The sequence below is a fragment of the Clostridium sp. AF32-12BH genome (genome assembly GCF_003477935.1).
Lineage (GTDB): Bacteria > Bacillota > Clostridia > Lachnospirales > Lachnospiraceae > Brotaphodocola.
The window spans coordinates 57,672-107,877 of the sequence record NZ_QUEH01000016.1; the positions used below are offsets into that span (position 1 = coordinate 57,672).

Genomic DNA, 50,206 nt, shown 5'->3' on the forward strand with positions numbered 1-50,206 from the left:
TCTGCCGCAGATGCTGCCAGCTCCGCACCTTTGTTTACTGCTGCACTTCCGTTCCAGAAGTTTACATACTGGTTCGGGGTCAGGAATGGGGCAAACTCATCGCTCAAGCTGACCGATACATTCTGGCTCATAACCTGTGCGTACTGGTTGCCACTGACATTCTCGAAAATCTTGATGCTGTAGGTTCCGCTTCCCTCGGTAAACGGGAATACCTCGTAGGCATCACGCGCGTTTAAGTCGTACGTATAAGTGGTTGACTTTGCAATCTGGATCTTGATGCGGCTCTGTCCGCCGGTATACTTGATCATGACATAGCCCTTGGATGTATTGGATGCATCGATGGTGGCACGACCATTTCCATAGGTCACACTGCCGCTTGCCACCGGGGTACGCACATCGCTGCCTGCCGGTTTCTGGTAGAGCGGAACAGCTTCGTCCTCGATGACAGCCAGAGTCTCTGCTGCTCCAGCGTCTGCCAGCCCCAGAGATTCCTGAGAATCTTCTGCAGTCTCCGTCACTGCTGCAGTTGCTTTACCTGCCCCTGCGGTTTCGGTCTTCTGTTCGTTTTCCACAGACTCTTTCCCATTTTCCGCAGATGCTGCAACGTTCGCAGAAGCCACCGTTTCTGCCGGAACGCTGCTGCCCGCGCACCCGTACAGCATAACTGCCGTCATCACAGCTGCTGCACTGACACAGATATTTCTTTTTTTCATACGTTAACACCTCTTTTGCGAAAACGCCCCTGGATCCCAGGAGTGCCTTGCTGCTAAACAATTTCATACATCCGGTAACTGCCTGGCAAATCTGCTCTTTTTAGTTCAGCCGCTGTCTCACGATCTCGTAAGCCAGTACGCCCGCTGCCACGGAAGCATTCAGGGAGTCGATGTCGCCCTTCATCGGGATGGATGCGATCATATCGCACTTCTCACGGATAAGTTTGCCGACTCCGTTTCCTTCATTTCCGATCACCAGACCGATCGGCCCTTTTAAATTCAGGCGGTACATGACTTCACCGCCCATATCCGCGCAGACAAACCATAAGCCACGTTTTTTCAGGTCTTCGATCGTCTGCGCCAGGTTGGTAACCTTTGCCACCGGTGTGTAGTTTAATGCACCAGCGGAGGTTTTTGCTACCGTTGCAGTAAGACCTGCCGCGCGGTGCTTCGGAATGATGACACCATGTGCACCTGCCAGGTTTGCGGTACGGATGATCGCGCCGAGGTTGTGCGGATCCTCAATTCCATCCAGGAGGAAGATAAACGGCGGCTCGCCCTTTTCTTCTGCTGCCTTTAAGATGTCTTCCACCTCTGCGTACTCGTAAGCCGCAGCGTAAGCGATGACACCCTGGTGCTTTCCAGTCTCAGACATCTGGTCCAGGCGCTCTCTCGGTACGAAATTGATGATGGTATCGCCCTTTCTTGCCTCTCTTACGATGGTCTGGACCGGTCCGTCCTTACAGCCATCCTGCACGAACAGCTTATCGATCGTTTTTCCGGAGCGGAATGCCTCTAACACGGCATTGCGTCCTTCAATGGTTAATTCTTCGTATCTCATGAAAGTTCTCCAATCTTTTCCAGTCCGTCCCGGATCAGTTCCAGGAGACGGTCGTGACGTGCCTGCAGGTACAGATACCCGACAAGTGCCTCAAAGCCGGTTGCCATGCGGTAATCGATCATGGTGGCGTGCTTGGCCGTGGTAGCTGACTTGGCATTGCGCCCGCGCTTATAAACTGCCAGCTCTTCCTCGGTTAACTCCTCCTGAATGGCTTTGATGATATTCGCCTGTGTCTCTGCCTTTACCAGACTGGCACTCTTTTTATGCATCTTGTTGACCTGCATGCTGCCGTGGTTGATAACCTTCGTGCGGATGAGCAGCTCGTAAACGGCATCTCCGATGTAGGCAAGCACCAGCGGCGAGTAGGTCCGCGGATCTACCGTTTCCAGCTTTAACACTTTTGCGATAGCTTCCTCGATCTTTATGCTCTCTTCCATTTTACACCCTCTCTGGTATCTTCCAGGATAATGCCCATATCCAGAAGCTGCTGGCGGATCTCATCGGCACGGGCAAAGTTTTTCTCTTTTCTTGCCTGCTGTCTTGCCGCGATCAGCTCCTCGATCTCGCTGTCCAGAACCTCTGCCTTGCGCTCGGTAATGATACCAAGAACATCGCTCAGTTTGCTGATGGTTTCCTTAAGCAGATCTACATAGGCTTTGCTGCTTTCTTCGTTTGCGGTGCTGTTTGCCAGCTTCACCAGCTCGAAGATTGCAGAAACCGCATCTGCGGTGTTGAAATCGTCGTCCATAGCTGCCTCGAATTTCGCGATCAGCTCATCTACAGTCTTCTGGTTCTCCTGCTCTGCCTCAGTCAGTGCATCGCCGGATACCTTGCCCTGCAGCTCTTTTAACTTCTCAACGGAGGTGATGATACGCTCCAGTCCGTTCTTGGAAGCCTCCATGAGCTCCGCACTGAAGTTGATCGGGCTGCGGTAGTGGGCGCTCAGCATAAAGAAGCGCAGAACCTGAAGGTCATACTTTTCACCGATCTCGCGAACGGTAAAGAAATTTCCAAGAGACTTGGACATCTTCTTGTTGTCGATGTTTAAGAAGCCGTTGTGCATCCAGTAATTTGCAAAGGTCTTGTCGTTTGCTGCCTCAGACTGCGCAATCTCGTTCTCGTGGTGCGGGAAGATTAAGTCCTCGCCGCCTGCATGGATATCGATCTGCTCGCCCAGATACTTTTTGGACATCACAGAGCACTCAATGTGCCAGCCCGGACGGCCCTGGCACCACGGAGACTCCCAGTATGGCTCGCCTTCTTTTTTCGGCTTCCAGAGAACGAAATCGGACGGATCTTCCTTGTTCTCTTCGCCGGTCACCTTCAGTTCACGGAAACCGGACTGCATCTCGTCTAAGTTCTTGTGGGAAAGCTTACCGTAATCCTTAAAAGATTTGGTACGGAAATATACGGTACCGTCTGCTGCCACATAAGCATGTCCCTTGTCGATCAGGGTCTGGATCATCTCCAGCATACCTGCGATCTCCTGGGTTGCCTGCGGATGGGTCGTTGCCGGTTTTACATTCATGTCCGCCATGTCTTTCTTGCACTCTGCGATGTAGCGTTTGGAAATGGTCTCTGCATCGACACCTTCCTCGATGGCTTTCTTGATGATCTTGTCGTCTACATCGGTGAAGTTGGAAACGTAGTTCACCTCATAACCCTTGTACTCGAAATAACGGCGTACGGTATCGAAAATGATCATCGGACGTGCGTTTCCGATATGGATAAAGTTATATACGGTCGGTCCGCATACGTACATTTTTACCTTGCCAGGCTCCAATGGCACAAACTCTTCTTTTCTTCTGCTCAGTGTATTAAAAATTTTCATAATCGTTTTCTCCTTGTCTTCTCCCATATCGGGCTGTTTTCTTTTCCGCAGCAGTTTCTGCCGTCCTGTCCACATATGCGTGTCCGGCAGTTCCCTGCCAATGCTGCAATTTCAGAGTCTGCTTTTATTCTGCTTCTGTACTCTTGCTGCAACACCCCGGACAGCCGCCGCAGCCGCCGCTGTAGGCGTCATCGCGGTATACCATACGGTCATCTGCCGCAAAATCACGCATATGGGAAAGCAGGGTGATCGCCTGGGAGGAGATTCCCTCGCCGCTTCCGGTAAAGCCAAGCCCCTCTTCGGTCGTTGCCTTTACGCTCACCTGATTTACTTCCAGATGCAGCGCCTCTGCAATGTTTTTTGCCATCTGCGGACGGTAAGCTGCAAGCTTTGGCCGCTGCGCAATGATGGTTGCATCGATGTTTTCGATGATATACCCCTCTTTTTCCAACAGTGCACCTACCTCTTTTAACAGGGCAATGCTGGAGATTCCCTTATATTTCGGATCGGTATCCGGAAAATGCTGGCCAATATCTCCCAGTGCGGCAGCTCCCAAAAGAGCGTCCATGACTGCATGAACCAGCACATCCGCGTCGGAATGTCCGAGAAGACCTTTTTCATAAGGAACCGTAACGCCTCCCAGGATCAGATCCCGACCCTCTACCAGCTTGTGGACGTCGTATCCTTGTCCAATTCGCATATTTATATCTCCTTTATTTCTTTCATTTCCAGTTACAGGATCATGCGGAGCTTCTGTTTTACGCAGCGCACCCGCAACTCATTCTGGCAGTAACAGTTTTCCCCGTCTGCGTGAACCGGCATCGGCTGTTCCACATGAATGACCGCTTCCTTACAGCGATAGAAATGAACACCGCGCCGCCGTCCCAGATGTCCACGGTAGGCGTCTAAAAGAACCGGGAGCAGTCTCAGTTTGGATGCTGTATGCGCAACACAAAGTTCCAGTTCTCCATCGTCAAAGACTGCCTTGGGCGCAAATAAGAAGCCACCGCCTTCACTGCCATGATTATGCACAGACACAAAATAAATATGGTTAAATTCAACCCGTCTGGCTCCGTCCAGGATCAGATAGCCCCTGGATGCCTTTGCCGTCAGCAGTTGTTTCAGACCAGCCAGAATATAGCGTCCTCTTCCGGGGATCTGCCTAAGTTCTCCGGGCTTTGACCGGTCTAACAGCCGGTGACAGACTGCTGCATCAAAGCCAATTCCGCTGCTGACCATAAAACGCCGGTAAACCGGCTCCTCATCTTCATAGGAAAGGATGCCATAATCCACCCTGCAGATTTCTTCTGGATTTAAAATCCGTTTCAGGCACTTTCCCGGATTTCTGGAGTTATTCAGGCCACGGGCCAGATCATTGCCGGAACCGGTCGGAATATACCCCACCGTAAGGAAATCCCCGATAGACAAACCGTTTAACACTTCGTTTACCGTTCCATCTCCGCCGACTGCCACAATGGTAATCTCCTCCTGCATGTCTGCAGTCAACTGCGCGGCAATGCGTCTGGCATCGCCCGGACTTTCAGTCTGATAAGCCTCATAGCTGATACCGGATTTCCGGATCTGACGTTCCAGTTTTTTCCATATTTTTTCTCCACGACCGCCATGCGCGTTCGGGTTTACGATAAAATAGTACATGGGCACCTCCCGCATCTGTAACTGCAAAGCAGTTACCCACACATTATTACCTATCAGTATATCATAAAACTGCAAAATCTCCTAAGAATTTTTGTATAAAAATAGGTTCAATTCTGACAATCCTCAAAAATTTTCTCAAAAGCAGCCAGTGAATAGGAAAAAGAATATCTCAAAACAGATTTCCGTGCATCCAATATAATTTTGATTTTGATATCAAAAAGAGCCAGACCACAAAGACCTGACTCTTCCAAATTTTGTTTTAACCATGTTCCATTCCGGCAGCCTCTGCCGTATGAACGTCAGCCAGTTACCTTCTGTCTTGCTGTTCTGCGGCTTTCCACGTAAACACTTCCGTATACAAACAGATACATCACGTATGCTAAAACCATGGCTCCCGTCACATCGACTACGGAATGCTGCTTTAAAAATACGGTAGACAAACAGATCGCCACCATGATCACGAACGAGCTCCGGCGTACCCACTTCCGGTTTTTCAGGCGTTCACTGTTCATGACACTGATGTGCACACCCAGGGAATTGTATACATGAATGCTTGGGAATACATTCGCCGGAGTATCGCTGTCATGAATCTTCTGCACAAGGTAACAGAAAATGCTCTTGTTCGGATCCACTTCTACCCGGAGGTCAGTTCCATTCGGATATACCGTGCAGATCAGCATGCTGATCGTCATGCCTATAAATAAGAAAGCACATAACCGGTAATAGTCCTGCTTATCCGTAAAAAAGAAATACAGTACCGCCCCGGATACGTAGAAAAACCAGATGATATAAGGGATGATAAAGTATTCGCAAAACGGAATCATATCGTCCAGTGCCACATGCATGATCTTGTAATTGTCCGTGATCACGCTTTCCAGCCAGAAGAAATACGGCAGGTAGAAAAGGATGTAACCACACACCCAGATGTGTCCATATTTTTTTAACAGGTTCTTCACTTGACTTTTCCTTTCCAAAGAATTCTCTCGACTTTTTCGGATTATATCACACCGTTTTTCAGGTTACAAGGGATTTTGTAAAAAATTTAAAATCAAAAAAATACGAAAAAAGAAGTTCTGGAAAACCAGAACTTCTAGTAAGTAGCGGAAGGGAGATTTGAACTCTCGACACCACGGGTATGAACCGTGTGCTCTAGCCAACTGAGCTATTCCGCCATATTTGGTTTTGGTATGGGGCCTATAGGGCTCGAACCTATGACCCTCTGCTTGTAAGGCAGATGCTCTCCCAGCTGAGCTAAGACCCCATATCGTTGTCACTAAGCGTTTCGCTTGCGACTCAGATAGTTTACCTTGTTTTGGCAAATATGTCAAGCGTTATTTTTATTTTTCACAATATTTTTTACACGCATTTTTTACAATTATATTTTGCATTTGCCGCATGATCCCATTGTGCCGCATGCTTTTCCTTTTCCAGGTTTTCGCTTATACCATCGCGCGGTACTCTCGCTTCCAGGTTTCGACTAATTCCCGTGCAGCCTTCTCTCCCTCAGCCGCGTCTTTCCGAAACCAGCTTTCCACCTGTTTTACCGTCTCGGATTCCTTTGCCTCTTCCTGTGCACGGACGAGTGTTTCATCCCAGGCGGACTGTTCTTCCTGTGTAATCGTGTTCCGGAACCGTTCTCCCAAAATCACACGGCTGTCCAGTTTTGTGATCCAGTACAGGCTGCGCAGGCATTCCCGGCTGCCGCTCCGGTTATAAGCTTTTTCGAATGCCTCAGCCGCCTTGTCAAAAAGGAACATCCGGCCATAGCAGGCACCCAGATTGTTCCAGACTCTGGCAAGCAGCGGATCCTCTGCCTCATCCGAAGGATCATCCAGGATTTCCTGATACATCTTTGCTGCTTTTCCATACTGGCGCATACCAAACAGGGCGTCTGCCCGCAGTTTTTTTACTTCTCCTGCAGATTTTTTCCGGTAAGACGACAACGTCTGACGATATTCTGAAATCTCATTCTGGGAATAATAATCGCTTTCCTGAAGCAGAAAGATCAGCATTTCGTCCGGGTCTTCCCCGCTTTTTCTCCAATTGTCTAGTTTCAATGCCAGAAAACCAAGATTTAATTCTTCCCGCAAAAAATCCAGAAGGCGGTCATCGACCAGCCGGTCCATCACAAGCAGCGGATAATGATAAATGACGTAAGCCAGCTCCTGGGAAGAATACAGGTGCACACCAAGGAAGCTTACATAATATGGATTTTTTACCTGTTCTGATCTGCATAATCTTAAACTCATAGCATAACCTCTTGCACGACTTTTGCATCTGACGCTGGGAACAATTCCCCAAATCCCCGGTCTGTCAGCGTAACGCGCATTGTTTTTTCATCGAGAAATGTAATTTCAATCCTAACCTTTGTCGTTTTTTCCGGACGTTTTGGGAATCCCTCCAGCATGATCGTGACTGCTTTTTTCTTTTTGGAGTCAAATCGCGTGATTTCCAGTTCTACTGCATTCTGCTTCTCCGGAATCACTTCCAGCATAGCTCCCATGTTTCTCCAGCTGTCTCCGACCGCTGCAAGTGTCACTTCTTTTTCCTGTCCTTTGAATAAGACTTCCATCGTGACGGTTGCTTTTAAACGCCCTTCACAGATCATGGCATACGGGTAGGAGGTCTGCGGGCGCAGATAGTCTGCCGCACAGTAAGCTGCGCCTTTGGCAAAGACGGCTGTTTCCATGTATACACGCCGTTTCGTACAAAGCAGCTTCATAAAGTCTTCTGCCCACTCCCGTTTTTCAAACCCTTTTCCCATCAAAAACACAGCGGAATACAGTTTTCTCTGCATCAGCCGTTCTGCGCAGGTGCAAAGGATCTTGTCACCAAGCTTCGCGCCGGAAGGTGTTTCCAGGATATCCAGGCTGAAACTTTCTTCGATTCTTTTATACTCTGCCAACACTGCATTTTTCTTTAGGCCACGCTGCACTTTCATTTCGTAATAACGAAGTTCCTCTTCTGACAGGTCAAACATTCCAACCGTCCCGTTCCAGATTTCTTTTTTCTGGCTTAGCATATAATAGATAAAGCTTTCGGAATGTCCAATGACCCGGATGTTTTCTTTTGAAACTCCAAGCTTTTCCCCGCAGGAATACAATACCTGGACCAGACGTTCATCCAGACTGCGCACCGTAAAGGTCAGCCCTGCAAAACTTTCCGTCTGTCCCAGCTCTTTCTGGACGATCTGAAGCACACGCTCCAGAAACAGCAGCAGAAGTTCTTCTGCCGGATAGCGTTTCCCATCGAGCGTTGCCGTTCCATCTTTTAAAACCAGCTTTACCAGCTTGTCGGTCAGGTTTCCTTCCCCACTGAGGGTGCGCGCATAAGCATCTTCCCCAACAGACCAGGTTTCTGCCGTCTTGTGGCGGCAAAGCACCGTGGGAAATGTCCATATTTGTTCTTCGTCTCCGCAACTGATCTGTGTGTATTCGTCGCACAGATCAATGCCTGCTACCAATTCGTTCATATAATTCCTCTTATCCAGCATCTGCCTTTTTTGCAAATACCTTATCTGACAAAACCTGCTTTTTTATCCTTACATTAAGGTAAACAAAGATTCCATGGCCGCATGGTCCGTCAGGTATTTTTCCATTTTTTCTTTCAATTGTGATGTATTGTGTTCCATCAGACACCGGCTCATATCGTTGAGTGCAGTAAAGCGGCTCTCCCGTCCGCCATTTAAAGAACTGTCGTAGGAAAGACGCCCGCCATCTTTTTTAACCGCGGTACAAGGTGAAGCTGTATCCAGGACATCTCCGCTGCTTCTTTCCTCTGCCACGTTTTCATAAACCTCATATTCCAGCACCTCTCCCTCAAACAGCACATGCTGATGGATGTAGATGCCCGGATATACTTTTATAAACTCCGCGTTGTGGCTGTTTTCTTCTACAGGCAGTACCCGGATTTTCAGTTCCGGCCGCACTTCCCGACTGCCCCGGTATTCTATGGTAATCTGGTCCATGATCGAATCCGGCATCGGAATCTTCTGTCCAAGCTGATGGAAATACGCGAAAATCCTACCCTCTTCCAGAAGCTGGTCCACCATGCCGCGCGCCAGTTTTTCCTGTTCTTCTGACAGACTTTCCTTACGGCTGTACCACAGTGTCAGCGCCAGCATATAAATCGTAGGGATCCGTTTTTTCTCAGGGATCTGCTTCACCGTTTCCTCCAGATACGCAAAAACCGCATCGGTCGTCGGACAGTTTTTTAAGAAATAATCCGCAGACTTCATGGTAAAGTAAGCTTTTGTCACCAGCTCACTGACCCGTTTTCCTTTTCGGTAACAGGCAAATACCGGATCAATATGCTTTGTTTCCCCGCTGAACATCATCTGCGCAAGCAGACGTTCTGGAAGATCGTAGAGTTCAACATGCTCCTCTTCGCTCTTTTCAAGCATCTGGTACATCTGCTCCGATGTCCCGTTGAAATGCTCACACAGATAATCCAGCAATGCGCCATCCCACTCACCCTGTGAAAACAGATTCCAAGAAAGTCCAAGCAGTGTATCGTCGGATTCCGGCATCTGGTTTAAGATCATCCGGCTGCACAATTTCAGCAGTTCTTCCTTATCTGCTCCGTCATAGCCATAATTTTGGATCAGCGAAAAGGCCTCCACATAGTTATCCTGACAGATCAGCAGTTTTAAAAGCTTTGCGCGTTCTTCATGACTTAAGTTTTCCGCATTGACCTGGGTCAGATAGTCCAGGACTCCCGGCATATTCTCTTCTGTTTCCTGTTTTTCACTGTCATAACCGATCAGACACGCAAGCAGTTTTTCCTGAAACAGGGGATGAAGATGCAGTTCTTTCAGCGTGCGCTTTAAAATGCGCCGGTCGAGTGCATCTTTCATGCCATTTTGTACGATCGCGCTGCAGCGCTCCAAAAGCAGCATTGGCTGCTCCGGACAAATTTCATAGCAGCGTTCTTCCAGTTCTTTTTGGTCTGTCATCATCGCCTGCTGTTTCCGGTAAGACACATTGCTGTAACGGTTTCCGCATGCATCCTCAAACAAAAGAACCGGATGGCTGGAAAAGAGCGGCGCATACGCAATTCCATCTTTCACAGGGAAGACATCTTCCCGCTCCAGTTCTTCATAACACACAACGACCGAGCGGATATTTTTCCCGGATACCGTAATGCGGTACGATTTTAAAATGGCAGGAAAGACTTTCGCTACCTGTTCATCGATCATCTCCTTATAAAGAACATGCTGATATAACGTCACGAGGCGGCTGTTTACGCGGGAGCGCAGCAGCTGCTCCATGGTAAACTGTTCGATATCCCGCTCATACTGACGGTACAAAGATGAGTCCGGATTCATGAATTTGACAATATTACTGTAGAGCACTTCCCGGTTTGCCGTGTCCATGGATTTTTCATAAGAAAAATACAACAGAACTTCTTTCGGAAGCAAATACGGGTAATCCTCCGGAAGTGCATACAGGTAATATTCATAAAGCCTCGTCAGACTGACACCATCGTTTAGCGCCTTCTGATACCAGGTGAAATATTTTTTATCACGGCAGTCTGTTTTGATCAGGATACTGCAGATCGCATTGAGGATTTCCGGTTCCGGATACTGCCGGTACAGCATAGTCAGCAGACGGAACAACAGTCTGCCGCTGCGCTTCACCGTTACAGCCAATTCTGCTGTTTTTAACGCAAATGTTTTATCGACCAGTTTTCTCTTCGCAGCAAACATCAGCACCTGTAATTCGAAATCGGAAAGACCGGTAAACAGTTCCGGATGATTCTGATATAATTCCCAGACCCGGACATACAGATACGGGCTGCGGCTGCCGCGCTCGAATTCTTCGCGAAGTTCTGCAATCCCCTCTTCCTCTGCTCCTGTTTCTTCCTCTTTAACCGGCTGAAGCTGTTTGGAAAGATACTGGTGAAGCTGTTCATATTCCGGACGGTACTTGCGCACGGAAGCAGCTTCTTCCCGGCAATTTCCCAAAACTTCTTTTGCAGCTTCGGTATCTCCCTCCAGCAAAAAAAGATCGGCCTGATACAGATTTACCGCAAGACTCTCACCATACTGGCTGCGAATGAGTTCCAGTTGCTGTTTCAGCTGATTGCGCATCAGCGCTTCCCCATACAGACCAAGCTCATACTCCAGACGCAGTTCCAGATAGTTTCCAAATGCTTCCCTTCTTCCGTAAACGGATCGGTCTTTGCCATCATCTCCTGCCAAAACTTCGAATGGAACACAGATCTGCTGACGCATCGTTGAAATCCAGACAGCGCCAAGATTCTTGCCCTGATGCAAATGCGCAGGATCGATCCGGTAAGGGATCTCGCAGACACCATCCTGGAAATCCGCATCCGTAAACACCGCTTTTGAAAGTATAATGAACTCTCCATCCGTTTCTGCTTCCAATCGGATATATCCCCAGGTGCTGCACTCCACCAGGAGTGTTCCCTGCAAATTTTGTTCCGGGTTTTCAAAACTGCGCAGCGACGTGTCGACACTCAGTTCCACCGGTTTTTTCGCATGGAGTCCCACCAGAAACTCTTCCAGTTCATTCTGGCGGTTCGGTTTTCCCTTTAAGCCATCATACAGGGCACGGACCTGCAGATCCTGCATAAACGGGGCATCCGTAAAGTCACGATAATCAAACAAACGTTTTGCAAACTCACTGTCACACTGCACCAGCTTTGCGAATGTCTCAGCCGTTTTTAAACCGGCCAGGATTTTTCCCACCGGATCCGGTTCCACAACAAAAGAATATGGCAGCTTTTTCTCGCCGCCATTGGTCACAAGATCAAACACTCCCTCGATTTTGTCTCCATCTGACAGGGTTCGGCAGTCAACCTCATAAAAAATTCGATTCCGGTTTCCTCCAAAGGAAGTACCCAGAACCCGCACACGCGGATGGGACGAATACACCAGACCTTTGATAAAACAGCCATAGCGGTCCGTCACATAAAGTTCTTTTCTGCATACCTGACCTGCAGTCACCGGTCCCTCACACGTTTCCGGCTGGATCAGTACCTCCGGGATTTCCGCGTCAACGATGCCCTTTGCCAGTCGGTTAATTCTTTCTCTCATAGTATCCCCTGTCTTTTTCTTTACATATGGCACTAGTTTAACATAATTCCACTTGATTTAAAAGATTTAAATTGGTATGATTAAGAAAATTGTTAGATGAAAGAGGCACTTTTCTATGTTGTCTGAACCGATGACGTTATATAAACTCATGAACCTGTACATGCTCAAAAAAGTAAACTTTCCGCTGACCAATGCGCAGCTGACCGATTTTTTTCTGCAACATGAATATGCGAGCTATTTCACACTCCAGCAGGCTCTTGGCGAACTAAAGGATTCCGGTCTGATCCATGCCGAATCCACACACAGTACCACACGCTATGAAATCACCAAAGAGGGGGAAGAAACCCTTCATTTTTTTGAAAGCAGTATTTCCCCTGCGATCATAGAGGATATGGATACCTATCTGAAGGAAAACCGCCTGCGGCTGCGCAACGAAGTCAGCCTTGTTTCCGATTATTACAAGTCTACCAGCCAGGACTATATCGTCCACTGTGAAGTCCGGGAAGGACGTTCTCCGCTCATTGAGCTGAACCTGTCTGTTCCGGACCGCGACCAGGCCGCTGCCATGAGCGCCCGGTGGGAACAGAAAAGCAAGGAGATTTACTCTTTTATTATGAAGTCATTAATGAGCGACGAGGAGACCTGACGGCCTCCTCGTTTTTCATTCCATATATTGTTTTGAAATTCTCTTTGGTCCGAATTTTCCGACGCTCACATGTAACGTGAAGCAATCGGTTTTTCTTTATTTTTCTTCATATCCATTCGGATTGTTTTTCTGCCATCTCCAGGAATCTTCACACATCTCCCGGATGCCATATTTCGCTTTCCAGCCAAGTTCACGCTCTGCTTTGGAAGAATCTGCATAGCACTGCGGAACATCGCCTGCGCGGCGCTCTTTGAATACGTAGTTGATCTTTAAATTGTTTGCTTCCTCGAACGCATTGATCACATCGAGAACGCTGTAACCAACACCGGTTCCCAGATTGTAGATCCAGACACCGCCTTTTTCTTTTGCCAGCTTGTCCAGTGCTTTTACATGACCATCTGCCAGATCCACTACATGGATATAGTCGCGGACACAGGTTCCATCCGGTGTGTCATAATCATTGCCAAATACGCCAAGACATACCAGCTTGCCGACTGCTACCTGGGTAATATACGGAAGCAGATTATTCGGGATTCCCTTCGGATTTTCACCGATACGACCGGACTTATGGGCACCGATCGGGTTAAAGTAACGAAGCAGCATGACCTTCCAGTCCGGATCTGCAGTGTGGAGATCTGTTAAGATCTGCTCCAGCATGCCTTTGGTCCGTCCATAAGGATTGGTGATCTCGCCCTTTGGACATTCCTCTGTGATCGGCACAAAAGCCGGATTGCCATAAACCGTCGCGGAAGAGCTGAACACGATGCTCTTGCAGCCATGGCGGCGCATCACATCACATAAAATCAGAGTTCCGGTGATATTGTTATGATAATATTCCAGCGGCTTATATACAGACTCCCCGACTGCCTTTAAACCTGCAAAATGAATGACTGCATCAATATTTTCATTCTGGAATACGGAATCCAGTGCCGGTTCATCCAGCAGATCCACTTCGTAAAAAGTTAATTTCTTACCGGTAATCTCCTCCACACGTTTTAAAGACTCTCTGCAGGAATTGCACAGATTGTCCACGACTACAACATCATAACCGGCATTTAAAAGTTCCACGCAGGTGTGGCTTCCAATATAACCGGCACCGCCTGTCACTAAAATGGTAGACATAATAATACCCCTCCTTTGGTTGGATATGCAAAAAATGCTTTCCCATATATTATATATGGGAAAGCATTTGAAAACAATGCAATTTTCTTGTGATTTGTGTGATTATTTTTTTAATCTGCATTTATCTGCTCCGCCATCTTCTTCAACGCCCGTTTTTCGATCCTCGAAACATATGATCGCGATATCCCAAGCATTTTCGCAATTTCCCTCTGCGTGCACGCCCTTGTTCCAAACAGCCCGTATCGCATCTTTACCACGGTCTGCTCCTGGGGTTTTAAGCAGCAGGCAAATGCTTCGTAAAGTTCTTTCCGGTCCTGTTCCATGATCAGATCTTCAAGCACTTCTCTGGTTTCCAGTTCAATCACATCCACCAGACTGACCGACTCCCCGTCTTTATCGACTCCGATCGGCTCAAACAAGGAGACTTCCCGATTATATTTTTTACCTGCGCGGAACAGCATCAGAATTTCATTTTCAATACATTTTGCTGCATAGGTTGCAAGGCGGCTTCCCCGTTCCGGATGAAACGTGTTCACCGCCTTAATGAGACCAATGGTTCCAACTGACAACAAATCTTCCATTTCGTAGTCCGTTCCCTGATATTTTTTTGCCACATGGGCCACCAGTCTCAAATTCCGTTCGATCAGGATATCACGTGCCTCACGGTCGCCCTCCTGCATGCGTTTCAGGCAGGTCCGTTCCTCTCCAGGTGTCAAAGGCTTTGGAAATGTCTGCAAAGAAAAAGCCACCCTGAAGCATTCTTATCATAGTTTATGCTTCGGTGGCTTTTCCAGTGCCTTTTTCCGTTCAGAAAATCCCTGCCTGTGAGCAGGAACGAAAGCCCTCACATCCGTTCTTTATCTTACCATTCCGGCTTTGATCTGAACTTTATTTTCATACATGTTCTTGTCGGCTTCATTCAAAAGATCCATGATCGATGCCTTTGGATAATCCCCGAAAAACGCATAGCCGCAGGCATAACTGATCTGAAACTCTCCGCATATCATTATAAAAAGCTATTTGCAATAACATTTTAGAAGATATCCAGATCTTGTCCATTCACCACAGGGCCCTGATAACCGGCATCTTTGATTTCCTGCAGGATTGCTTCATTTCTGCGGTTCATCTCAGCTTCTACATCTACTGTATTATCCTGGATTTCCATATGGTAGATCCGGTGATATGTAACAAGAAGCTTTGGCTGCGCTTTCTGTGCCACTTTTGCCAGATCCACGCTCAATGTGTGAACCTCCCGGTGATATTTCTGCCACTTGGGCTCCCTGGCTGAAAGTCCGGCGGTATATTCCACCTCGTGAAGCAGGATATCACAGTCTTTGGCCTTCTGTGCCACAATCTCAAGCGGTGCGGTGTCGCCGCTGATCACAATGACCTTGTCCGGAGTCGTAAACTTGAATCCATAGCTTTCAAGTGTTCCGTGGCTGACCGGAAATGCCTCCACAGTGACCCGGTCATCCTGATAGATCACCCCAGACTGAATTTCCTTTGCCTCAACTTTATACCCCACTTCATTGGCCTTCTCAAAACCATTGATGCGAAAATCAATATCTACTGCATAGGCCTTTTGAATATGTTCTGTCATTTCCCGGATTCCCTTTGGTCCGAACACCTGCAGTGGCTCTTTTCGCTCCAGCACCCACGGCGTAAAGATCAGATCCGAATACCCGGCAGTGTGATCGGTGTGCAAATGTGTACAGAACGCTACCGTCAGACGATCGGGGCGTAAAGCATCCACTCCTTTTTTATAAGCCTTCGCTGCCTGACGGACCACCCCTGGTCCAAAATCAACAAGATATGCCCGGTCTCCTACCACAACTGCCGAAGACGGACCACTGGCATTGGGACACGCATTCGGCGTGCCGGTGCCAAGAAGTACAAGTTTTGTTTCCATAATCATATCTATGCTCCACTTTCCATTTTATTTTGCTGCTGAAATATTTCTTTGTGATCGTATGGTTCTTGCTGTTTTCAATCCAAAAGCTACACTGCTGCAGGATCCTGTGATTTGGATTCCGGTTCCGTATGACGGATGGAAATTCCGGTAAAACCATAAAAAATGCTAAACAGCGGGGTTAAATACAGCAAAAACAGGTACGGGAAAAACACAGACCATGCCACACCGAGCGTTCCCGCCATGTACACACAGTAACCGTGCCACGGAATCATCGGACCGGATAATGTTCCCGCATCTTCCAAAGTCCTGGATAAAATCTCCGGTGCAATGTTTCTTTTCTGAAACAACGGCTTCATCATATTGCCGGTCAGCACATGAGACATCGGCTGGGAGCAGCTGATGAAACTGGTTACATAACCAACCAGAAGACTGGCCAGGATCAGGCTTCCATCGCTGTTGATCCGACCGGTAATGGCATTTAAAATGTTGCCCAGAACACCGAGACGGTCTAACATTCCACCCATGCCGACAGCAAAGCAGATGATCGCCACATACTGCAGCATACTGCTCATACCGCCGCGGTTTAAGATTGTCTTCAAGATTGCTTCTTCAATCTGGGTGCTGTAGCCATTGTATGCCACGCGGATGATACTCTGCAGCGTTGCTCCCTGATAAAACCAGGATACTGCACCCGCACAGACTGCAGAAAGTCCAAGGGAAACGATCGCATTAACTTTGCAGAGCAGCAAAACGATGATTACAGCCGCCGGAAGCAACGTCACAATTCCCATTTTAAACTCTTCCTGAAGGGCATCGATGTAAACCAGCAGATTTCCCTCCTCGTAACCACCGGATGTCTGGCTGATACCAAGGATGGTAAAGATTACCAGGCTGATGGCAAAGGTTGGCAGAGTTGTCCACAGCATGGAGCGGACATGGTCATTTAACTTTGCACCTGCCACCGCCGGAGCCAGGTTGGTTGTGTCCGAAAGAGGACTTAATTTGTCACCGAACATGGCACCGCAGATGACTGCACCGGCTACCATACCCGGATGGATTCCCATGGCATTGCCGATGGCCATCATAGCCACACCGGCACTGCCTACAGAACCGTAAGAAGTTCCGGTCACCAGACTTAAGACTGCACAGAACACCAGTGTTAACGGAAGCAGCCAGGTCGGATTGATCATCTTCAGACCGCCCACAATAATTGATGCAATGGTACCGCTCTGCAGCCAGGTACCGATCATGACACCGATGGACATGAGCAGGCACAACGTTGGCACAACAACACGGATGGCATCATAAGCGCCGCTCACTACATGATCATACTCAATCTTTAACACTTTGCAGAACAGATAAATGATGATCCAGCTCATAAACAAACCGATCATCGGTCCTCCTGTCTTCAGCCGAATGCAGACTGCCACAGATCCAATGATCAAAAGCAACAGCAACAGTGACTGAGGCATATTCAGATTCTTTTCTTCGTTCATAATATCAGGTTCCCCTCTCCCATAACATTTCACACCGCAGCCTGGATACGCTTCCAGAACCGCCCGTTTTTCATCAATTCAACGCGTTAAATCGTTGATATTTTCTTATTATACCGAATTTCCATGAAAATTGCAAGAGTTGCTGTTGTTCTGTTCACGTAAATATACACAGCAATGTAATTTTGCTGATGCTTCTCATTTCAGACTGACAAAATCACGCCACAGCAGTACTGGAAATATAACACAATCTGTGGTATTCTGTTCTTAATGAGAATCATGATGCATTCCGACACTAAGGGTGGAAACATCCTGCGTGAAAGGTTCGCCCGGTTCACTGCCCGATCTATAGCCGCAGTCTGTCCAGCCGCACCTTTACGGATGCGGCTTTTTCTCTGTCTTTGTGACTGCCCGCTGCTTTCGCAGTCACCACCACTACAACAAACAGGAGGTTTTATGGAAACACGTGTTGCTGTTATGAGTATCATTGTAGAAAACCCGGATTCTGTAGAAAAGCTGAATGCCATGCTTCATGAGTATGGTCCCTACATCATTGGAAGAATGGGGATTCCCTATCGCCAAAAGCACATCAGCATCGTATCCATCGCCATGGACGCACCGCAGGATACGATCTCTGCTCTGGCTGGAAAGCTTGGAAATCTGGACGGAGTCAGCGTCAAGACCGCTTACTCCAATGTCATTGGGTGATGCCCATGACGAACCTTTTTGCCCTCATTGATCGTTTGACCGGGCATCACACCCTAAAGCAGGAAGAATACCGCGCGCTGGTGGAAGGTCAGACGAAAGAACTTTCAGACTATGCTGCAAAAAAAGCCGATGCCCTGCGCCGCAAAATTTACGGCACCGGTGTCTATGTGCGCGGACTGATCGAGATTGGAAATTACTGCAGAAACGACTGTATCTACTGCGGCATCCGCAGATCCAACACAAGCTGCGACCGCTACCAGCTCACGAAAGAACAGATCTTAGAATGCTGCGAAGAGGGATGGAATCTAGGTTTTCGCACCTTTGTGCTGCAGGGCGGCGAAGGCATTGTCCCGGTACATGAAGTCTGCAGCCTTGTTAGCGAGATCAAGGAGCGCTATCCGGACTGCGCGGTAACGCTCTCCCTCGGAGAATGCTCCAGAGAGGATTACCAGCAAATGTTCGATGCAGGAGCGGACCGGTATCTGCTCCGCCACGAGACTGCAGACAAAGCGCACTACGAAAAGCTGCATCCCGCATCCATGTCCTTTGATAACCGGATACGCTGCCTGAAGGATTTAAAGGAGATTGGCTACCAGGTAGGCTGCGGATTTATGGTTGGCTCGCCTTACCAGACTCCGGACTGCATCGCAAAAGACTTAAAATTCATTGAGACCTTTCAGCCCGAGATGTGCGGCATCGGTCCGTTCATCCCGCAGAAAGATACTCCTTTCCGTGATATGACGGCAGGAACCGCAGACCAGACGATCTATCTGCTCTCTCTCATCCGGCTGATCAAACCGAATATTTTACTTCCTGCGACCACAGCCCTTGGAACCATTGATCCCAACGGCAGGGAAAAAGGCATTCTGGCCGGTGCCAATGTAGTCATGCCGAATCTTTCTCCGGTATCTGAGCGCAAGAAATATGCGCTTTACGACAATAAGATCTGTACCGGGGACGAATCGGCCCAGTGCCGCTCCTGCTTAAACCGCCGTATGGAATCCATCGGCTACTCCATCGTCACCGCGCGCGGCGACATCATACTTGAAAAATTCTGACGGAAGGTTGCTAAAATGCTTCCAACCGCAAAGAAAGGAAGAAAACAATATGGCTATCTACAATCCCAAATCTTTAAAAGCAGAGGAATTTATCAACCACGAGGAAATCCTCGACACCATCCGCTATGCGGAGGAAAACAAACACAACATCACTCTGATCGATGAAATCCTGAAAAAAGCAAGACCCGTCAAAAGTGCCGATGGCACTCAGACTCACTGTGCCGGACTTTCCCACCGGGAGGCATCCGTCCTCCTTGCCTGCGACATTCCGGAAAAAATTGCCCAAATGTATCAGCTTGCTGAAGAGATCAAGCAGGCATTCTATGGCAACCGTATTGTGATGTTCGCTCCGCTTTATCTTTCAAACTATTGTGTAAACGGCTGTGTATACTGCCCTTACCATATGAAAAACAAACACATTGCCCGCGTCAAGCTGACCCAGGAAGAAATCAAAAACGAAGTCATTGCCCTGCAGGATATGGGACACAAACGCTTAGCCATCGAGGCTGGGGAAGATCCGGTCAACAACCCGATCGAGTACATTCTGGAGTCCATTAAGACCATCTACTCCATCCACCATAAAAACGGCGATATCCGCCGTGTCAACGTCAACATTGCTGCCACGACCGTAGAGAACTACCGGAAATTAAAGGAAGCCGGGATCGGCACCTACATCCTGTTCCAGGAAACCTACAACAAAAAAAGCTATGAAGAGCTTCATCCAACCGGTCCCAAACACAACTATGATTACCATACCGAAGCGATGGACCGCGCCATGGAAGGCGGGATCGATGACGTTGGTCTCGGAGTTTTATTCGGTCTGGAAGGATACCAGTACGAGTTCGCCGGACTGATGATGCACGCCGAGCACCTGGAAGCCGTGCACGGTGTCGGCCCGCACACCATCAGCGTTCCGCGTGTCAAACACGCCGATGATATTGACCCGGATGCGTTTGATAACAGCCTTGCCGACGACATTTTCGAAAAGATCGCAGCCTGCATCCGCATCGCAGTTCCGTACACCGGCATGATCATCTCCACCAGAGAGAGTCAGGAAGTCCGCGAAAAAATGCTGCAGCTGGGCGTCTCCCAGATCAGCGGTGCTTCCAGAACTTCCGTCGGCGGCTACTGCGAAGAGGAACGTCCGCACGATTCCGAGCAGTTCGATGTCTCTGACCAGCGTTCTTTAGACGAGGTTGTTGACTGGCTGATGCAGCTTGGTTTCATCCCATCCTTCTGTACTGCCTGCTACCGGGAAGGCCGTACCGGCGACCGCTTTATGAGCCTTTGCAAGAATGGTCAGATTTTAAACTGCTGCCATCCGAATGCACTGATGACACTTACTGAATATCTGGTGGATTACGCAAGCGAGGAAACGAAACAGCACGGCTTTGCTCTGATTGAGAAAGAACTGGAAAAGATTCCGAAGGAAAAAGTGCGCGAGATTGCAAAAAAGAATATCGAAGATATAAAAGCATCCAACCGCCGGGATTTCCGGTTCTAGGATCAGATTTTCAAAAGAGGTAACGAACTATGAGTTTAAATGATAAAATATCTGCCGAACGTGTACACATCGGCTTTTTCGGATTACGCAACGCTGGAAAATCCAGCGTTGTCAACGCTGTAACCGGGCAAAGCCTGTCTCTGGTCTCCGAGACCAAGGGCACGACGACTGATCCGGTCCAGAAAGCCATGGAACTTCTGCCCATCGGCCCGGTTGTCATCATCGACACGCCAGGCATTGACGATGTGGGAGCACTGGGTGAAATGCGTGTAAAACGTGCCTTGCAGGTTCTTGACAAAACCGACATTGCCATTCTGGTGGTGGACTCGGAAAAAGGACTGCAGCAGGCTGACCGGGAACTTTTGAAGCTTTTCGATGAGAAAAAGCTTCCCCATATCACGGTATACAATAAAATGGACCTCATCTCCGTTCTGCCCTCCGCAAAATCAGCGGACGTGCCACCGGCACATCCTCGATATGCAAAGCAAGAAAACGAGATCTGCGTCAGCGCCAAAAACGGCGATCAGATTCAGGAGCTGAAAGAACTGATTGGAAAGCTTGCCACAGCTGTTTCTTCCGAAAAGAACGAAAAGCGCATTGTCGCTGATCTGATCCGGCCACAAGACCTGGTTGTCCTGGTCGTTCCCATTGATTCCGCTGCCCCAAAGGGACGGCTGATCCTCCCCCAGCAGCAAACAATCCGCGATGTCCTGGAATCCGGTGCCATCTCTGTGGTTACCAGGGAAACCGAGCTGTCCCATACCTTGCGCTCCCTGGCGAAAAAACCGGCACTGGTCATCACCGACTCCCAGGCTTTCAAAAAAGTGGATCAGGAAACGCCTTCCAATGTCCCGCTAACCTCATTTTCCATTCTCTTTGCCCGCTACAAAGGAGACTTGAAGGAAGCGGTACATGGAGCCGCGCAGCTGGATAAACTGCAGGACGGTGATACAGTCCTGATCTCCGAAGGCTGCACCCACCACCGGCAGTGCGGTGACATTGGAACCGTAAAGCTGCCCGCCTGGATCCGCAGCTACACCAAAAAGGAATTAAACTTCGTGTTCACCTCCGGCGGGGAATTTCCGGGAGATCTTTCTCCTTACGCGCTGGTTGTCCACTGCGGCGGCTGCATGCTGAACGAACGGGAAATGAAGTCCCGGATTGCACGCGCCGTCGCGCAAAACGTGCCGGTCACCAATTACGGGATCTGCATCGCACAGGTGCACGGGATCCTGAAACGCTCCGTAGGCATGTTCCCGGATGTGGAGGCGGAGCTGCAGTAAACAATTTAGCATAGCAATATTGTTTATTTTAGTATCCGTAGAAGATCTGCGTGATCGGTGAGCTCTTGTCGAGGATCAGGGTGTTGTTTCCGTTCTTTAAGGATGCTTTCGCTGCGTCAAGGGAGCGGACAAAGTTGTAAAAATCTGCCTTGCTGGCATCATTGTAGGCATTGGACAAGATCTGCATGTACTGTGCCTCGCCCTCTGCCTTGATTTTCTCTGCCTCTGCATTTGCCTCTGACTTCATGACTGATACTTCTTTCGTGGTATCGTTTTTGATCTTCTGTGCGGAAGAATTGCCCTGTGCGGTGTAAGATGCCGCAATGTTGTTTCGCTCGGAGATCATGCGGTCATACACGGACTGCTTATTGTCATCCGGCATATCCAGGGATTTCGTTTCCACGGCCAGAACCTCAATCCCATAACCATCCAGTGAGGTACCGATGTTGTCCTTGATATCCTCCGCAAGCTTTCCATCGCGGTTCTCGATGATTTCGGTCTGATCCATATTGGAAATGACGGATTTCATAGAGGAAAAGACGGAGGCCGCGATGCGGGACTGTGCCTGTGCTACCTGCCCGTTTAAATGGCGGGTAAACAGGACCGGATCGGATATTTTCCAAAGTACGAAAGCATCTGCGATCATACTCTTTTTATCTTTGGTGATGACATCCGATTTCGGGATATCATAGATCTGCAGCGCACGCGGAATGGTAGAACTGGTCTGCATCAGCGGGATTTTCACGGATACACCAGGGGTATCAACCACGCGCACGATCTCGCCGAACTGGCGCACGATCGTATACTCGTCCGGATAGGTGATGACCAATGCACTTCCTGCCACAAACAATGCTGCTACAAGGATCAGGCCGCTAAAAGCTTTTACGATTTTCTTCATCACTGGTTTCCTCCTTCCGTGTTATCCTGTACTCCAGCACTGCCAGAAGTACCGGATGCGCTGCCACTACCGGATGTGCTGCTATTGCCGGATGCACCGCTGTTCTTAGACGCAGTACCGTCTGAAATCCCCGCTCCTGCTGCTGAAGATTGCATGGCTGAAGTGAAGCTGTCCAACGGCAGCATTTTCTGGGTTCCGCTCTCATCCACAATGTAAACCTTCATGGACGGAAGCACATCCTCCATCGTCTCGTAAAACATACGCTGTTTGGTGATGAGCGGATACTTGCTGTACTCAGTATACATCTGCTCAAAACGCGCTACCTGGCCCTGCGCCTCATTGATGCGGGCTTCTTTTTCTGCCTCTGCGTTCTTGATGATCTGGTCGCATTCTGCCTCTGCCTGCGGAATCTTCTCATTCCGGTCCTTATTGGCATTATTGATCGCAGTTTCTTTTCCCTGCTTTGCGTTTTCCACGTTTTTGAATGCGCTTAAGACTTCATCGGTCGGCGGGAATGCATCCTGGATCGTGATGTTGACCACTGAAAGACCGATATCCTCCGCGATCATGCGGTTGGTCAGTTTTTCTTTGATTTCTGACTGGATCACGGCTTTTCCAGTGGTGATGACATCGTCCACATTATAAATGCCAACCGTGTCGCGGATATAAGACTGCGCCAGCATTTTCAGCGTGGACTCCGGGTCTGAAGAAGCGTACAGATACTTTACCGGATCATTGACCATGTATTCCAGATAAAAATCCGTGTTAACGAAATTGAAGTCCTTGGTGATCATGATGGATTCCTCATCCACGGACTCGCTGGTTTCCGGGATATAGCCGATCGGCATGCCTTTGATTCCCTTGGAAACCATACGGACATTCTGAATAAACGGAATCTTAAAATGCAGGCCGGCCTGTGACTCGGCCTGCGGACTTCCAAGTGTCGTCACCACAGCATAATTTTCTTCATCCAGCATGTAATAGCTGTTCATGGCAGCAAATGCCACGACCAGAACCACCACTGCTGTTCCTGCATTCCGGAAAAGCTTAAGCTTCTTCTTTTTCTTTTTTACCGGATTGCCATCGGAATCAAAGCGCTCCGGTTCCTGCTCTTTACTGCCGTCTGGCTTTCCTCCCGCCTCTCCCTGGTTCTGCCAGCTGGTTTTGTTTGTTTTTTGCCGCTGGCTCTGCTGCTTCTGTTTTAACTGTTCTTCCATCTGCCTGCGCAGAAAATCGAACGGATCCTGTCCCCCAAATGGATTCTGGTTCATAGCGTTCCTCCTTATTTTATATTGTGCGCTCGTTCTCGTGACTTCGTCACTCGATTGCCTCGCCGTCCGCTATATTATCTATCATACCATAAAGTGGCGGGATATTCTATTGAATCTGAATACAGCTTTCCCGGAATACATGATAAAAAATTTGCCGGTCACAGACGTGAACTTCTCTGAACAGCAAAAAGGACGCCGACTCACACATCAACGTCCTTCTCTTTATCTTCTACCCATATACCATTTTCATCCATATAATAATATTTTCCCGGTTCTGTCATGATCCATCCGGTCTGCATGACGCCGTCTGAATCTGCGTAATACCAGTTTTCATTCCAGACAAACCAGCCGGTTGCCAGCTGGCCACTGTCTCCGAGATAGTATTTTTTCCCGTCCCGTTCCTGCCAGCCGGTAAGACGGTATCCCTGCTCATCGAACAGATACCAGCTGGCTTCGATGAGCTGCCAGCCAGCTTCCAGATACGTTCCGTCTACCAGCTGGTAGCGGCTTCCTTCCAGGTAATTGCGCCATTTTCCATCTGTATAGCCGATCACCTGTTTTGCCCGGTAGTCCACATCCGGGGAACCTGTCCAGGAGCCGGCTTTGACGTAGGCCTGTTCGCTGACTTTGGGAGTTGCACGCACAACAAAGAAATAGGTGTGCAGATCATTCATGTAGGCACTGAAATCGCAGGAGGTTTCTCCAGTGCGCCTGGTTATCACACACTCGGCTTCCTCCAGGCTTTCATCATCGAAATCCACCTTGCGCCAGTTGTCCTCGTCCCGCTCCATATTGTCCGCAATGTATAGTTTCACCTGGTATTCATGGGCTTTCTTCACAGAGGACCACTTTCCGGTGGTGTCAGTCTCCCACCAGACATGCTCCGGCGCGCCGAGATATACGGTTTCCACGGCTTTATCGGAGGCATATGCGGATATATCCGGGCACACTGCAGTCAGGAACAAAAGCAGCAGCATTGCCGCAAATTTTCCCGGTTTTTCATATTTTTTCGATTTTTCCTGCTTCATCAATCTCTTTGCCTCCTTTCCTCTTTTTACTCACTCCTAAGTGCGTCGATCGGATTTAATTTCGCTGCCCGGCTTGCCGGCATATAGCCGAATAACAGTCCGATTCCCACAGACACACTAAACGAAACGATCACCGCCATGGGGGTTGGCGCGGCATTTAAGCCTGCCAGGGTTCCGATCGCTGAGGTAGCGATACTGCCAAGCAAAATCCCGATCACACCGCCCAGGGAGCTTGTCACTGCTGCCTCGATCACAAACTGCTGCATGATCACGCTTCGTTTCGCTCCCAGGGCTTTCCGGATTCCGATCTCTCTTGTACGCTCGGTTACCGATACCAGCATGATGTTCATGACACCTACACCCGCAACCAGAAGGGAAATCCCGGCGATGCCGCCCAGTCCTGCCGACACCATGGCGATCATACTGTTTAAGGAATCCAGCATCTCACTCATGGCCGTCACCGTATACAAATCTTCATTTTTGAATTTTTCGTAAAGAAAATCTTCGATCAAAGTCTTTTTTTCAGAAGCTGCGGATAAATCCTGAATGGTAAACGTGTAGTTGTTGATGCTGGCATTTCGCGCCATCTTTACCGCACAGCTGTATGGCATGATCAGAAAATCATCGGTTCCGCCTTCTTCCAGGTCATCGCCCTGCTGCTCCACAACCCCGACGATCTGAAATGCATAGCCATTGACCTTGATCGTCTCCCCGTAAGCTTTCTCGGCACTTCCATACAACTCGTTCGCCACATAGGTGCCGATCACACAAACCTTATGGCGGGCTGTGATATCGGCATACTGGATATTGCGCCCATAACTCAGGCTCCAGTCTTTGATGCCCAGATAATCCTCACTGACACCGTTTATGGATGTAGCCGTCATGGAATCCGTGCCGTTTTTTACGGTTCCGCTGATGTTCACCATCGGAGTCATATGATCGAAGCTCTCCGTATTTTCCTCATAAAACGTATACATTTCATCTGCCGATACCGACCTGGACGGAAGATTGATCAGATTCACCATGATCTGGTTTGTTCCCATACTGGCAAAGCTTTCTGTCATATAGGACATATAAGCGTTCACCAGACTTACAAGAATGATCACCGACGCCACGCCAATGATAATGCCGAGCATCGTCAGAAAGGATCGCACCTTGTTGCTCCAGATGCTTTTCATCGCCAGTTTAAATGATTGCAGCATAGTCTTTCACGTCTCCATTAAAATTGATCTTTCCATCCTGGATCCGGACCACATGCTTTGCCTCTAAGGCAATGGAATTGTCGTGGGTGATCATAACGATGGTGTTGCCCTCCTCATTGAGTTCCTTCAAAAAGTTTAATACTTCCCGGCTGGTTTTGGAATCCAGCGCTCCTGTTGGCTCATCCGCCAGGATCAGGGACGGGTTTCCAGCCAGCGCACGTGCAATGGATACTCTCTGCTGCTGGCCTCCGGAAAGCTGGTTTGGCATGTTTTTCCATTTATCTGCCAGCCCTACCCGCTCCAGGGAACGCATGGCGCGCTCCCGTCTTTCTTCTGCCGGAACCTTTGCATACAGCAAAGGCAGCTCCACATTTTCCAGCAGATTGGATTTTGGAAGCAGGTTATACTGCTGGAAAACGAATCCGATCATGCGGTTTCGGATATCTGCCAGCTGGTCATCGCTCATCTGGTCTACATCTTCGCCGCCCAGAAGGTAACTGCCGGATGTTGGTACGTCCAGCGCCCCAATGATGTTCATAAGCGTGGATTTTCCGCTTCCGGATTTTCCCACGATCGCCACGAATTCCCCGCGGAAAATAGTCAGGGAGATGCCATCATTGGCGCGGACTTCTTCATCTCCCATATGATAAATTTTATAGATATCTTTTAGTTCGATCAGAGGTTCCGCCATGTCTGCTCTCCTTTTCCATTTTTACATGTACGGCAGGTCCATCGCACGCAGTCTGCTCGGCAGCACAAAAGCCTGCTCATGTCTTTTTTCATCATAGATTTACGGCATGCCTCCACGGTTACCGCCTCCATTGCCTCCGCGGTTTTCTCCCTTCTGGCCGCCACCGCCGCCGTTTCCGCCTGGAGCGCCGCCCATTCCGCCGTTAGGACCGCCCATTCCGCCCATCTGGAACATATTGGTGGAATTGTTTGTTGCAGCATCGACATAAACCTCGTCGCCTTCTGACAGTCCGCTTGTGATCTGCACATAATCGTCATTGCTGATTCCGGTTTCCACTTCTACTGCTTTAAAACCGGCCGGTACATTTCCCTTCTGCTCTGTCACGCTGTCATCCCGCACATAAACGCGGTTGCCGCGCATCAGGGAATCGACCGGGATCATCAGTGCATCATCCACCTGGTCGAGAATGATGGTTCCGTCCACATTCATGCCAGGAAGCAAATCCCCAACCTCATCCAGCGTAACGGTAACCGGATAGTTGGTGACACCGTTTGACTGGGAGCTCTGCAGGCTGATGTTCGTTACCTTGCCCGTAAAGGTCTTGCCCTCGATCGCATCTGCTGTGATATTCACGGACTGTCCAACCTTTACACGGCCCACATCAAGCTCATCCACCGACATTTCAAATGTCACCTCTGACAGATCATAGATCACAGCCAAAGTCGAAGTGGAACTGCCGGAACTGCGGTCGATCTTATCGCCTGCTTTCACGGTCTTGGTGATCACCTGACCGGATATAGGCGCTGTAATGGTATAATTATCGTAGGTTTCCTGCTTGTTGTCGGCATTGCTCTGCGCAGACTCAATCTTTTCCTGCGCCTGGTCTACCGCATCCTGATAGGATTCCAGGATATCTTCTACATCTTTGCTCTTGATCCGAAACAGCGGGGTCCCGGATGTCACATAATCTCCTTCATGGACCAGAAGTTCTTCCACCTCCAGACTTCCGTTTCCGGTGACCGATGCCTTCATGGTTGTATCGGTCACCGGTTCAAAGGTTCCCTCACTGCTGCACACAAATTCCCCGATTGTCACCGTGGCGCTGTGTGAAGTGGTAAGCCCGCCCGGATTGGTCACTTCCATTGTGACATAGCGGACCAGACGGCCGCCGTCCAGCACCTCATCCATATTGCTGACAGCAGTTACCACACCGGAAAGCTGCTCCTCTGTATCTGTCAGCGTCACAGCCGCCTGGTTTCCCACTGCGATCGCAGCTGCCTCACCCGATAAAAACGGCACCTTTAATTTCATGGTCTGGTCATTGTAAAGCTCTGCGAGATCTGTGTTGGAACCAACCTTATCACCAACCTGGATATTCAGCTTCTTGATAAATCCGGTTCTGGTTGACTTATATGTATTTCCGCTGTAATCACGAACGGCTTCCTGATAGTTCTCCAGCGCCTGCTGGTAATTTTTATTGGCACGCTGCAGGGAATTTTCCGAGGATTTCAGATCGGATTCCACGGAAGAAGAATCGATCTGGTAAAGCACCTGTCCTTTTGTCACCTGGTCGCCTTCCTCAAAATCCGCAGTCAGCACCGTTCCCTCCACCAGGGACGTGATCGTGTAAGTATCTTTGGGGGAGATCGTGCCCGATGAAGTCAGCTCGGAAGTCAGGGTTCCTACGGTTGCCGTGGCTGTTTTCTGTTCCCCGGCTTTTGTGCCGGTCAGCTTTGTCTTTGTGCTGTGACTATTCCAGAAGATGCCTCCGCCAGCAAGCACAGCCACACCCAAAAGTGCAAGCACGACCCGTTTTTTTCCAATTTTTCCCTTACGGCGTTTTCCGCCTTTGCCGTTTTTCCCCGCCCCCGTTTCCGTTTCTACATTGGAAGCCGTTCTTCTAAATTTAGCTGATATTTTCTCAAACATATCCGGTCTCCTTTTAATCTTCCACATAATCTACAACCGTATAGGTCGCATCGCCATTGGAATTCTCACTCTTCTCACAGATCAGGGTAACCCGGTCTCCAACGCGGATAGAACCGTAAACAGAGAACGCAAACTGCATTTCCGAACTGCTCAGCTTATACTCCTGCCCGTCATCTAACGTGATAGACGTCGGCGTCATGACATCGCTGGAGCTGTAATAAATATTTTCCACGGTTCCACGCACCGCACAGCGCCCGGTCTGCACGTCCTCGTCCGCAATATAAGCCCAGATGGTCTTTGCCGTCTGATTATAGTAAATGACCACGTAACTGCTGGAAATATAACTTTTCAAAGCTTCGTAACTGGAAGCATCCCCATTTACAAAGATGCTGGCTTCCTGCACATTAAATGGAACATAATCTCCAAGCTGGGATCCCTTCTTCACGACCTTCGGTCCCTTCAGGTTGGTATCCGCAAGTCCGAGCGGGTTCACCTCGCCGTCGGAATTCAGTTCACAGCCAAGCACAGTTGCATAGGCTTTTCCGGTTGTTTTGCTATCCGTCTTCAGCAGATTATAAAACAGGTTGATGCAATCCGTGCGGGTTAACACTTCATTCGGCTGCCGGTCCAGATTTTCGTTTAACTCTAACGCATAAAACTTCGCCATGCGGGCACTGGAAAGATTGCTGCCAAAGTCCTCGCTGGTATAACCAAGGAGCGCAATGATTCCCCGTGCCGCCTCCTGCATGGTAATGGGCTGGTCCGGCTTGTACAAACCACCAAGATAGCCGGTCACCCAGTTCTGCTCTGCAGCGATGCGGATACTGGAAGCATACTGGGCAGTAGATGGCACATCGGCATAGACGGAAACATTGCTGGTGGTCGGAAGATAATCCCGGTATGTGGATGCCTGCACCAGCATATTGGCAAATTCTGCCCTGGTAATCTGTTCATTCAGCCCGGTACTGGTGTTGCTCATAATTCCGGCAATGCCGACTACTTTTCTTCGGTAATCCATATTGTTATCCGCAGCCAGTGTAGTCATGGACGGCAGGATCACCATTCCCGCTGTTACCCCTGCCATCACGGTCGCAAGCTCTCTCATCCTCATAACATGCTCCTCTCTGAATCGGTCTTTCGTTTTTATAAACATATCAGGAGAATGTGTTCATTTTGTGAGAGAATCAGGATTTTTTTGTGAGGGAATTTCAAAATCCGATCTGATTTTGAAACAAAAAAAGAGGAGTCCGCAAAAGACTCCTCTAAAACAGCGACCCGGATGGGGTTCGAACCCACGACCTCCGCCGTGACAGGGCGGCGCTCTAACCAGCTGAGCCACCAGGCCATTTATAAATTGTATGTATTGCTCATGCAATAACAACATTATATAAGATGACCATTCTCCTGTCAAGCGTTTTTTTAGGGACCTCCAATTTTCATGCCAATGCTTCTTGATTTTTCAGAATATTTACAACTTCTTTACAGCGTCTTTACCCAGTCTTTTAACTCGGCTTCCTGGACTCTTCCGTTTAACAGGCGGCCTTCCACGATCTGGGCCGATGCGGAAACACTGTTTTTCAATGCAGAGGCCGTCTTTCCAAAGCCGCTTCCGCCAGAGGTCGCAAACAGCACGATCTTCTTGCCGGAGAAGTCATACTGCTCCAGAAACGTGTTGATAATAGTCGGTGCAACATACCACCAGATCGGGAATCCAACAAATACGGTATCATACTGATCCATGTTTTCTACTTTATTCGCGATCTCTGGTCTGGAAGACGGGTCTGCCATCTCCACACTGCTGCGGCTCTTTTTATCCATCCAGTTTAAATCCGCACTGGTATACGGTACTGCCGGTTTGATCTCATGAAGGTCTGCGCCTGCTGCCTTAGCAAGCACTTCCGCTACTTTTCCAGTCACTCCACTTGCTGAAAAATATGCTACTAATGATTTTGCCATGATGTTTTCCTCCTTTGATTACTCACCCAGCTTTGCGTATACTTCATCGGTTACCGGCTCCAGCCATTCATTGGATGTTTCCTCACCCGGGCACTCAACTGCCAGATGGGAGAACCAACTTCCTGCCTTCGCACCATGCCAGTGTTTTACCCCGGCCGGAATGGTAACGACATCACCCGGCTTTAAGCTCTGTGCCGGTTTTCCCTCTTCCTGGTACCAGCCCTCGCCGTCTACGCAGACAAGAAGCTGTCCGCCGCCGGATTTCGCGTGATGAATGTGCCAGTTGTTGCGACATCCCGGTTCGAAGGTTACGTTTGCGATAAATACGGTCTTTTTCGGATCGGTCAGCGGTTTTAAATAGCTGTTTCCGATAAAGTATTTTGCATAAGCTGTGTTCGGCTCACCCTGTCCGAAGAAGCCGCCGTGCTCCTCTTTGCCGCAGTCATCCTGGTATACTTCCTTTGCCATGCGGAATGCAGCCCAGGCATTCGGCCATCCTGCGTAAAATGCAATATGGGTCAGGATTTCTGCCATCTCGGTTTTTGTCACACTGTTCTTTCTGGCGCTCTCCAGATGATATTTTAAAGAGCTGTCCACAATGCCTTTTCCGATCAGTGCGGAAATGGTGACAATAGAACGCAGCTTTAAGGAAAGCTTGTCCTCTCTGGACCATACCTCACCAAAAAGAACATCGTCGTTTAACTGTGCAAATTTCGGTGCGAAATCATTTAAGGCATCTCTGCCTGCTGTCTGTTTTACCATACGAATCATCCTCCTGTTCTTCTCTGAAATCCACGCGGGCATATTTCCATCCTCTGCTGTGTATTATATCCCCTAAAGTTGACTTTACGTCAAGTGTTTACTGATATTTCAGGCATTTCTTGAGTACTAACCGTTTACTCCTGATTAAGAGAATGGTTGACTTTTCTTCTCCCCCATGCTATCGTAACCTTAACTATAACTTTAGGTTTGAATCATTTATTTTTATATAGAGGAGAATGTACATGTATACCATCGGACAGGTATCGGAGATGTTCCACCTTCCCATCTCCACCTTACGCTATTATGATAAGGAAGGACTTTTCCCGTATTTAGAGCGTACCTCCGGCATCCGCCGCTTCAGTCAGCGCGAAATCGATGCGTTGCACCTCATCGAATGCCTGAAACGTGCCGGTGTGGAGCTGAAAGATATTAAGCAGTTTATGGAATGGTGCGCAGAGGGACCATCTACCTACCAGAAACGCAAGGTCTTTTTTGAGCAGCAGAAAGCCTCAGCAGAAAAAGAAATCGAAAAAATGGAGCGCGTGCTCGATATGCTCCGTTTCAAATGCTGGTATTACGACCAGGCGATCGCAGACGGAAATGAAGATCGGATCCACACTATGATGCCAGACAAATTACCGGACGAAATCCAGAAAATCTATGACCATGCACATAAAGATGCGGAATAGGCTGTGCTGTGCGCAGCATCACCAAACAAAAACAGGACCAGGCAAAATCAAAATGCCTGATCCTGTTTCTTTTTCTTTCATTGCATATCGGGAGGTGCCTGTGGCACATCCACTGCTTTTTATGCCAGATTCGTATATCCCATCAGATATTTATCGACTTCTTTTGCCACATCGCGCCCCTCATGAATGGCCCATACGACCAGGGACTGTCCGCGGTGCATATCGCCTGCCGTGAAGACTTTCTCGACATTCGTTGCGTATTTCCCAGCTTCGGTCGCCACGTTGGTGCGTGCATTTAACTCGACCCCAAACGCATCGGCTACATATGCCTGGGCGCCTAAAAATCCTGCTGCGATCAGCACCAGATCTGCCGGCACTTCCTTTTCGGAGCCCTCCACCGGCACCATGGACATGCGTCCGGTCTCCGGGTTCTTCTCGGCTTTCAGGCTCACTAAGATGGCTTTTACCAGCTTCCCGCTCTCATCCTTCACAAACTCTTTCACGGTTGTCTGGTAGATGCGCGGGTCATGACCAAACACGGCAATGGCCTCTTCCTGGCCGTAATCGGTCTTTAAGATGCGCGGCCACTCCGGCCAGCTGTTGTTTTCGGCGCGTTTTTCCGGAAGCTTCGGCATCATTTCCAGCTGGGTCACGGATGCGCAGCCATGACGGATCGCGGTTCCGACGCAGTCATTTCCGGTATCACCTCCGCCGATGACGATGACGTGCTTATCCTTCGCGGAGATATAATTGCCATCCTCTAAATTAGAGTTTAACAGGCTCTTTGTGGTGGATTTCAAGAAATCTACCGCAAAGTAAATGCCCTCTGCGTCACGCCCCGGCACATTGATGTCTCTCGGGTTGGAGGCTCCGCATGCAAGCACAATGCTGTCATACTCTTTTAAGAGCTTTGCTGCCTTGTAGTTCTTTCCAACATTGGCCCCGGTGACAAAAGTCACGCCCTCTTCTTTCATCACGTTGATCTTACGGTCAATGATCTGCTTTTCCAGCTTCATATTCGGAATGCCGTACATCAGAAGTCCGCCAACCCGGTCTTCCCGCTCAAACACGGTTACATTATGACCGCGCTTATTTAACTGGTCTGCCGCAGCCAGTCCGGACGGACCGGAACCGATAACGGCGATCTTTTTGTCGGTACGCAGCTTCGGCGGTCTCGGACCTGCCTTGCCAGTTTCGTATGCCTTCTCAATGATGGCGTGCTCATTTTCCTTGATGCTGACCGGACTTCCGTTTAAGCCGCAGGTGCAGGCTGCCTCACACGGAGCCGGACAGACACGGCTGGTAAATTCCGGAAAGCTGTTGGTCTTCTTTAAGCGGTTGTAGGCCTGCGCCCAGTTGCCGGTGTATACCAGATCATTCCACTCCGGCACCAGGTTATGGAGCGGGCATCCGGATACCATGCCGTTCATCATCATGCCGGACTGGCAGAAGGGGACGCCGCATTCCATGCAGCGTGCACCCTGTTTTCTTTGCTGTTCTTCGGTCAAAGGAGTGTGGAACTCATTGAAATTCTTGATGCGCTCCAGTGGTTCTGCCGCCTTGCCGTTTACTCTGTCATATTCCAAAAATCCTGTTGGCTTTCCCATCGTTACTCCTCCTTACTTTCTCTGGTTTACGTAGAATGCCTCGATCTGCGCCTGCTCACTGCTTAAGCCCTTCTCTTCCATCTGCACAATGGTATTCATCATGCGGCGGTAGTCATGAGGCATTACCTTCTTGAATTTCGGCAGGTACTCGCCAAAGTGATCCAGAATTTCTTTTCCGCGCTCGGAGTTGGTATATGCCACATGTTCCTGGATCATCTCTTTTAATTCCTGGACATCGTACTTGTTGGTTACTTCCTCCAGGGAAACAAGATCTTTGTTCAGGCGCTTATAAAAATCGCGTTTTTCATCCAGCACATAAGCAATACCGCCGCTCATGCCGGCTGCAAAGTTCTTTCCGGTCGGTCCGAGTACAACCACGCGGCCGCCGGTCATATATTCACATCCGTGGTCACCAACACCCTCTACGACGGCGGTTGCACCGGAGTTTCGGACACAGAAACGCTCACCCGCGACACCGTTGATATACGCCTTGCCGCTGGTCGCTCCGTAAAGAGCCACGTTGCCGATGACGATATTTTCTTCTGCCTTAAAGTTTGCTGCTTTTGGCGGATATACGATCAGCTTACCGCCGGATAAGCCCTTGCCGAAATAGTCGTTGCTGTCGCCCACCAGTTCCAGGGTAAGCCCCTTCGGAATGAACGCACCAAAGCTCTGTCCGCCGCTGCCGTTGCACTGGATCGTGAAAGTATCCTCCGGCAGTCCGTCCGGATACTGTCTGGTGATTTCCGAACCGAAGATGGTTCCCAGGGTACGGTCTACGTTGGAGACATCGATCTGGAGGCTCTTCTTCTGTCCCTTGTTCAGGGCAGTCTTTAACTGCTTTAAGAATACCTGCTCATCGATCGTCTGATCCAGCTTGAAGTCGTATTCCAGCTTATCGCGGTAGCCGCGGAAATGCACACCCTCATACGGATTGTCAAGGATATTGCTTAAATCCACTTTGTTTGCACGCTCAGACGAAATGTGTTCCTTCTTCTTTAAGAAATCGGTACGTCCCACCAGCTCATCTACGGTGCGGACACCCAGCTTTGCCATGTATTCGCGCAGCTCCTGTGCCACAAAGTGCATGAAGTTTACAACATACTCCGGTTTGCCCTTGAAGCGTTTTCTCAGCTCCGGGTTCTGGGTCGCAATGCCGACCGGGCAGGTATCGAGGTTGCAGACACGCATCATGACGCAGCCCATGGTAACAAGCGGAGCGGTCGCAAAGCCAAATTCCTCCGCACCCAGGATGCAGGCGATCGCCACATCACGGCCGGTCATCAGCTTACCGTCGGTCTCAAGGATAACTTTATCGCGCAGGCCATTCATGATCAGGCTCTGGTGTGCCTCAGCCACGCCAAGCTCCCACGGAAGTCCGGCATTGTAGATGGAGTTTCTCGGCGCCGCACCGGTACCGCCATCAAAACCGGATACCAGGATGACCTGTGCGCCTGCCTTTGCAACACCGGCTGCCACGGTACCAACACCAGCCTCGGATACCAGCTTGACAGAGATCCTTGCGCGGGTGTTTGAGTTCTTTAAGTCATAGATCAGCTGGGCCAGATCCTCGATGGAGTAGATATCATGGTGCGGTGGCGGGGAAATTAAGCCGACACCGGTTGTGGAGTGACGGGTCTTTGCCACCCACGGATAAACCTTTCCGCCCGGAAGCTGTCCGCCCTCACCAGGCTTTGCGCCCTGCGCCATCTTGATCTGGATCTCCTGTGCACTGACCAGGTAACGGGAGGTTACGCCAAAACGTCCGGATGCCACCTGCTTGATCGCAGAGCAGCGGTTATTGTTCTTCGGTCCCGGAACCAGACGGTCCAGACTCTCGCCGCCCTCACCGGTGTTGGACTTGCCGCCCAGACGGTTCATGGCGATCGCCAGCGTCTCATGTGCTTCCTGGGAAATGGAGCCGTAAGACATTGCACCGGTCTTAAAGCGCTTTACGATGGAATCGACACTCTCAACTTCATCGATCGGGATGCCGCCGTTCTCATCGAAATTAAAATCGATCAGGCTTCGCAGGTTGATGGTCTGCTCCTCCTCATTGAGCACATGGCTGTACTCTTTGAAGATCTCATAATTTCCGGTCCATGCCGCCTGCTGCAGCAGATGAATGGTGCGCGGATTGTACAGATGCTCCTCCTGGCCGGAACGCTCCTTGTGACTTCCCACACTTTCCAGCGTCAGATCTACATCCAGTCCCAGCGGGTCAAATGCGGTGGAATGCAGCACATCCACGTCGTTTGCGATGTCTTCCAGCGTGATGCCGCCCACACGGCTGACCGTGTTGGTGAAGTACTTGTCGATGACTTCTTTGGAAATACCGATCGCCTCAAAGATCTGTGCGCCCTGGTAAGACTGGATCGTGGAGATACCCATCTTGGAAGCGATCTTTACAATACCGTGAAGCACTGCAGAGTTATAATCATTGACTGCTGCGTAATAATCCTTATCCAGCATTTTCGTCTCGATCAGGTAATGAACCGATTCCTGCGCCAGATATGGGTTGATGGCACTGGCACCAAAGCCAAGCAGGGTTGCAAAGTGATGTACCTCTCTCGGCTCGCCGCTCTCCAGGATGACTGCCATGGAGGTTCGCTTTTTGGTTTTTACCAGATGCTGCTGCAAGGCAGATACCGCTAAAAGTGACGGGATCGGCACATGGTTTTCATCGATGTCGCGGTCAGACAGGATGATGATGTTGACACCGTCGCGATGCGCACGGTCTACCTCCAGGAATAACCGGTCAATGGCTTTGGCCAGAGAGGTATTTTTGTAATAGGTAATCGGGATTACTTCAACTTTAAATCCCGGTTTCTTCATATATTTAATCTTCAACAGATCAGTACAGGTTAAGATCGGGTTGTCCACCTTTAAGATGTGGCAGTTCTCCGGAGCTTCCTCCAGAACATTGCCTTCCTCGCCGACATAAACCGTGGTGGATGTTACGATTTCCTCACGGATCGCATCGATCGGCGGGTTCGTTACCTGTGCAAAGAGCTGTTTGAAATAGTTGAACAGCGGCTGATGCTTTTTCGAAAGCACGGCAAGCGGGCTGTCAGCACCCATGGCAGATACCGCCTCGGCACCGTTCAATGCCATCGGCAGGATCATGGTCTTATACTGCTCGTAGGTGTAACCATAGGTCTTCTGCAGCTGTGCACGCTGCTTCTTAGAAAGCTCCGGCACACCCTTATTCGGGATCGGAAGATCCTTTAAATCTACCATCTGGGAATCCAGCCATTCCCCGTACGGCTGACGGGATGCATAACGGAGTTTTAACTCCTCGTCTCCAACCAGCTCGCCTTTCACGGTATCGATGAGGAGCATCTTGCCAGGTCTTAAGCGTTCTTTCTTAATGACATGGGACTGGTCGATGTCGATCGCACCAACCTCAGAAGCCAGGATCACCTGGTCATCGTCTGTAATATAATAGCGGGACGGACGCAGACCGTTTCTGTCCAGCACGGCACCCATGACATCGCCATCGCTGAACACGATGGATGCAGGACCATCCCACGGCTCCATCATGGTTGCGTAATAGCGGTAGAAATCCTTTACCTCCTGCGGCATGAACCGGTCATGCTGCCACGGAGCCGGGATCAGGATCATAACTGCCATCGGCAGCTCCATACCGCTCATGACCATAAACTCCAGGGCATTGTCCAGCATCGCGGAGTCGGAACCTTCCTGATTGATGATCGGCAGTACCTTGTACATGTCGGATTTGAAGAATTTTGTCTCCATGTTCTCCTCACGCGCCATCATCTTGTCGACGTTGCCGCGGATGGTATTGATCTCACCATTATGTACGATAATGCGGTTCGGATGGGCACGCATCCAGCTCGGATTGGTGTTGGTACTGAAACGGGAATGCACGGTTGCGATTGCGGACTCGTAATCCGGATCCTGCAGATCCTCAAAGAACTGGCGCAGTTCTTTGACCAGGAACATACCTTTGTATACAATGGTGCGGCTGCTCATGGATACAACATAGGTATCATCGTTACTCTGCTCAAACACACGGCGTGCTACATAAAGACGACGGTCGAAGTCCAGTCCCTTCTCCACGTCCGCCGGCTTTCCGATGAAGCCCTGCATGATGTAAGGCATTTTTTCAACGGCCTTATCGCCAATCTTCTCCGGGTGGATCGGAAGGGTTCTCCAGCCAAGAAACTTCAGTCCTTCTTTCTGGACGATAACCTCCAGCATCTTTTTCGCCTGGTTTCTGGCGAGTTCATCCTGGGGGAAGAAGAACATGCCGATGCCATATTCACGCTCGTCGCCAAGCTCGATGCCAAGCGGTTTTGTCACTTTCTTAAAGAACTTGTGGGAGATCTGCAGCATGATGCCGACACCGTCTCCGGTCTTTCCTTCTGCGTCTTTCCCGGCGCGGTGTTCCAGATTCTCTACAATGTGGAGGGCCTGCTCCACGGTGCGGTGAGTCTTGATGCCTTTGATATTGGCTACGGCACCGATACCGCAGTTGTCATGCTCAAAACTCGGATCGTAAAGACCCGGAAGCACGATCTGGGAAGCAGATTCGTTGGGGGATTTTGTTAAGGTTCTCTGATCGCTGTCCATAATCATTTCCTTTCCTGTAAAATCATCGGATGCGCCATTGGCGTCTCCCTGGCAAACAACGCAATGGTTTTATTTCACAAGATGTCTATGAAATAAAAAAGGGCACGAAAATTCTTTTTTCGAATTTCCGCACCCTTGCGTTTTGTTTTATGTCATGATTTTTGTATTGCCTTTTTAAGCTGTTACGATAATACTACACTTTTTCTCATTTGTAAATTCCTTTTTTATTTTAAATTGTCAGATTATTTGTCATTATCCTTAATTCATGCAATTTATCTGTCAGTTTACCGTATTTGTTTCATCAACCCTACATCACTGGCGCCTCCCAGATATGAACTTACACGGAAAAAGAATTGTTTCATAGGACGCATTTTCCCACGAAAGGAAAAAGGTACTTTCCAGAATTGTGTTCCGGAAAATACCTTTTCTTTATTTCTTTATGTGTACTAAGAAGACTTACATCTCGCCAAGACCGCTCTCGATTGCCTTGCTCACGGTCTCCATAGCTGCTGCCTCGTCCTCACCGTCGCAGATCAGGGTGATCTCGGTACCGGACTTGATACCTGCTGCCATTACGTTTAATACGCTCTTCGCAATGATTCTTTTCTCGCCGCACTCAATGATGACATCACATTTGAATTTCATAGCAGTCTGAGATAAAACTCCTGCCGGTCTTAAATGTAGTCCAGACGGATTTACAACTGTTAAATTCTTACTAAGCATAGTTCACGTCTCCTTTAGAATTGGTTTCAATCTGTATAAATTTTATTACAAATCACGACAAGTGTCAAGGCATTGTGCCGATCTGTGATTCTTTTTTTGTCGTTGCTTCCCGCTGCTGCTGTTCCAGTTTTGAGAAGACACATCCGCAGTAATTCTGCCGGTAAAGTCCATATTCTGCCGACAATTCCACAGAACGTTTGTATCCGTTTTTCTTTTTAAAATCAGACGGAAGATGTTCCACTTTATAGATTCCGGACAATTCTTCTCCGATTTCATTTAGCTTCTGTGCATTTTTCAGCGGACTGATGGTCAGTGTTGTGGCAAAATAATCATAACCGCCTTCTTCTGCCATTCTCGCTGTTTCCTCAAGCCGCAGGCGGTAACACCGGAAGCAGCGCTCTCCGCCTTCCGGAACTGTTTCCAGACCCTTGCTGAGAGCATAAAAGCGCTCAGGTTCATAATTTCCCACAACCAGATGAATCGGATGTCTGACCGGTAATTCCTGAATCAGATGTTTTTGTTCCGCCACCCGCTTTTCATATTCCTCCTCTGGAGAAATATTGGGGTTATAATAAAATACCGTGATTTCAAAATAATCGGAAAGATATTCCAATACATAACTGCTGCATGGAGCACAGCAACTATGTAAGAAGAGCCGGGGAACCCGACTCTTACTCTGATTTTCCTTTATGACTGCTTCCAACTCACGCTGGTAATTTCTGCGGTTCATAATTCTGACCTCTCTGCTGCGCAGTTCTTCCGCTCTGATCTGGGTTTTACAGGAAATCCCGAATCCGCTTGCTTCGTACCGGATTACGCAGCTTACGGAGTGCCTTCGCCTCAATCTGACGAATTCGTTCACGCGTTACATTAAACTCCTTACCAACTTCCTCCAGAGTACGCGGGTGTCCGTCCTTCAGACCAAAGCGCAGTTCAATAACCTGGCGTTCCCGGTCTTTTAAGTCCTTTAACAGCGCGTCAATGTGCTCTCGGAGCATCACATTTTCCACGTTGCCCTCCGGAGTTACCACATTGCTGTCTGCAACGAAATCGCCCAGATTGGAATCGTCTTCCTCACCGATCGGAGTCTCCAGAGATGCTGGTTCCCTGGCGATCTGCATGATCTCCATAACTTTGTCCTCTGACATCTCAAGCGCATCTGCAAGCTCTGTCACAGACGGCTCATACCCCAGTTCCAAAGTTAACTTTCTCTGCATCTTGGACATTTTGTTGATGGTCTCAACCATATGCACCGGAACACGGATCGTTCTGGCCTGATCCGCGAGTGCACGGGTTACAGACTGTCTGATCCACCAAGTCGCATATGTACTCAGCTTATATCCTTTTGTATAATCGAACTTCTCGACACCTTTAATCAGACCAAGGTTACCCTCCTGAACCAGGTCAAGAAAGCTCATGCCGCGGCCGGTATAACGTTTTGCAATACTTACAACAAGACGCAGGTTTGCCTCGATCAGACGTTCTTTCGCGTACTCATCGCCCTCTGCCTTGCGCTTTGCAAGGGTCAGCTCCTCCTCTGTCGTAAGCAGCGGAACAGTTCCGATCTCCTTCAGATACATACGGACCGGATCCTCTGTTCCAATACCCTCAAGCAGGTCTACTGCATCCAGCTCGATATCTTCAGAGTCTTTCATGAAGCTGTCATCCATATCTACATCATCGTCATCGAGAAGCAGATTGTCTTCTGCAAGGGCAGCATCGTCAATAACAGGGACTACGTCAATATTTTTGTCCTCGAGGAAACTGTAAATCTGTTCCATCTGCTCAGGACCAAGGTTATCCCCTTTGAAAAAGTCATTGATTTCCGTGATGTCCAATGCATTATGCTTTGTTTTGGCAACTTCTACCAGCTTTTTCAGCTTATCTAAAAAATTGTCTTTTTCCACAGTAACATCCTTTCATTTGAAGGTCTATGAAAGCCTACACATCAAATCATTATATAATATCCGGTGTCAGATTTCAACAATTATTTTCATTATTCTCCGCTTATTTTTCATTTTGTACACCATTCCGGCTTTTGGAAGACGGCGGGCACAAAATCTCGATCTGCTGCTGCAGATTTTCTATGGACACCTCGGTTCTGGTTCCGCCAAATTCACCGTCCAGTACCCAGTCTACCGGCTCATATGCCTGGATATGCAGACTTTTGGTTTTGAACTTATAAACCAGCTCACTTTTTTCTTCTTCCCGCATCAAAAGACCGGTAACAATGCCGCTGAGTTCCAGAGGAGTCTTCGGAGTACGGATCAGAAGTACCTCAAACAGTCCATCATTCAATGCCACATCCTGGGTTACCAGCCCTTTAAAGCCACCAACGCTGACCGTGTTCGTGACCATGCCGTAGATAAATTCTCCTTCCAGCGTTTCTTCCGGACTTGTAATTTTCATCGGATACGACTTGATCGAAGCGAGGCTTTTCACTCCTTCCAGCACATAAGCCTGATGCCCCAGCAGATTTTTCTTATCCTGCGGTGTCAAATAGGATACTTCCGTGAAAGCACCAAATCCGGCTACATAAACAAAATACCGGTCCTTACAGAACCGTCCGATATCAATTGCGCCTGGTACTCCGTTTACTGCATTCAGCGCAGCCGGCATCATCTGTTTCGGCAATTTTAAGCTGGATGCAAAATCATTGGTAGAGCCGGCAGGAATATATCCCAGCCGCACAGGCTTTTTCAGTTCCATCATTCCCGAAATGACCTCATTGAGCGTACCATCTCCGCCGCTGCATACGATCAGGTCTTTCCTGGATCCATATTTGAGTACGGCATCACGTGCATCCAGTGCTTTCTGGGTCACGTAAACCTGGATCTGATATCCCGCGCCTGTATAGGCATCCAGAATATCCAGAAGTTTTAAACGGATTTTCTCTCTGCCCGATCTTGGATTAATAATCAGAAGCATCTGTTTTTTCTTAACCATAGGAATCGATCTGCCTCCTTCTCATCATTATCCTCATTTTATCATCTTTGTATACCTGCCAAACGCATTCGGCAGTGCATAGATTGTTTTCAACTCATTCTTACCAGCTGCAATGTAACTGTCTGGAATTTTTTCCTTTAATTTTACCCGGTAGCCAATCATATGCCATTCTACGTGGGAAAAAATGTGTTTTGCCGGACCGATTTGTTCCAGTTCGACGATGTTCTCCGGATCCAGTCCAAAAGCCTCCGGCACGTCCTCCACTTCCAGATGCCCTTCGCAGTTTGGCAGTTCATAAAGCGATGCCAGAAGCCCGGTATCATCCCGTTTTTTCAGTGCCACCTGACCGCCGCATTCCAGAATACACACCGTCTTATCTTCCAGACGTCTTTTTTTCGGTGGCGTTTTTACCGGAATTTCCGCGATCAGGTTTTGTTTTTTCGCCAGGCAGATGGATTCCAGAGGACACTCCCCACAGTGCGGCTGACCGTTTGGCACACATACAATGGCTCCAATTTCAATGAGTCCCTGATTGAAATGACTTGCCCGGTCCTTCGGCATCGTTTCGCGCAGATGCTGTTCCATCCACTTTTTGGTGGACACCTTTAAAATATCTTCCCGGCTGGCTGTCACCCTCGAGATCACGCGGAGTACATTTCCGTCTACCGCCGGAACCGGATGTCCAAATGCAATGGAAGAAATTGCTCCTGCCGTATAACTTCCGATTCCAGGCAATTTCAATAACTCCTCATACGTTTCCGGCATTTTCCCGCCGTACTCTTCCAGGATGATTCCGGCAGCTTTCTTTAAATTGCGCGCCCGGTTATAGTAACCGAGGCCCTCCCAGAGTTTCATCAGCCGGTCATCTTCCACCAAAGCCAGCGATTTCACATCCGGCAGCGCCTCAAGAAAGCGTTCAAAATATGGTTTGACCGCCTCCACCCTGGTCTGCTGCAGCATAATTTCGGAAATCCAGACCCGGTAACCTTCCGGATTTTCTCTCCATGGAAGAATTCTTGCATGCTCCTCATACCAGGAAAGCAACGGACCATTCATGGCCCGCAGCCTGGTATCCAGATCCAGCATTTCATTCTCGCGCTCAGCGACCTTCAGACGGTCATATAAATGTTTTGCATCATACATATCCATAAATTCCTCTTACCGACACCTCGCCGGAATTCACTTCCCGGATGGTGCCGTCTGCAAGCTCTACGATCAGCTCTCCTGTGTCATTGATCCCTTTGGAAATCCCTGTGTAATCGCCGCCAGGAGCAAGCACTTTCACTTTTCTTCCCACATTGACCAGTTCCTGATTATAAAGCTTTTTCAGCTGACTTAAATCCAGCGTCTCCTCGAATATCCGGTAATACTCCTCAAAGGCACACATAACGCCATTGATCAGCTCTGTCCGGCGCACCGGATGCCCCAGCTCCAATGCCAGTGATGTTGCAGTAGTCCGGATTTCTTCCGGGAATTCCGGTGTATTGGCATTGATGCCGATTCCAACTACCACATAACGGATAGCATCTTCCTCCGTACTCATTTCCGTAAGGATGCCGCAGACCTTTTTCCCATTTACTACAATATCATTCGGCCATTTGATCTGGCTTTCCAGACCCGTCGCATCTTTCACCGCTTTCTGCACTGCCATGGCTGTCAGAAGCGTCAGCATAGATGCATATGTCGGTGCAAAATCAGGGCGCAGCAGAAAACTGTGCCAGATTCCGCTTCCTTTTGGAGAACTCCAGCTTCGCCCTCTTCGTCCTTTTCCTGCAGTCTGGATTTCCGCCACTGCAAGCGTCCCGGAAGGGGCTCCCTGTTCCGCCATGCGGCGCACTTCGTTATTGGTAGAATCAATTTCCTCCAGAAATTTTACCGAATGCCCAAGCCACTTTGTTGTCAGTGCTGCACGGATTTCTGCTTCATTCAGGATATCTGCACTGTCATGCAGACGGTATCCGCGGTTGCGAACAGCTTCGATCTCATAGCCTTCTGATTCGAGCTGCCGGATTGCTTTCCAAATGGCTGTGCGGGATACCCCAAGGCGTTCACAGAGTTCCTGTCCGGAGACATAACCATCTGCCTCTTTTAAAAATTTTAAAATTTTGTCTTTCAAACCTTACCTCCAGATACTGACGGCACTTAACACGCCCAGCATTATAAGAACTGCCGCCAGCAGGCACTGCAGCGCTCCTCCTGCCTGTTTTTTCCTATCATGCCCGCTAAAACGCAGCCGGAATCCGCCCATCACACCGTTCAGTACAGCAGCAAGCCAGAAAATCACGGGGAACAGAATACTGTTCCCCTCCGGATCCAAAAACGCTAATATGGCACAGATAACCACAAGAATACCGATCACGATATGCAGCAGATCCAAAACCAGCGCGCTGCTGCGCGGATTGCGTTTTTTCTCCTGTCCTGCCATCTTTTATACTCCAAGTGTTGCCATCATCACTGCTTTGATGGTGTGCATACGGTTTTCTGCCTCATCGAACACTCTGGACTGTGCAGACTCAAATACCTCATCCGTTACTTCCATATCGGTAATGCCGAAACGTTTGCCCATCTCAGCACCGATCTTGGTCTTTAAATCATGGAATGCCGGCAGGCAGTGTAAGAAGATCGCCTGTTCCCCTGCATTCTTCATGACATCAGCTGTTACCTTGTACGGAGTCAGTTCACGGATACGCTCCTCCCATACTTCATCCGGCTCACCCATGGATACCCATACATCCGTATAAATAACATCGGCGTTTTTGGTTCCCTCTTCCACATTCTCGGTCAGGGTAATGGTAGCACCGGATGCCTTTGCATATTCCTCGCACTGTGCAACCAGCTCTGCGTTCGGGAAGTACTTCTTCGGTGCACATGCCACAAAGTGCAGACCAAGCTTTGCGCAGACGATCATCAGGGAGTTACCCATATTGTAACGGGCATCGCCCATGTAAACCAGCTTTACACCTTTTAATCTGCCGAGCTGCTCACGGATCGTCAGCATATCAGCAAGCATCTGGGTCGGATGATATTCGTTGGTCAGACCGTTCCATACCGGAACGCCTGCATACTTGGCAAGTTCCTCCACGATTTCCTGTCCAAAGCCACGGTACTCGATACCATCATAAATACGTCCAAGAACACGTGCCGTATCTGCAATGCTCTCTTTCTTACCGATCTGGGAACCTGACGGATCCAGATAGGTAGTACCCATTCCCATATCGTGCGCTGCTACCTCGAAGGAGCATCTGGTTCTGGTACTGGTCTTTTCAAAGATCAGTGCTACATTTTTTCCTCTGTAGTTATCTACCGGGATTTCCTCTTTTTTCTTACGTTTTACTTCCGCTGCAAGATCCAGCAGATACAGGATTTCCTCCGGTGTGTAATCTTTCAATGTTAAGAAATGTCTTCCCTTTAAATTCATAATCGTCTCTCCTCTGTACATTTTTATGTTAATTTTAATAACATGCTTTTTGGAAACCGTCATTCCAGAATGGTTATCTTTTTCAATCTTTTGTTTTCTGAACTTTCCAGTTTTCTATATTTCGAGGTTTCTATTCTTGCGCCTGTGTCGATGATGTCTTTGCGATCTCTGCCACAGAAGTCACCAGACCAGCCATATTCTGGATTTCCGACGGAATGATGATCTTGGTTGCCTTGCCGTCTGCTGCCGCTGCAAATGCTTCCAGACTCTTAAGCTGGAGCACTGCCGCATCGGCTCCGGCCTCTTTTAAGAAGCGGATACCATCTGCCTTCGCCTGCTGTACCTTTAAAATTGCCTCAGCTTCACCTTCTGCCTCGCGGATGCGGCGCTCTTTCTCTGCCTCAGCATGAAGGATTGCAGCCTGCTTATCCGCCTCTGCATCCAGAATTGCGGATTCCTTTTTACCTTCCGCAACCAGAATGGTGGACTTTTTCTCACCCTCGGCACGCAGGATTGCCTCACGGCGCTCTCGCTCTGCCTTCATCTGTTTCTCCATGGCATCCTGAATGGCTGCCGGAGGGATGATGTTTTTGAGCTCCACACGGTTAACCTTAATGCCCCACGGATCGGTTGCCACATCCAGGGATGCGCGCATCTTGGTATTGATGGTCTCGCGGGAGGTTAAAGTCTGGTCCAGTTCCAGGTCACCGATGATATTTCTCAGTGTCGTTGCAGTCAGGTTTTCGATTGCCATGATCGGATTTACCACACCGTAAGCATACAGTTTCGGATCCGTGATCTGGAAAAATACCACGGTGTCGATCCGCATGGTAACATTATCTTTTGTGATAACCGGCTGCGGATCAAAATCCACAACCTGCTCCTTTAAGCTGACCTTTTTTGCGACACGGTCAACAAACGGGACCAGAAAATGCACACCTACAGACCAGGTGTCAAGATAGGCGCCAAGACGTTCCACGACCAGAGCCTGCGCCTGCGGGACAATGCGGATGCAGGATGCCAGAACCGCTAAAATTACGATCAGTAACGGAAAAATGAACAGAATACCCATTAAGATTCCTCCTTTACGATTTGCCGCAACTGTTTGCTTTTCTCACAGTCGCGCTTTTTCATTGCTTACAATCAGTTTCACACCCTGGATCTCACGGATCCAGACCCTGGTTCCTTCCGAATAAACCACATCCTCCTCTGCGGAACGTGCCGTCCATTCCTGCCCCTGGACAGAAACACTCCCGCACTCTTTTGCATTGTTGATCTCAGCCGTTACCCTGGCTTCTTTTCCGATCAGGCTGTCCACATTTGTTTTGACGGTAGAAGTATTGATATACTTCACAGCCAGCGGACGGGTCAGGAAAAGTAAAATGAATGAGATCACCACAAATACCAGAAGCTGGACCGGTAGCGGTGCACCAAAGACAGCCGCAAAAAAGGCGATCACGGCACCTCCTGCAAACCAGATCGTTGTCAGGGCTGTGGTCATGATTTCAATGCCCACCAGAATCACAAATGCGATGAGCCAGTAAATCGCTGCCATAACAAACTCCCCCTTATTTTTATTGTTTTATTGTTGTTTCTCTTCCAGCTGTTCCGGCACTGCGGCGCTGCCGCGCTGCCTCAAACATGAGAACCGAAGCCGCGACTGCAGCATTTAAAGATTCCACACGTCCCTCCATCGGGATGCGGACATACGTGTCTGCCATGGCTGCAGTTTCGTCGGTCAGACCATTGCCCTCGTTCCCAATGAGAAATGCGGTATTTCCGGTATAATCTTCCAGGTCGTACGCCTGTTTTCCTTTTAAATGAGCCGCAAACAGCCGGATATTCCTTTTTTTCAGTTCCTGCAGCGTATCATGAAGATTCTCCACATAAACAAATGGCATACGGAGCACAGAACCCATCGTGGAACGGATTACCTTTGGGTTATAAATATCGGTGGTGTTTGCGTCCATCACCACCCCGGTCACACCGGCACCCTCGCCTGCGCGAAGGATCGTTCCCAGATTTCCCGGATCCTGAATCGTTTCCAGCACCATGAGAAGCGCCGGTTTTGTCTGCATTTTTTCCGCTTCATCTGGTTTCTGCGCCGATACCCCGGAAACTTCTTTCGAGTTTTTTCCAACCACCTCGTCCAGCGTATAATGATACTGCTTCACCAGTGCCAGAATGCCCTGCGGCGTCTGTGTGTCGGAAAGGCTCTTAAACACATCATCCGTCACCAGTTCGACATGTTTTACCCCTTCCTTAAGTGCCTTGCATTCCTTTGTCCTGCTGAAGCTTTCCGATATATAAAGTGTGTGAACGCGGTCCTTCGGAATTTCAGTGCACATGCGGAGTCCCTCTGCCACGAACAGATCTTCCTCTCTTCTGGTTTTTGCTTTTTTCACCAGGGCATTCACAAATTTCACCTGTTTGTTGGTTGTACTGCTGATCACGCTTTTGTATTCTCCTTTAATTTGATGCTTTCTAAATCATCCATCCAGATCCGCCTTGCTGCGTCACTCGGCATGCGCAGATCGCCGCGCGGGGAAACTGCCACGGAACCTACCTTCGGACCATCCGGCAGACAGGAACGTTTAAACTGCTGTGCAAAAAATCTGCGGTAAAAAACGTTCAGCCATTTGTAAATGACTTCTTTCTCATATTCTCCCTCAAATGCCTGCAGAGCCATCCGGTAGATTCTGGAAGGCTTAAAGCCAAATCTCAGCACATAGTAAAGGAAGAAATCGTGAAGCTCATATGGTCCCACCAGATCCTCTGTTTTCTGGGAAATGACGCCATTTTCCGGCGGAAGCAGTTCCGGACTTACCGGAGTATCCAAAACATCCAGGAGAACTGCTTTCAGTTCTTCTTCCCCGCAGACATCTGCATAGTAACGCACCAGATGACGCACCAGGGTTTTCGGCACGGAAACATTGACACCGTACATGGACATATGGTCTCCATTGTAGGTTGCCCAGCCAAGCGCCAGCTCTGACATGTCTCCGGTTCCGATGACCATGCCGCCCACCTGGTTTGCAATATCCATGAGAATCTGGGTACGCTCCCTGGCCTGACCGTTCTCATAAGTCACATCGTGAACCGTAATGTCATGACCAATATCTTCAAAATGTCTTGTTACCGATGCCTTGATATCAATTTCTTTTAACGATGCCCCCAGCTTTCTGGTCATCTGGCAGGCATTCTGGTACGTCCGGTCCGTGGTTCCAAAACACGGCATGGTGATCGCATGGATCTGGCTGCGCGGAATGTCAAGCATGTCAAATGCTCTCGCCGCTACCAAAAGCGCCAGCGTGGAGTCCAGTCCGCCGGAGATTCCAAGCACGACGTGACTGCAGCCGGTATGCTCCAGACGTTTTTTCAGTCCCATAGCCTGAATGGTAAAAATTTCCTCACAGCGCCGGCTGCGCTCCCGCATATCGTGCGGAACGAAAGGACGGTTATCAATATAGCGGAGCAGCTTTTCATCCGTCTGTATGTCAGAAACAGCTTTGCCGGTTTTCTGCTGGTCCTGCCCGTTTTTACATTCGCTGCTGCGCTCTGCTCTGTTTCCAGCGCCAAGAGAAAAACGGATTGTCTGGTAAGCACTGCGGTCCGGTGCCGGATACGTAGTCGTGCGGCGCCGCTCTGCGTTTAAGCGTTCCAGATCCAGGTCTGCACAGACTGTTTCCGGCGCAAAGCGTTTGGATTCCGCCAGACGGGTTCCGTTCTCCGCAATGATATTGTGACCGCCAAACACCAGATCCTGCGTAGATTCACCTTCCCCGGCATTGGCATAGACATAGCCGCAGATGAGTCTTGCAGACTGTCCGCAGATCAGTTCTCTCCGGTAAGAATCCTTTCCGACCACTTCGTCACTTGCGGAACAGTTTGCAATAACCGTTGCGCCTGCAAGTGCGTGGCGGATACTTGGCGGACACGGAACCCATACATCCTCGCAGATTTCTGCTGACACGGTCAGTTTCGGGTACTCTTTGCAGGTAAATAAAAGATTGGTTCCCATAGGTACCTGGGTATCCAGCCAGTCTGTCATAACCGGAGTTTCCATACCCGGAGTAAAATGACGCAGTTCATAAAATTCAGAATAGTTTGGCAGATTTGTCTTTGTAACCAGTCCAAGAAGCTCGCCGCCGCAGATCGCTGCAGCTGCATTATAGAGCTTGCCTTCATGCTCCCACGGGAGTCCCACAAATACCAGCATATGCCGGTCCCTGGTAAACGATACGACCGTTTTCAGTTCGTCTTTCACCTGTTCCAGCAAAACCTCCTGTAAAAACAGGTCGTTACAGGTATATCCGGAAAGGCACAGCTCTGGAAATACCAGAAGCTCCACTCCTTTCTTTTCGGACTCTTCTATGATCTTGCAGATTTCCTGCCGGTTATGGACCGGATCTGCAACCTTAATCTTTGGTGTGGCTGCCGCTGCGCGGATAAAGCCGTCTCTCATGTTCATTTCCTCCTGACGGAATGTATATGCAAGAAACAGATCCATTTCAGTGCATACTATTGCAGACAGTATAGCATATCCTGCATCAAAAATAAAGCATGAGAAACTTTCAATTCCATTTACCTAAAATGAAAATTTAAATTCCACTTCTCCAAAGGGCGGTGGAGTTTACTCTTGCACAGTTGATATTTACTCATG

Annotated in this window: 44 protein-coding genes and 3 tRNA genes (1 of these 47 running past the window's edge); 6 read left to right on the forward strand and 41 right to left on the reverse strand. The window is 49.1% G+C overall.

Annotated features, from left to right (window positions below):
• From DWZ40_RS15130 to DWZ40_RS15185, 12 genes are all read right to left on the reverse strand, one after another.
• Positions 1-713: the 5' portion of a transglutaminase-like domain-containing protein gene (locus tag DWZ40_RS15130; RefSeq protein WP_243035354.1), read on the reverse strand. The gene continues 400 nt to the left of window position 1, outside the view; the window shows 713 of its 1,113 coding nt (coding positions 1-713); it begins with the start codon at positions 711-713; the stop codon falls past the left edge of the window.
• A 100-nt stretch (positions 714-813) separates the two neighbouring features.
• The gene (rlmB, locus tag DWZ40_RS15135; protein WP_118543731.1) at positions 814-1,554 is read right to left on the reverse strand and encodes a 23S rRNA (guanosine(2251)-2'-O)-methyltransferase RlmB; all 741 of its coding nucleotides are present in this window, start codon (positions 1,552-1,554) and stop codon (positions 814-816) included.
• Positions 1,551-1,991 carry a ribonuclease III domain-containing protein gene (locus DWZ40_RS15140; protein ID WP_118543732.1) on the reverse strand — a complete coding sequence of 147 codons (441 nt, stop codon included), beginning with the start codon at positions 1,989-1,991 and terminating at the stop codon, positions 1,551-1,553. The genes rlmB and DWZ40_RS15140 overlap by 4 nt, the downstream gene beginning before the upstream one ends.
• Positions 1,976-3,385: a cysteine--tRNA ligase gene (gene cysS, locus DWZ40_RS15145; RefSeq protein ID WP_118543770.1), complete on the reverse strand. Its 1,410-nt coding sequence runs from the start codon at positions 3,383-3,385 to the stop codon at positions 1,976-1,978. The genes DWZ40_RS15140 and cysS overlap by 16 nt, the downstream gene beginning before the upstream one ends.
• 124 nt (positions 3,386-3,509) lie before the next feature.
• Complete coding sequence (ispF, locus tag DWZ40_RS15150) at positions 3,510-4,085, reverse strand: 2-C-methyl-D-erythritol 2,4-cyclodiphosphate synthase (RefSeq protein ID WP_118543733.1); 576 nt, start codon at positions 4,083-4,085, stop codon at positions 3,510-3,512.
• Between the two features lie 32 nt (positions 4,086-4,117).
• On the reverse strand, positions 4,118-5,041 hold the full coding sequence (locus DWZ40_RS15155; protein ID WP_118543734.1) for a diacylglycerol kinase family protein: 924 nt from the start codon (positions 5,039-5,041) through the stop codon (positions 4,118-4,120).
• 299 nt (positions 5,042-5,340) lie between these two features.
• Entirely contained in the window at positions 5,341-5,997 is a 657-nt protein-coding gene (locus DWZ40_RS15160) for a phosphatase PAP2 family protein (protein WP_118543735.1), read from the reverse strand.
• Positions 5,998-6,139: 142 nt separating this feature from the next.
• Positions 6,140-6,213: transfer RNA gene (locus DWZ40_RS15165), tRNA-Met, on the reverse strand.
• A 16-nt stretch (positions 6,214-6,229) separates the two neighbouring features.
• Positions 6,230-6,302: transfer RNA gene (locus DWZ40_RS15170), tRNA-Val, on the reverse strand.
• A gap of 178 nt (positions 6,303-6,480) precedes the next feature.
• Positions 6,481-7,290, reverse strand: coding sequence for a tetratricopeptide repeat protein (locus tag DWZ40_RS15175; protein ID WP_118543736.1), 810 nt, complete (start codon positions 7,288-7,290; stop codon positions 6,481-6,483).
• The gene (locus DWZ40_RS15180) at positions 7,287-8,513 is read right to left on the reverse strand and encodes a DUF5716 family protein (protein ID WP_118543737.1); all 1,227 of its coding nucleotides are present in this window, start codon (positions 8,511-8,513) and stop codon (positions 7,287-7,289) included. Before DWZ40_RS15180 ends, DWZ40_RS15175 begins: the two co-directional genes overlap by 4 nt.
• Positions 8,514-8,582: 69 nt before the next feature.
• Positions 8,583-12,101 carry a DUF5717 family protein gene (locus DWZ40_RS15185; protein WP_118543738.1) on the reverse strand — a complete coding sequence of 1,173 codons (3,519 nt, stop codon included), beginning with the start codon at positions 12,099-12,101 and terminating at the stop codon, positions 8,583-8,585.
• A 115-nt stretch (positions 12,102-12,216) separates the two neighbouring features.
• On the opposite strand from DWZ40_RS15185, the gene DWZ40_RS15190 reads away from it, so the two are divergent.
• A complete protein-coding gene (locus DWZ40_RS15190; RefSeq protein ID WP_118543739.1) occupies positions 12,217-12,747 on the forward strand; it encodes a DUF4364 family protein in 531 nt (176 codons plus the stop codon).
• Positions 12,748-12,843: 96 nt separating this feature from the next.
• On the opposite strand, the gene galE is transcribed toward DWZ40_RS15190, so the two are convergent.
• The 5 genes from galE to nhaC form a co-directional block, all read right to left on the reverse strand.
• The gene (galE, locus tag DWZ40_RS15195) at positions 12,844-13,869 is read right to left on the reverse strand and encodes a UDP-glucose 4-epimerase GalE (RefSeq protein ID WP_118543740.1); all 1,026 of its coding nucleotides are present in this window, start codon (positions 13,867-13,869) and stop codon (positions 12,844-12,846) included.
• A gap of 110 nt (positions 13,870-13,979) precedes the next feature.
• Positions 13,980-14,606 carry an RNA polymerase sporulation sigma factor SigK gene (gene sigK, locus DWZ40_RS15200; protein ID WP_118543771.1) on the reverse strand — a complete coding sequence of 209 codons (627 nt, stop codon included), beginning with the start codon at positions 14,604-14,606 and terminating at the stop codon, positions 13,980-13,982.
• 120 nt (positions 14,607-14,726) lie between these two features.
• A complete protein-coding gene (locus tag DWZ40_RS19660; protein WP_182430504.1) occupies positions 14,727-14,876 on the reverse strand; it encodes a hypothetical protein in 150 nt (49 codons plus the stop codon).
• 26 nt (positions 14,877-14,902) lie between these two features.
• Complete coding sequence (locus DWZ40_RS15205; RefSeq protein WP_118543772.1) at positions 14,903-15,778, reverse strand: MBL fold metallo-hydrolase; 876 nt, start codon at positions 15,776-15,778, stop codon at positions 14,903-14,905.
• 89 nt (positions 15,779-15,867) lie between these two features.
• On the reverse strand, positions 15,868-17,277 hold the full coding sequence (nhaC, locus tag DWZ40_RS15210) for a Na+/H+ antiporter NhaC (RefSeq protein WP_118543741.1): 1,410 nt from the start codon (positions 17,275-17,277) through the stop codon (positions 15,868-15,870).
• A 453-nt stretch (positions 17,278-17,730) separates the two neighbouring features.
• On the opposite strand from nhaC, the gene DWZ40_RS15215 reads away from it, so the two are divergent.
• Genes DWZ40_RS15215 through hydF form a run of 4 tightly spaced genes read left to right on the forward strand, consistent with a single transcriptional unit; the run spans position 17,731 to position 21,827 of the window.
• A complete protein-coding gene (locus DWZ40_RS15215) occupies positions 17,731-17,982 on the forward strand; it encodes a TM1266 family iron-only hydrogenase system putative regulator (protein WP_118543742.1) in 252 nt (83 codons plus the stop codon).
• Positions 17,983-17,987: 5 nt separating this feature from the next.
• Positions 17,988-19,040, forward strand: coding sequence for a [FeFe] hydrogenase H-cluster radical SAM maturase HydE (gene hydE, locus DWZ40_RS15220; protein WP_118543743.1), 1,053 nt, complete (start codon positions 17,988-17,990; stop codon positions 19,038-19,040).
• Between the two features lie 49 nt (positions 19,041-19,089).
• Complete coding sequence (hydG, locus tag DWZ40_RS15225) at positions 19,090-20,544, forward strand: [FeFe] hydrogenase H-cluster radical SAM maturase HydG (RefSeq protein WP_118543744.1); 1,455 nt, start codon at positions 19,090-19,092, stop codon at positions 20,542-20,544.
• A gap of 29 nt (positions 20,545-20,573) precedes the next feature.
• The gene (hydF, locus tag DWZ40_RS15230) at positions 20,574-21,827 is read left to right on the forward strand and encodes a [FeFe] hydrogenase H-cluster maturation GTPase HydF (protein WP_118543745.1); all 1,254 of its coding nucleotides are present in this window, start codon (positions 20,574-20,576) and stop codon (positions 21,825-21,827) included.
• Between the two features lie 28 nt (positions 21,828-21,855).
• Here hydF and DWZ40_RS15235 read toward each other — a convergent pair whose 3' ends face one another.
• The 10 genes from DWZ40_RS15235 to DWZ40_RS15280 form a co-directional block, all read right to left on the reverse strand.
• Positions 21,856-22,725 (reverse strand): protease modulator HflC, encoded by an 870-nt coding sequence (locus DWZ40_RS15235; RefSeq protein WP_118543746.1) that lies wholly within the window; start codon positions 22,723-22,725, stop codon positions 21,856-21,858.
• Positions 22,725-23,996, reverse strand: a complete 1,272-nt coding sequence (hflK, locus tag DWZ40_RS15240; RefSeq protein WP_243035355.1) for an FtsH protease activity modulator HflK — start codon at positions 23,994-23,996, stop codon at positions 22,725-22,727. Before hflK ends, DWZ40_RS15235 begins: the two co-directional genes overlap by 1 nt.
• 200 nt (positions 23,997-24,196) lie before the next feature.
• Positions 24,197-25,024, reverse strand: coding sequence for a hypothetical protein (locus DWZ40_RS15245; protein ID WP_118543747.1), 828 nt, complete (start codon positions 25,022-25,024; stop codon positions 24,197-24,199).
• 26 nt (positions 25,025-25,050) lie between these two features.
• Positions 25,051-26,226: an ABC transporter permease gene (locus tag DWZ40_RS15250; protein WP_118543748.1), complete on the reverse strand. Its 1,176-nt coding sequence runs from the start codon at positions 26,224-26,226 to the stop codon at positions 25,051-25,053.
• Entirely contained in the window at positions 26,210-26,917 is a 708-nt protein-coding gene (locus tag DWZ40_RS15255; protein WP_118543749.1) for an ABC transporter ATP-binding protein, read from the reverse strand. Before DWZ40_RS15255 ends, DWZ40_RS15250 begins: the two co-directional genes overlap by 17 nt.
• A gap of 99 nt (positions 26,918-27,016) precedes the next feature.
• Positions 27,017-28,846 (reverse strand): HlyD family efflux transporter periplasmic adaptor subunit, encoded by a 1,830-nt coding sequence (locus DWZ40_RS15260; RefSeq protein WP_118543750.1) that lies wholly within the window; start codon positions 28,844-28,846, stop codon positions 27,017-27,019.
• A 13-nt stretch (positions 28,847-28,859) separates the two neighbouring features.
• A complete protein-coding gene (locus DWZ40_RS15265) occupies positions 28,860-29,957 on the reverse strand; it encodes an S-layer homology domain-containing protein (protein ID WP_118543751.1) in 1,098 nt (365 codons plus the stop codon).
• Between the two features lie 160 nt (positions 29,958-30,117).
• Positions 30,118-30,191 (reverse strand) — tRNA-Asp (locus DWZ40_RS15270).
• Positions 30,192-30,325: 134 nt separating this feature from the next.
• A complete protein-coding gene (locus DWZ40_RS15275) occupies positions 30,326-30,802 on the reverse strand; it encodes a flavodoxin (RefSeq protein WP_182431765.1) in 477 nt (158 codons plus the stop codon).
• Positions 30,803-30,820: 18 nt separating this feature from the next.
• Entirely contained in the window at positions 30,821-31,564 is a 744-nt protein-coding gene (locus DWZ40_RS15280) for a carboxymuconolactone decarboxylase family protein (RefSeq protein ID WP_118543753.1), read from the reverse strand.
• A gap of 242 nt (positions 31,565-31,806) precedes the next feature.
• On the opposite strand from DWZ40_RS15280, the gene DWZ40_RS15285 reads away from it, so the two are divergent.
• Positions 31,807-32,253 (forward strand): MerR family transcriptional regulator, encoded by a 447-nt coding sequence (locus DWZ40_RS15285; RefSeq protein ID WP_118543754.1) that lies wholly within the window; start codon positions 31,807-31,809, stop codon positions 32,251-32,253.
• 119 nt (positions 32,254-32,372) lie between these two features.
• Here the strand turns inward: DWZ40_RS15285 and DWZ40_RS15290 are convergent, their stop codons facing one another.
• From DWZ40_RS15290 to DWZ40_RS15355, 14 genes are all read right to left on the reverse strand, one after another.
• On the reverse strand, positions 32,373-33,860 hold the full coding sequence (locus tag DWZ40_RS15290; protein ID WP_118543755.1) for a glutamate synthase subunit beta: 1,488 nt from the start codon (positions 33,858-33,860) through the stop codon (positions 32,373-32,375).
• A gap of 12 nt (positions 33,861-33,872) precedes the next feature.
• Positions 33,873-38,456: a glutamate synthase large subunit gene (gltB, locus tag DWZ40_RS15295; protein WP_118543756.1), complete on the reverse strand. Its 4,584-nt coding sequence runs from the start codon at positions 38,454-38,456 to the stop codon at positions 33,873-33,875.
• 456 nt (positions 38,457-38,912) lie between these two features.
• Positions 38,913-39,179, reverse strand: coding sequence for an HPr family phosphocarrier protein (locus DWZ40_RS15300; protein WP_118533218.1), 267 nt, complete (start codon positions 39,177-39,179; stop codon positions 38,913-38,915).
• Between the two features lie 64 nt (positions 39,180-39,243).
• A complete protein-coding gene (locus tag DWZ40_RS15305; RefSeq protein WP_118543757.1) occupies positions 39,244-39,909 on the reverse strand; it encodes an epoxyqueuosine reductase QueH in 666 nt (221 codons plus the stop codon).
• A gap of 46 nt (positions 39,910-39,955) precedes the next feature.
• Complete coding sequence (rpoD, locus tag DWZ40_RS15310; protein ID WP_118543758.1) at positions 39,956-41,086, reverse strand: RNA polymerase sigma factor RpoD; 1,131 nt, start codon at positions 41,084-41,086, stop codon at positions 39,956-39,958.
• Between the two features lie 100 nt (positions 41,087-41,186).
• Entirely contained in the window at positions 41,187-42,125 is a 939-nt protein-coding gene (locus tag DWZ40_RS15315; protein ID WP_118543759.1) for a YegS/Rv2252/BmrU family lipid kinase, read from the reverse strand.
• Between the two features lie 33 nt (positions 42,126-42,158).
• A complete protein-coding gene (gene mutY / locus DWZ40_RS15320; RefSeq protein ID WP_118543760.1) occupies positions 42,159-43,274 on the reverse strand; it encodes an A/G-specific adenine glycosylase in 1,116 nt (371 codons plus the stop codon).
• Complete coding sequence (locus DWZ40_RS15325; RefSeq protein WP_118543761.1) at positions 43,261-44,241, reverse strand: biotin--[acetyl-CoA-carboxylase] ligase; 981 nt, start codon at positions 44,239-44,241, stop codon at positions 43,261-43,263. Before DWZ40_RS15325 ends, mutY begins: the two co-directional genes overlap by 14 nt.
• Before the next feature lie 3 nt (positions 44,242-44,244).
• A complete protein-coding gene (locus DWZ40_RS15330) occupies positions 44,245-44,550 on the reverse strand; it encodes a DUF6637 family protein (RefSeq protein ID WP_118543762.1) in 306 nt (101 codons plus the stop codon).
• A 3-nt stretch (positions 44,551-44,553) separates the two neighbouring features.
• The gene (gene argF / locus DWZ40_RS15335) at positions 44,554-45,543 is read right to left on the reverse strand and encodes an ornithine carbamoyltransferase (protein ID WP_118543763.1); all 990 of its coding nucleotides are present in this window, start codon (positions 45,541-45,543) and stop codon (positions 44,554-44,556) included.
• A gap of 130 nt (positions 45,544-45,673) precedes the next feature.
• Complete coding sequence (locus DWZ40_RS15340) at positions 45,674-46,615, reverse strand: SPFH domain-containing protein (RefSeq protein ID WP_118543764.1); 942 nt, start codon at positions 46,613-46,615, stop codon at positions 45,674-45,676.
• Positions 46,616-46,657: 42 nt separating this feature from the next.
• On the reverse strand, positions 46,658-47,098 hold the full coding sequence (locus DWZ40_RS15345) for an NfeD family protein (RefSeq protein ID WP_118543765.1): 441 nt from the start codon (positions 47,096-47,098) through the stop codon (positions 46,658-46,660).
• A gap of 19 nt (positions 47,099-47,117) precedes the next feature.
• Complete coding sequence (locus DWZ40_RS15350) at positions 47,118-47,996, reverse strand: RNA methyltransferase (RefSeq protein WP_118543766.1); 879 nt, start codon at positions 47,994-47,996, stop codon at positions 47,118-47,120.
• Positions 47,993-50,008 (reverse strand): NAD(+) synthase, encoded by a 2,016-nt coding sequence (locus DWZ40_RS15355; RefSeq protein ID WP_118543767.1) that lies wholly within the window; start codon positions 50,006-50,008, stop codon positions 47,993-47,995. Before DWZ40_RS15355 ends, DWZ40_RS15350 begins: the two co-directional genes overlap by 4 nt.
• Positions 50,009-50,206 lie beyond the last annotated feature (198 nt).

What these genes read in the sequence shown, in the direction of transcription:
- rlmB (WP_118543731.1), bottom strand. Translation starts at nt 1,554, where the DNA reads ATGAGATACGAAGAATTAACCATTGAAGGACGCAATGCCGTGTTAGAG.
- DWZ40_RS15140 (WP_118543732.1), bottom strand. Translation starts at nt 1,991, where the DNA reads ATGGAAGAGAGCATAAAGATCGAGGAAGCTATCGCAAAAGTGTTAAAG.
- cysS (WP_118543770.1), bottom strand. Translation starts at nt 3,385, where the DNA reads ATGAAAATTTTTAATACACTGAGCAGAAGAAAAGAAGAGTTTGTGCCA.
- ispF (WP_118543733.1), bottom strand. Translation starts at nt 4,085, where the DNA reads ATGCGAATTGGACAAGGATACGACGTCCACAAGCTGGTAGAGGGTCGG.
- DWZ40_RS15155 (WP_118543734.1), bottom strand. Translation starts at nt 5,041, where the DNA reads ATGTACTATTTTATCGTAAACCCGAACGCGCATGGCGGTCGTGGAGAA.
- DWZ40_RS15175 (WP_118543736.1), bottom strand. Translation starts at nt 7,290, where the DNA reads ATGAGTTTAAGATTATGCAGATCAGAACAGGTAAAAAATCCATATTAT.
- DWZ40_RS15180 (WP_118543737.1), bottom strand. Translation starts at nt 8,513, where the DNA reads ATGAACGAATTGGTAGCAGGCATTGATCTGTGCGACGAATACACACAG.
- DWZ40_RS15185 (WP_118543738.1), bottom strand. Translation starts at nt 12,101, where the DNA reads ATGAGAGAAAGAATTAACCGACTGGCAAAGGGCATCGTTGACGCGGAA.
- DWZ40_RS15190 (WP_118543739.1), top strand. Translation starts at nt 12,217, where the DNA reads ATGTTGTCTGAACCGATGACGTTATATAAACTCATGAACCTGTACATG.
- galE (WP_118543740.1), bottom strand. Translation starts at nt 13,869, where the DNA reads ATGTCTACCATTTTAGTGACAGGCGGTGCCGGTTATATTGGAAGCCAC.
- DWZ40_RS19660 (WP_182430504.1), bottom strand. Translation starts at nt 14,876, where the DNA reads ATGATATGCGGAGAGTTTCAGATCAGTTATGCCTGCGGCTATGCGTTT.
- DWZ40_RS15205 (WP_118543772.1), bottom strand. Translation starts at nt 15,778, where the DNA reads ATGGAAACAAAACTTGTACTTCTTGGCACCGGCACGCCGAATGCGTGT.
- nhaC (WP_118543741.1), bottom strand. Translation starts at nt 17,277, where the DNA reads ATGAACGAAGAAAAGAATCTGAATATGCCTCAGTCACTGTTGCTGTTG.
- DWZ40_RS15215 (WP_118543742.1), top strand. Translation starts at nt 17,731, where the DNA reads ATGGAAACACGTGTTGCTGTTATGAGTATCATTGTAGAAAACCCGGAT.
- hydE (WP_118543743.1), top strand. Translation starts at nt 17,988, where the DNA reads ATGACGAACCTTTTTGCCCTCATTGATCGTTTGACCGGGCATCACACC.
- hydG (WP_118543744.1), top strand. Translation starts at nt 19,090, where the DNA reads ATGGCTATCTACAATCCCAAATCTTTAAAAGCAGAGGAATTTATCAAC.
- hydF (WP_118543745.1), top strand. Translation starts at nt 20,574, where the DNA reads ATGAGTTTAAATGATAAAATATCTGCCGAACGTGTACACATCGGCTTT.
- DWZ40_RS15235 (WP_118543746.1), bottom strand. Translation starts at nt 22,725, where the DNA reads ATGAAGAAAATCGTAAAAGCTTTTAGCGGCCTGATCCTTGTAGCAGCA.
- hflK (WP_243035355.1), bottom strand. Translation starts at nt 23,996, where the DNA reads ATGAACCAGAATCCATTTGGGGGACAGGATCCGTTCGATTTTCTGCGC.
- DWZ40_RS15245 (WP_118543747.1), bottom strand. Translation starts at nt 25,024, where the DNA reads ATGAAGCAGGAAAAATCGAAAAAATATGAAAAACCGGGAAAATTTGCG.
- DWZ40_RS15250 (WP_118543748.1), bottom strand. Translation starts at nt 26,226, where the DNA reads ATGCTGCAATCATTTAAACTGGCGATGAAAAGCATCTGGAGCAACAAG.
- DWZ40_RS15255 (WP_118543749.1), bottom strand. Translation starts at nt 26,917, where the DNA reads ATGGCGGAACCTCTGATCGAACTAAAAGATATCTATAAAATTTATCAT.
- DWZ40_RS15260 (WP_118543750.1), bottom strand. Translation starts at nt 28,846, where the DNA reads ATGTTTGAGAAAATATCAGCTAAATTTAGAAGAACGGCTTCCAATGTA.
- DWZ40_RS15265 (WP_118543751.1), bottom strand. Translation starts at nt 29,957, where the DNA reads ATGAGGATGAGAGAGCTTGCGACCGTGATGGCAGGGGTAACAGCGGGA.
- DWZ40_RS15275 (WP_182431765.1), bottom strand. Translation starts at nt 30,802, where the DNA reads ATGGCAAAATCATTAGTAGCATATTTTTCAGCAAGTGGAGTGACTGGA.
- DWZ40_RS15280 (WP_118543753.1), bottom strand. Translation starts at nt 31,564, where the DNA reads ATGGTAAAACAGACAGCAGGCAGAGATGCCTTAAATGATTTCGCACCG.
- DWZ40_RS15285 (WP_118543754.1), top strand. Translation starts at nt 31,807, where the DNA reads ATGTATACCATCGGACAGGTATCGGAGATGTTCCACCTTCCCATCTCC.
- DWZ40_RS15290 (WP_118543755.1), bottom strand. Translation starts at nt 33,860, where the DNA reads ATGGGAAAGCCAACAGGATTTTTGGAATATGACAGAGTAAACGGCAAG.
- gltB (WP_118543756.1), bottom strand. Translation starts at nt 38,456, where the DNA reads ATGGACAGCGATCAGAGAACCTTAACAAAATCCCCCAACGAATCTGCT.
- DWZ40_RS15300 (WP_118533218.1), bottom strand. Translation starts at nt 39,179, where the DNA reads ATGCTTAGTAAGAATTTAACAGTTGTAAATCCGTCTGGACTACATTTA.
- DWZ40_RS15305 (WP_118543757.1), bottom strand. Translation starts at nt 39,909, where the DNA reads ATGAACCGCAGAAATTACCAGCGTGAGTTGGAAGCAGTCATAAAGGAA.
- DWZ40_RS15315 (WP_118543759.1), bottom strand. Translation starts at nt 42,125, where the DNA reads ATGGTTAAGAAAAAACAGATGCTTCTGATTATTAATCCAAGATCGGGC.
- mutY (WP_118543760.1), bottom strand. Translation starts at nt 43,274, where the DNA reads ATGGATATGTATGATGCAAAACATTTATATGACCGTCTGAAGGTCGCT.
- DWZ40_RS15330 (WP_118543762.1), bottom strand. Translation starts at nt 44,550, where the DNA reads ATGGCAGGACAGGAGAAAAAACGCAATCCGCGCAGCAGCGCGCTGGTT.
- argF (WP_118543763.1), bottom strand. Translation starts at nt 45,543, where the DNA reads ATGAATTTAAAGGGAAGACATTTCTTAACATTGAAAGATTACACACCG.
- DWZ40_RS15340 (WP_118543764.1), bottom strand. Translation starts at nt 46,615, where the DNA reads ATGGGTATTCTGTTCATTTTTCCGTTACTGATCGTAATTTTAGCGGTT.
- DWZ40_RS15345 (WP_118543765.1), bottom strand. Translation starts at nt 47,098, where the DNA reads ATGGCAGCGATTTACTGGCTCATCGCATTTGTGATTCTGGTGGGCATT.
- DWZ40_RS15355 (WP_118543767.1), bottom strand. Translation starts at nt 50,008, where the DNA reads ATGAGAGACGGCTTTATCCGCGCAGCGGCAGCCACACCAAAGATTAAG.